Source organism: Acinetobacter sp. 778_lipA (genome assembly GCF_058242985.1).
Window position 1 is genome coordinate 2,364,358 of sequence record NZ_JBZAYT010000001.1, and the last position, 57,671, is coordinate 2,422,028.

The 57,671-nt window shown below is 36.2% G+C and carries 55 protein-coding genes and 2 pseudogenes (2 of these 57 only partly in view); 27 read left to right on the top strand and 30 right to left on the bottom strand.

Going from position 1 to position 57,671, the window contains the following annotated elements; translation table 11 throughout:
* Nucleotides 1-699, top strand: partial view of a YbgF trimerization domain-containing protein gene (locus tag AC4CUY_RS11220; RefSeq protein ID WP_419327326.1) — the 3' portion only. Its footprint begins 159 nt before the window's first position; the window shows 699 of its 858 coding nt (coding positions 160-858); its start codon lies off the left edge, out of view; it ends in the stop codon at nt 697-699.
* Between the two features lie 67 nt (nt 700-766).
* Here AC4CUY_RS11220 and lpxA read toward each other — a convergent pair whose 3' ends face one another.
* The 12 genes from lpxA to rimO all read right to left on the bottom strand — a co-directional run bounded on the left by lpxA (nt 767) and on the right by rimO (nt 13,173).
* Nucleotides 767-1,555, bottom strand: a complete 789-nt coding sequence (gene lpxA, locus AC4CUY_RS11225; protein WP_336950806.1) for an acyl-ACP--UDP-N-acetylglucosamine O-acyltransferase — start codon at nt 1,553-1,555, stop codon at nt 767-769.
* Nucleotides 1,552-2,037: a 3-hydroxyacyl-ACP dehydratase FabZ gene (gene fabZ, locus AC4CUY_RS11230; protein WP_004719745.1), complete on the bottom strand. Its 486-nt coding sequence runs from the start codon at nt 2,035-2,037 to the stop codon at nt 1,552-1,554. Before fabZ ends, lpxA begins: the two co-directional genes overlap by 4 nt.
* A gap of 2 nt (nt 2,038-2,039) precedes the next feature.
* A complete protein-coding gene (gene lpxD, locus AC4CUY_RS11235; protein ID WP_419327327.1) occupies nt 2,040-3,110 on the bottom strand; it encodes a UDP-3-O-(3-hydroxymyristoyl)glucosamine N-acyltransferase in 1,071 nt (356 codons plus the stop codon).
* Between the two features lie 3 nt (nt 3,111-3,113).
* Entirely contained in the window at nt 3,114-3,599 is a 486-nt protein-coding gene (locus AC4CUY_RS11240) for an OmpH/Skp family outer membrane protein (RefSeq protein ID WP_336950804.1), read from the bottom strand.
* Nucleotides 3,600-3,642: 43 nt separating this feature from the next.
* Complete coding sequence (gene bamA / locus AC4CUY_RS11245) at nt 3,643-6,180, bottom strand: outer membrane protein assembly factor BamA (RefSeq protein WP_336950803.1); 2,538 nt, start codon at nt 6,178-6,180, stop codon at nt 3,643-3,645.
* Nucleotides 6,181-6,216: 36 nt separating this feature from the next.
* Complete coding sequence (gene rseP / locus AC4CUY_RS11250; RefSeq protein WP_336950802.1) at nt 6,217-7,572, bottom strand: RIP metalloprotease RseP; 1,356 nt, start codon at nt 7,570-7,572, stop codon at nt 6,217-6,219.
* Between the two features lie 2 nt (nt 7,573-7,574).
* The gene (gene ispC / locus AC4CUY_RS11255; protein WP_490774129.1) at nt 7,575-8,771 is read right to left on the bottom strand and encodes a 1-deoxy-D-xylulose-5-phosphate reductoisomerase; all 1,197 of its coding nucleotides are present in this window, start codon (nt 8,769-8,771) and stop codon (nt 7,575-7,577) included.
* Entirely contained in the window at nt 8,772-9,596 is an 825-nt protein-coding gene (locus AC4CUY_RS11260; RefSeq protein WP_490774130.1) for a phosphatidate cytidylyltransferase, read from the bottom strand.
* Nucleotides 9,596-10,348, bottom strand: a complete 753-nt coding sequence (gene uppS, locus AC4CUY_RS11265; RefSeq protein ID WP_336950799.1) for a polyprenyl diphosphate synthase — start codon at nt 10,346-10,348, stop codon at nt 9,596-9,598. Before uppS ends, AC4CUY_RS11260 begins: the two co-directional genes overlap by 1 nt.
* A gap of 7 nt (nt 10,349-10,355) precedes the next feature.
* Nucleotides 10,356-10,910, bottom strand: a complete 555-nt coding sequence (gene frr / locus AC4CUY_RS11270) for a ribosome recycling factor (protein WP_004719727.1) — start codon at nt 10,908-10,910, stop codon at nt 10,356-10,358.
* 125 nt (nt 10,911-11,035) lie between these two features.
* The gene (gene pyrH / locus AC4CUY_RS11275; RefSeq protein WP_004719725.1) at nt 11,036-11,764 is read right to left on the bottom strand and encodes a UMP kinase; all 729 of its coding nucleotides are present in this window, start codon (nt 11,762-11,764) and stop codon (nt 11,036-11,038) included.
* A 65-nt stretch (nt 11,765-11,829) separates the two neighbouring features.
* Nucleotides 11,830-13,173: a 30S ribosomal protein S12 methylthiotransferase RimO gene (gene rimO / locus AC4CUY_RS11280; protein WP_336950798.1), complete on the bottom strand. Its 1,344-nt coding sequence runs from the start codon at nt 13,171-13,173 to the stop codon at nt 11,830-11,832.
* A 363-nt stretch (nt 13,174-13,536) separates the two neighbouring features.
* Between rimO and glnL the strand changes: the two genes are divergently transcribed.
* The 3 genes from glnL to AC4CUY_RS11295 all read left to right on the top strand — a co-directional run bounded on the left by glnL (nt 13,537) and on the right by AC4CUY_RS11295 (nt 16,954).
* Nucleotides 13,537-14,643 (top strand): nitrogen regulation protein NR(II), encoded by a 1,107-nt coding sequence (glnL, locus tag AC4CUY_RS11285; RefSeq protein ID WP_336951463.1) that lies wholly within the window; start codon nt 13,537-13,539, stop codon nt 14,641-14,643.
* Nucleotides 14,633-16,117, top strand: a complete 1,485-nt coding sequence (gene glnG / locus AC4CUY_RS11290; RefSeq protein WP_004822147.1) for a nitrogen regulation protein NR(I) — start codon at nt 14,633-14,635, stop codon at nt 16,115-16,117. Before glnL ends, glnG begins: the two co-directional genes overlap by 11 nt.
* A 120-nt stretch (nt 16,118-16,237) precedes the next feature.
* Nucleotides 16,238-16,954 (top strand): hypothetical protein, encoded by a 717-nt coding sequence (locus AC4CUY_RS11295; protein ID WP_336950797.1) that lies wholly within the window; start codon nt 16,238-16,240, stop codon nt 16,952-16,954.
* Nucleotides 16,955-17,010: 56 nt separating this feature from the next.
* Here AC4CUY_RS11295 and AC4CUY_RS11300 read toward each other — a convergent pair whose 3' ends face one another.
* Nucleotides 17,011-17,610: a YidB family protein gene (locus AC4CUY_RS11300; RefSeq protein WP_096734314.1), complete on the bottom strand. Its 600-nt coding sequence runs from the start codon at nt 17,608-17,610 to the stop codon at nt 17,011-17,013.
* 124 nt (nt 17,611-17,734) lie between these two features.
* The gene (locus AC4CUY_RS11305) at nt 17,735-18,205 is read right to left on the bottom strand and encodes a DUF6231 family protein (RefSeq protein ID WP_336950796.1); all 471 of its coding nucleotides are present in this window, start codon (nt 18,203-18,205) and stop codon (nt 17,735-17,737) included.
* 32 nt (nt 18,206-18,237) lie between these two features.
* On the opposite strand from AC4CUY_RS11305, the gene AC4CUY_RS11310 reads away from it, so the two are divergent.
* Nucleotides 18,238-19,110, top strand: a complete 873-nt coding sequence (locus tag AC4CUY_RS11310) for a DUF2797 domain-containing protein (protein WP_336950795.1) — start codon at nt 18,238-18,240, stop codon at nt 19,108-19,110.
* Nucleotides 19,111-19,483: 373 nt separating this feature from the next.
* Here the strand turns inward: AC4CUY_RS11310 and lpxB are convergent, their stop codons facing one another.
* Nucleotides 19,484-20,659: a lipid-A-disaccharide synthase gene (gene lpxB, locus AC4CUY_RS11315; RefSeq protein WP_336950794.1), complete on the bottom strand. Its 1,176-nt coding sequence runs from the start codon at nt 20,657-20,659 to the stop codon at nt 19,484-19,486.
* Nucleotides 20,660-20,887: 228 nt separating this feature from the next.
* Between lpxB and AC4CUY_RS11320 the strand changes: the two genes are divergently transcribed.
* The 3 genes from AC4CUY_RS11320 to AC4CUY_RS11330 all read left to right on the top strand — a co-directional run bounded on the left by AC4CUY_RS11320 (nt 20,888) and on the right by AC4CUY_RS11330 (nt 24,929).
* Nucleotides 20,888-23,023, top strand: a complete 2,136-nt coding sequence (locus tag AC4CUY_RS11320; RefSeq protein WP_336950793.1) for a TonB-dependent siderophore receptor — start codon at nt 20,888-20,890, stop codon at nt 23,021-23,023.
* Nucleotides 23,024-23,084: 61 nt separating this feature from the next.
* The gene (locus AC4CUY_RS11325; RefSeq protein ID WP_419327333.1) at nt 23,085-23,363 is read left to right on the top strand and encodes a hypothetical protein; all 279 of its coding nucleotides are present in this window, start codon (nt 23,085-23,087) and stop codon (nt 23,361-23,363) included.
* A gap of 3 nt (nt 23,364-23,366) precedes the next feature.
* Entirely contained in the window at nt 23,367-24,929 is a 1,563-nt protein-coding gene (locus AC4CUY_RS11330; protein WP_336950791.1) for a PepSY-associated TM helix domain-containing protein, read from the top strand.
* Between the two features lie 1,073 nt (nt 24,930-26,002).
* Here the strand turns inward: AC4CUY_RS11330 and AC4CUY_RS11335 are convergent.
* Both AC4CUY_RS11335 and AC4CUY_RS11340 read right to left on the bottom strand, forming a co-directional pair.
* Nucleotides 26,003-26,272: a hypothetical protein gene (locus AC4CUY_RS11335; RefSeq protein ID WP_490774131.1), complete on the bottom strand. Its 270-nt coding sequence runs from the start codon at nt 26,270-26,272 to the stop codon at nt 26,003-26,005.
* Nucleotides 26,273-26,368: 96 nt separating this feature from the next.
* On the bottom strand, nt 26,369-26,527 hold the full coding sequence (locus AC4CUY_RS11340; protein WP_336950787.1) for a DUF1328 domain-containing protein: 159 nt from the start codon (nt 26,525-26,527) through the stop codon (nt 26,369-26,371).
* A gap of 987 nt (nt 26,528-27,514) precedes the next feature.
* On the opposite strand from AC4CUY_RS11340, the gene AC4CUY_RS11345 reads away from it, so the two are divergent.
* Nucleotides 27,515-27,964, top strand: coding sequence for a BLUF domain-containing protein (locus tag AC4CUY_RS11345; protein ID WP_336950785.1), 450 nt, complete (start codon nt 27,515-27,517; stop codon nt 27,962-27,964).
* Nucleotides 27,965-28,003: 39 nt separating this feature from the next.
* Complete coding sequence (locus AC4CUY_RS11350) at nt 28,004-28,471, top strand: BLUF domain-containing protein (RefSeq protein ID WP_336951462.1); 468 nt, start codon at nt 28,004-28,006, stop codon at nt 28,469-28,471.
* Nucleotides 28,472-28,511: 40 nt separating this feature from the next.
* Here AC4CUY_RS11350 and AC4CUY_RS11355 read toward each other — a convergent pair whose 3' ends face one another.
* Nucleotides 28,512-28,718: a pyridoxamine 5'-phosphate oxidase family protein gene (locus AC4CUY_RS11355; RefSeq protein ID WP_419327334.1), complete on the bottom strand. Its 207-nt coding sequence runs from the start codon at nt 28,716-28,718 to the stop codon at nt 28,512-28,514.
* 144 nt (nt 28,719-28,862) lie between these two features.
* On the bottom strand, nt 28,863-29,123 hold the full coding sequence (locus tag AC4CUY_RS11360) for a hypothetical protein (protein WP_336950783.1): 261 nt from the start codon (nt 29,121-29,123) through the stop codon (nt 28,863-28,865).
* Between the two features lie 249 nt (nt 29,124-29,372).
* Here AC4CUY_RS11360 and AC4CUY_RS11365 point away from each other — a divergent pair.
* The 3 genes and pseudogenes from AC4CUY_RS11365 to AC4CUY_RS11375 form a co-directional block, all read left to right on the top strand.
* A pseudogene (locus AC4CUY_RS11365) lies at nt 29,373-30,007 on the top strand (SOS response-associated peptidase family protein).
* Nucleotides 30,008-30,100: 93 nt separating this feature from the next.
* Complete coding sequence (locus AC4CUY_RS11370; RefSeq protein WP_419359985.1) at nt 30,101-30,718, top strand: LexA family protein; 618 nt, start codon at nt 30,101-30,103, stop codon at nt 30,716-30,718.
* A pseudogene (locus AC4CUY_RS11375) lies at nt 30,715-31,293 on the top strand (Y-family DNA polymerase); the annotation flags it as partial. The gene AC4CUY_RS11370 and the pseudogene AC4CUY_RS11375, both read left to right, overlap by 4 nt.
* A 77-nt stretch (nt 31,294-31,370) precedes the next feature.
* Here AC4CUY_RS11375 and AC4CUY_RS11380 read toward each other — a convergent pair.
* Nucleotides 31,371-31,901, bottom strand: coding sequence for a hypothetical protein (locus tag AC4CUY_RS11380; RefSeq protein WP_336950781.1), 531 nt, complete (start codon nt 31,899-31,901; stop codon nt 31,371-31,373).
* Between the two features lie 592 nt (nt 31,902-32,493).
* Here AC4CUY_RS11380 and AC4CUY_RS11385 point away from each other — a divergent pair.
* Nucleotides 32,494-32,733 carry a DUF2171 domain-containing protein gene (locus AC4CUY_RS11385; RefSeq protein ID WP_336950780.1) on the top strand — a complete coding sequence of 80 codons (240 nt, stop codon included), beginning with the start codon at nt 32,494-32,496 and terminating at the stop codon, nt 32,731-32,733.
* 239 nt (nt 32,734-32,972) lie between these two features.
* Here AC4CUY_RS11385 and AC4CUY_RS11390 read toward each other — a convergent pair whose 3' ends face one another.
* Nucleotides 32,973-33,281 carry a hypothetical protein gene (locus tag AC4CUY_RS11390; protein ID WP_336950779.1) on the bottom strand — a complete coding sequence of 103 codons (309 nt, stop codon included), beginning with the start codon at nt 33,279-33,281 and terminating at the stop codon, nt 32,973-32,975.
* 182 nt (nt 33,282-33,463) lie between these two features.
* On the opposite strand from AC4CUY_RS11390, the gene AC4CUY_RS11395 reads away from it, so the two are divergent.
* Complete coding sequence (locus AC4CUY_RS11395; protein WP_490774132.1) at nt 33,464-35,335, top strand: ABC transporter ATP-binding protein; 1,872 nt, start codon at nt 33,464-33,466, stop codon at nt 35,333-35,335.
* A 406-nt stretch (nt 35,336-35,741) separates the two neighbouring features.
* Here AC4CUY_RS11395 and AC4CUY_RS11400 read toward each other — a convergent pair whose 3' ends face one another.
* From AC4CUY_RS11400 to AC4CUY_RS11415, 4 genes are all read right to left on the bottom strand, one after another.
* The gene (locus tag AC4CUY_RS11400) at nt 35,742-36,890 is read right to left on the bottom strand and encodes a phospholipase A (protein WP_336950775.1); all 1,149 of its coding nucleotides are present in this window, start codon (nt 36,888-36,890) and stop codon (nt 35,742-35,744) included.
* 27 nt (nt 36,891-36,917) lie between these two features.
* Nucleotides 36,918-39,857, bottom strand: a complete 2,940-nt coding sequence (locus AC4CUY_RS11405; protein ID WP_419327337.1) for an insulinase family protein — start codon at nt 39,855-39,857, stop codon at nt 36,918-36,920.
* 231 nt (nt 39,858-40,088) lie between these two features.
* A complete protein-coding gene (locus tag AC4CUY_RS11410) occupies nt 40,089-40,844 on the bottom strand; it encodes a COG4705 family protein (protein WP_336950772.1) in 756 nt (251 codons plus the stop codon).
* 361 nt (nt 40,845-41,205) lie between these two features.
* Nucleotides 41,206-41,673: a GNAT family N-acetyltransferase gene (locus tag AC4CUY_RS11415; RefSeq protein WP_336950771.1), complete on the bottom strand. Its 468-nt coding sequence runs from the start codon at nt 41,671-41,673 to the stop codon at nt 41,206-41,208.
* Nucleotides 41,674-41,961: 288 nt separating this feature from the next.
* Here AC4CUY_RS11415 and AC4CUY_RS11420 point away from each other — a divergent pair, with 288 nt between their 5' ends.
* From AC4CUY_RS11420 to AC4CUY_RS11455, 8 genes are all read left to right on the top strand, one after another.
* Nucleotides 41,962-42,966: an adenosine kinase gene (locus AC4CUY_RS11420; RefSeq protein ID WP_336950770.1), complete on the top strand. Its 1,005-nt coding sequence runs from the start codon at nt 41,962-41,964 to the stop codon at nt 42,964-42,966.
* A gap of 18 nt (nt 42,967-42,984) precedes the next feature.
* Nucleotides 42,985-43,296, top strand: a complete 312-nt coding sequence (locus AC4CUY_RS11425) for a Rieske (2Fe-2S) protein (protein ID WP_162242519.1) — start codon at nt 42,985-42,987, stop codon at nt 43,294-43,296.
* A 14-nt stretch (nt 43,297-43,310) separates the two neighbouring features.
* Complete coding sequence (locus AC4CUY_RS11430; RefSeq protein WP_336950769.1) at nt 43,311-43,925, top strand: OB-fold-containig protein; 615 nt, start codon at nt 43,311-43,313, stop codon at nt 43,923-43,925.
* A gap of 794 nt (nt 43,926-44,719) precedes the next feature.
* Nucleotides 44,720-44,911 carry a cytochrome oxidase putative small subunit CydP gene (cydP, locus tag AC4CUY_RS11435; protein WP_004719678.1) on the top strand — a complete coding sequence of 64 codons (192 nt, stop codon included), beginning with the start codon at nt 44,720-44,722 and terminating at the stop codon, nt 44,909-44,911.
* The gene (locus AC4CUY_RS11440; protein ID WP_004719676.1) at nt 44,911-46,497 is read left to right on the top strand and encodes a cytochrome ubiquinol oxidase subunit I; all 1,587 of its coding nucleotides are present in this window, start codon (nt 44,911-44,913) and stop codon (nt 46,495-46,497) included. Before cydP ends, AC4CUY_RS11440 begins: the two co-directional genes overlap by 1 nt.
* Complete coding sequence (gene cydB / locus AC4CUY_RS11445) at nt 46,494-47,639, top strand: cytochrome d ubiquinol oxidase subunit II (RefSeq protein WP_004719675.1); 1,146 nt, start codon at nt 46,494-46,496, stop codon at nt 47,637-47,639. Before AC4CUY_RS11440 ends, cydB begins: the two co-directional genes overlap by 4 nt.
* Before the next feature lie 30 nt (nt 47,640-47,669).
* A complete protein-coding gene (gene cydX / locus AC4CUY_RS11450; protein ID WP_002120988.1) occupies nt 47,670-47,771 on the top strand; it encodes a cytochrome bd-I oxidase subunit CydX in 102 nt (33 codons plus the stop codon).
* Nucleotides 47,772-47,774: 3 nt separating this feature from the next.
* Nucleotides 47,775-48,071, top strand: coding sequence for a cyd operon YbgE family protein (locus AC4CUY_RS11455; protein WP_483770941.1), 297 nt, complete (start codon nt 47,775-47,777; stop codon nt 48,069-48,071).
* 47 nt (nt 48,072-48,118) lie between these two features.
* Here the strand turns inward: AC4CUY_RS11455 and AC4CUY_RS11460 are convergent, their stop codons facing one another.
* Nucleotides 48,119-48,676, bottom strand: coding sequence for a GNAT family N-acetyltransferase (locus AC4CUY_RS11460; RefSeq protein WP_336950767.1), 558 nt, complete (start codon nt 48,674-48,676; stop codon nt 48,119-48,121).
* A gap of 470 nt (nt 48,677-49,146) precedes the next feature.
* Complete coding sequence (locus AC4CUY_RS11465; protein ID WP_336950766.1) at nt 49,147-49,812, bottom strand: YccT family protein; 666 nt, start codon at nt 49,810-49,812, stop codon at nt 49,147-49,149.
* A 1,438-nt stretch (nt 49,813-51,250) separates the two neighbouring features.
* On the opposite strand from AC4CUY_RS11465, the gene AC4CUY_RS11470 reads away from it, so the two are divergent.
* From AC4CUY_RS11470 to AC4CUY_RS11485, 4 genes are all read left to right on the top strand, one after another.
* Nucleotides 51,251-51,514 (top strand): hypothetical protein, encoded by a 264-nt coding sequence (locus tag AC4CUY_RS11470; protein WP_336950765.1) that lies wholly within the window; start codon nt 51,251-51,253, stop codon nt 51,512-51,514.
* Nucleotides 51,515-52,066: 552 nt separating this feature from the next.
* Complete coding sequence (locus tag AC4CUY_RS11475) at nt 52,067-53,221, top strand: hypothetical protein (protein ID WP_336950764.1); 1,155 nt, start codon at nt 52,067-52,069, stop codon at nt 53,219-53,221.
* 9 nt (nt 53,222-53,230) lie between these two features.
* A complete protein-coding gene (gene thiM / locus AC4CUY_RS11480; protein ID WP_490774133.1) occupies nt 53,231-54,097 on the top strand; it encodes a hydroxyethylthiazole kinase in 867 nt (288 codons plus the stop codon).
* Nucleotides 54,098-54,148: 51 nt separating this feature from the next.
* Nucleotides 54,149-54,778 (top strand): DUF4240 domain-containing protein, encoded by a 630-nt coding sequence (locus tag AC4CUY_RS11485; RefSeq protein ID WP_490774134.1) that lies wholly within the window; start codon nt 54,149-54,151, stop codon nt 54,776-54,778.
* 38 nt (nt 54,779-54,816) lie between these two features.
* On the opposite strand, the gene AC4CUY_RS11490 is transcribed toward AC4CUY_RS11485, so the two are convergent.
* The 3 genes from AC4CUY_RS11490 to AC4CUY_RS11500 all read right to left on the bottom strand — a co-directional run.
* The gene (locus tag AC4CUY_RS11490) at nt 54,817-55,200 is read right to left on the bottom strand and encodes a 5-carboxymethyl-2-hydroxymuconate Delta-isomerase (protein WP_490774135.1); all 384 of its coding nucleotides are present in this window, start codon (nt 55,198-55,200) and stop codon (nt 54,817-54,819) included.
* Between the two features lie 535 nt (nt 55,201-55,735).
* Nucleotides 55,736-57,190: a SulP family inorganic anion transporter gene (locus AC4CUY_RS11495; protein WP_490774136.1), complete on the bottom strand. Its 1,455-nt coding sequence runs from the start codon at nt 57,188-57,190 to the stop codon at nt 55,736-55,738.
* Nucleotides 57,191-57,587: 397 nt separating this feature from the next.
* On the bottom strand, nt 57,588-57,671 hold the 3' end of the coding sequence (locus AC4CUY_RS11500) for a hypothetical protein (protein ID WP_262086329.1). It continues 330 nt past the right edge of the window; the window shows 84 of its 414 coding nt (coding positions 331-414); its start codon lies off the right edge, out of view; it ends in the stop codon at nt 57,588-57,590.

The window sequence follows — 57,671 nt, forward strand, 5'->3', positions numbered from 1 at the left end:
ATACAAAAGAATCAACAATTAGAAAATCAAATTCGTGAATTACGTGGCAAGATTGAAGAACAAGATCATGCCATCGATCAATTAAACAAAGAACTCACCAACCGCTATACCGATTTAGACCAGCGTCTTGAACTTCTCAATCAAAAGCTTGAACCTGAGAGCAATCAACCAGAACAAGCCCCCGCTGAAAATGCGCCTGTCGATAGTTCAAACACAACTGATCAAACAACTTCGACAAACAAAGCTACGATAAATAGCCCAGTACCGACAACGGCACAAAATTCAGCAACACCAACCACCGATAGTGGCAATAATACCAGCGATCCTGTTGCACTCGAAAAAGCTGCCTATACTATCGCTTTAGATGCGTATAAAAAAGGCGGTGCAAAACAAGCCATTGCTCCTATGCAAAACTTTATTAAAAACTATCCAAACAGTATTTATACTGGAAATGCTTATTTCTGGTTAGCTGAGTTTCAATTGGCAATCGATCCGCCAAACTATAATGACGCCAAGAAAAACTATGAAATTGTGGCAGCTAAATTTCCAAACTCATCTAAAGCACCACGTGCCTTATACCAACTTTATAGTATTGCCAAAGATGTCAACAAGAATACCCAAACTGCGAATGTCTATAAAAATAAACTGTTAAGCACTTACCCTAAATCAGAAGAAGCTGGTTTTTTCAAAAAAGGCTAACAATCTTATTTATAGCTTAAACAAAAAAATGCCTCAACTATGAGGCATTTTTTGGAATCATTAACAATTAACGCACGATACCGCGCTTAGATTCTAATACTGAATCAATCAATAACTGGACTTCTTCAACTTCTGGAAGGATCTCTTGACGAATTTTTTCAATGGCTTGCTCAGTGGTTAAACTCTCTTTATAGATCAATTTAAACGACTCTCTTAAGCCTTGAATCACATTCTTAGACCAGCCTTTACGGCGCATCCCTTCTACGTTCATACCATAGGCATGCGCAGGATTGCCTGAAACCATGACATAAGCGGGAACATCTTTAAGAATCAATGATGCGCCACCAATCATACTATAAGAATCAATCTTACAGAATTGATGGATACCTGAGTTCCCGCCCACAATGACGAAATCGCCAATGTGCACATGACCAGCGATGCCTACATTATTTGCAAAAATATTGTTATTTCCAATCAAACAATCATGTGCAATGTGTGTATTCACCATCAATAGGTTATTGTTCCCTATTTTGGTTAGACCTCGATCTTGAACAGTGCCACGATGTAAGCTGCAATGTTCACGGATTTTGTTATTGTCGCCAATTTCTAACCAAGTTTCTTCACCCTGGTATTTTAAATCTTGACAAATTTCACCTACACTTGCGAATTGGAAAATATCGTTATTTTCACCAATACGTGTATAACCTCCAATCACAACATGTGAGTGAAGTTTGGTACCAGCACCAATCGTCACTTGCGGACCAATAATACAATATGGTCCAATTTGGACATCTGGTGCTATCACTGCAGAAGAGTCAATAATAGCGGTTGGGTGGATTAAGTCGTTACTGCTCATGCCTGCTCTAATTTCTGATGAGAAATGATAATTTCAGCTGTTGCTGCTACCACGCCGTCAACACTGGCAGTACATAAATACTTGTAAATGCCACGTTTTTGCATGAGTAATTCAGATTTTAGCACGAGTTGGTCACCTGGTACGACTTGTTTTTTAAATCGTATTTTTTCAGCACCAGCGAATAAGAACAAAGAACCTGGTCTTGGCTTTTCATTATTCATGATAAAACCGAGCACACCAGAAACTTGTGCCATCGCCTCAACGATCAAAACACCCGGCATAATTGGATAGCCTGGGAAATGACCCTGCATAAATTCTTCATTAATTGAAACGTTTTTGTATCCTACAATCCCATTCTCTGTAACTTCAGTTACACGATCGACAAGCAAAAATGGATAACGATGTGGCAAATATTCGCGAATCGTTTGGGTTTGCATTGGTAATTCAGGAACCGTAAAAGGTAGAGATTTAGACTCAGTCATAATTATTTACGCGACTTTAAAGTTGATTCAATGGACTCAATTTGAGCCTGCATATGATCTATTTGTTTCACCAGTTTGGTCAATGGCACATCTGCTAATTGTCTTAAGCGAACAACCGTTCTTTTCCAATGATTTGTTTCAAACTGTCCAGTACCTGAAGAATAAGAACCCGCTTCAGAAATACTTTTTGTGACTATTGACATTCCAGTAATCGTAACATTATCCGTGATTTTTATATGCCCTACGATACCAACAGCACCCGCAAGAACACAGTTTTTGCCAATAATGGTACTTCCCGCAATACCACACTTAGCTGCGATGGCAGTATTCTCGCCAATCTGCACGTTATGGGCGATTTGCACAAGGTTATCAATAATGACACCATCATGAATGATTGTATCGTCCAAAGCACCACGATCAATACTACAATTTGAACCTATACGGACATCATTTCCAATACGTACAGAACCCAATTGAGCAATACGATTCCACTTTCCTTGATAGGGAGCAAAACCGAAGCCCTCTCCACCAATAGCGGTATTAGAATGAATTCGAACACGATCTGCGATTTTTGTTTGACCTGTTATCAGCACATGAGAGTCAATGAAACTGTCTTTGCCAATTTCAACACCATCGTCAATTTTGCTTTGCGATTGGATAATTGTATTTGCACCCACCACACAATCATTACCAATCACAACATAATGACCAATATACGCATCATCTGCAATAATTGCTGAAGGAGAGATTTGTGCAGTACTTTCGATCCCCCGTTTACTTATTTTAACTTCAAATTGATGGGTTAAAATTGCAAAAGCGAGATAGGGATTGGCAACAACAATAAAATTCTGGCAATTTGTAAGCTGTTCTTTTAACTCGGCCGTGACAATCAAAGCACCGGCTTTAGAGTTTTGAGCTTCATTCAAATATTTGTCGTTATTTACAAAAGAAATATGATTGGATTGCGCATGTTCTAAACTTGCAAGCCCATCTAAAACAAAATTGGCTTGACCAATTAGCTCACCTTGTACAAGCTGAGCTAATTCATCGAGATGAAAACGATTTGATTTCATTGATTATTTAATTGCATTAACCTTTTGGATCATTTTAGCAGTTAAATCACTCTTTGCGTCATAAGCTAGTGCTGAATTTTTATTCAAAACAAAGTCTAATCCACCTTCTTGGCGCAATTGTTCAGCAACTTGCTTTACACGAGCCTCAAAAGTCGCATTAGTATTTTGAATTGTACTTTGTACTTTAGCCTGAACACCTTGCTGAATCGTTTGGAATTCATTCACTTTTGCTTGATACTGCGCATTAATTTGCTGAACATTTGCACCTTGAGCCTGTGCTTTTTGTTTCAATGCCTCAATATCTTTGGTGATTTGTTCAAGCTTCGTGGTTTGCGGTTTAACCGATTGTTCTAAACTTGCATTCTGTTGCTTTAAGTAGCTGCTACTTTCTACAACTTTTTCTAGATCAACTACACCAAAACCAGCTGCTTGAACCAATCCAGCAAAACCTAAACCCAAGCCCATAATGGCCATTTTCATTGTTTTCATCATTGTTCCTTATATTAAGTTAAATCTCGTAAAAAGATCACACTTAGAAAGTACGACCAATCTCGAATTGAATATTTTTAGTTTCATCGCCCGGTTTGTCATTCAGTGGGAATGCATAACTCAACGAAAGCGGGCCAATCATGGTAATCCAAGTAAAGCCTACACCCACGCTATAACGCATGTTACCAAAGTCAAAATCATAGTTATCTTTACAGTACTTTTTAGCATCAACACCTTGATCAGTGTCACCACCTTGCCAATATAATTTACCTGTAGCAGTACTACAATTTGTATCAAAAACTTGCGCACCTTCAGCAAAAATCACAGGGCGAATCTGACGTGCCCAATCACCTTTAAATGGCACTGGTAAAGCCAACTCTGTACCAAATTGTACTAAAGCATTACCACCGACTTCTTCAGGATCGTAATCTTTGGTTTTTCTTTCATTATACGTTACACCAGGATATTTGGGTCCCAATGTACTATTGTCATAACCACGAACCGAGCCAAAACCACCTGCATAGAAGTTTTTATAGAAGGGTAAATCATTACCATAACCTAACTTACCATAGCCACGTAATACAAAATCACGACCTAATGGGAAATAAGTTTGCGCATCATATGTGACTTTTTGATATTCAACATCACTACCTGGTAATGCAATTTCAGCATTGATACGATGTGCTGTACCATTGGTAGGGAAAATTGGACGATTCAATGTATTATATGACCAACCTAAATTTAAATTATAAGTTAGATATTTACCTTCAAATGCATCACCATATGGAGATAACTTATCAGCAGGACAGTCTTTATAACCCGTTATTTTACTAGGATCTTTTGGGTCCTCATAAAGTGGTTCTAAATCAACTGTACAATATGTTGAAGTATGCGTTTGCTTGCCACCATTTGCTAGCAAATAATCACGTACATAAGTTGAAACATAAGCACCGGTAGTTACTTTAGTTTGGTCAATGTTTAGACCCGCACTAATATTTTGGTTCTCGTCAATTGGATAACCAAAAGTAATACCACCACCAATACTATCCGTCACATAGTTGTTAACGTTATAGTCATCATTTAACTTGGTTTTACGATAGTACATATTATAACCACGACTAACACCATCTATGGTAAAGTATGGATCTGTCACACTTAAGTTATAATAATCTTGAGTTTCTGAACGAGATAAATCGATAGCAACACGATTACCTGTTCCCATAAAGTTAGTTTGGCTTAAACCTGCTTGGAATGTGATACCACCATTCTGAGAGTAACCCACTGCCAATGTACTGGTACCAGAATGCTGTTCTTCAACATCAATATTCAAGTCCATTTGATCTGGCAAGTTCGGTACGCGAACAGGCTTAACATCAACTTTACTAAAGAAACCAGTACGTTCTAAACGAACTTTAGACAAGTCAATTTTTTCATTACTCGCTAAAGCACCTTCCATTTGACGCATTTCTCGACGTAATACTTCATCCGCAGTTTTGGTATTACCAGTAAAGTTAATACGACGTACAGTTACTTGTTGACCAGGATTAATATAATAATTTAAATCAACTACATGCGTTTCATTATTAATTTCAGGAACTACATTTACTTCTGCATAATAGTAACCTGCATTACCATATTTACGTAAAAGTAACTGTTTTACAGCATTCACTTTTTCTTGAGAATAAGTTGTCCCATCTTTATAGATTTGCAACGCTTTCAAATCTTCAGTTTTATAAAGTGCATCACCTAAAAATTTAGATTCACCAAATTTAAACTGCTCGCCTTCATTCACTGAAACTTCAATAAAGATATGTTTTTTATCTTCACTAAGATTCAAATTTGAACTGTTAATATCAAAATTGATATAACCTTTATTGAGATATAACGCACGTAATGACTCTAGACTTGCTGACATTTTTTCGCGTGCATAACGATCATTTCGAGAAATTACCGATAACCAGCCACTTTCTTTTACCGCAAACGCTTGTTTAATTTCGTCTTCTTTAAATACGGTATTACCAATAATATTGATATCAAAAACTTTTGCAGGTTTCCCTTCATTAAAATTAATATTCAATTCGACGCGGTTATTTGGCTGAGCAACTTGTTCAACTTTAATATCTGCATCATAACGACCTTGTTGAGCATATTGTTGCTCTAACTCAGTTTCTAAGGTTTGTAATGCAGACTTTTTAAGCACTTCGCCTTCAGCCAAGCCCATCTTCTTTAAACCATCCGCCAAAGCTTCTTTGGGAATCAGTTTATTTCCTTTAAAATTAATTTTTGAAATTACTGGACGTTCAATCACTTTAAACACCAAGATACCGTCTTGGTTAGATGCTTGTATATCATCAAAAAGATTTGAAGCATACAAAGCACGAATTGAATCCGCAATTGCAGGATCATTGACACGGTCACCACTATTTATTGGTAAAAGTGCAAGAACATTTTGTTGCGTTAAACGAACCAAGCCATCCACACGGATATCACGTGCAATGAACTCATCTGCCGCTTGTACTTGCTGTACAGCTGCCATCGCACTAACGAGCGCTAATGGCATAAATAAATGTGAGTGCTGCATGCCTATTATTTTCCAGTAAGTTAATCCACAATTGCGTTATAAACGCATAAAATCATTAAATATTGCTAGAAGCATCATGCTACCTAGCAGTACCATACCAATTTTTAACCCAACCAATTGTATTTGTTCAGAAACAGGCTTACCACGAATTAATTCAATAATGTAATAAACCAAATGACCACCATCTAGCATTGGAATAGGTAGTAAATTCAAGATCCCCAAACTCACACTCATCAAAGCCATAAACGAAATAAATGTCTGCCATCCCATTTCAGCGCTTTGACCGGCGACTTTGGCAATTGTAATTGGACCTGATAAATTATCTAAGCCAATTAAACCACGAACCATCTTCACCATAGAATTCAAAATCATTGCAGAAAGTTGCCCGGTCTTTTCAACAGCAACAACAAATGCTTCAGCAGGATTATATTGAATTGTTTGTTTATATTCAGTAGGAATTGTCAGTTTATCAGTCTGCGCTTGTACACCCAACATACCTGTTACATTTCCCATATTGTCACGTTTACCTTGTGGCATTACTTGTAAATGTACAATCTGTCCTTGGCGCAACACATCAACTTTAAGTAACTTTTCAGGTGATTTTTGTACCACATCTACCACATCAAACCAATCTTTCATTTTCACTTGATTGATTGAAATGATTTGATCACCCTCTTTCATTCCTTGACGAAACGCAGCGCCATCGCTACTTAACTTATAAACAGTTGCAGGGATTTGCGGACGATATGGGGTAAAACCCAGTACATCAAAAGGTGACTGACTTTGATCTTTTAAGAAATTTTTGATGGGTAGAGCAAAACTTTGAGGCTGACCATTACGCTCAACTTGAACATCGATATGACCAGTTTCACCAACACGATCAACGATTGCATAATTAAGTTTTTCCCAAGTCGTGGTATCTGTTCCATCTACAGCAACAATTTTATCACCAATCTGCATTTGAGCTGTTGCAGCAGGGGTATTGGGCAAAATAGCACCAACACGAGTATTTAATTGCTCTTGCGCAGGAAGAAATAAAATCCAAAACAAGAAAATTGCAAAAATTAAATTGATCAATGGTCCTGCAGCAACAATCGCTATACGTTTCCATGGTGCTTGACGGTTAAATGCTAACGGTAAATCTTCCGCACTAACATTACCCTCACGCTCATCTAACATTTTGACATAGCCACCCAGTGGTAATGCCGAAAGTTGATATTGGATACCTGATTTTTTCGATGTCCATTTCAACAAAGTTGGACCAAAACCAATAGAATAGACCAGTACTTTTACACCAAGCTTACGCGCAACCCAATAATGCCCAAACTCATGAATCGCAATCAGTGGACCAAGTAAAAATATGGCAGCAACAATGATAAATAAAACATTCATGATCAGCTTCCCAATTGTGTAATGCGTTGTGAAGCAACTTGGCGTGCAAGTTGATCTGTCTGCAAAATCGTCTCAATCGAATCTGCTAACCCATTTTGAACTTGATTTAATGTATGTTCAACCACTTGTGAAATTTCTAAGAATGCAATTTTTTGCTGTAAAAAAGCACTAACAGCAATTTCATTTGCAGCATTGAGAATAGAGGGTGCTAATCCGCCCGCCTGCATCGCATGTCGAGCCAGCTTAAGCAATGGAAAACGAATAATATCTGGCGCTTGAAAGTCGAGTTGTGAATGGACGAATAAATCCAGAGGCGGGACATGAGTTTGAATCCGCTCAGGCCATGCAAGTGCATGCGCAATCGGCGTACACATATCAGGATTACCCATTTGTGCCAAAGTTGAACCATCCACATATTGAACCATTGAATGAATAATACTTTGTGGATGAACAACAACTGTAACAAATTGTTCTTTAATTGAAAATAAATGACATGCTTCGATCAATTCTAAACCTTTATTCATCAGGGTTGCAGAATCTACCGAAATTTTTTGCCCCATAGACCAATTTGGATGCTTACAGGCTTGTGCAGGTGTTACAGTTTTTAATTGTTCTAAACTAAAATTTAAAAATGGACCGCCTGAAGCAGTCAACAATACTTGCTTCACCCCTAATTGAGGCTCACCATTGGGTTGAATCTGTAAATAGTTTTGAGGAAGGCATTGAAAAATAGCATTATGTTCAGAGTCCACTGGTAGCAATAAAGCATGATGCTCTTTAGCCGCTTGAAGCATGATGTCACCAGACATCACCAAAGCCTCTTTGTTTGCAAGTAAAACGCGCTTACCTGCTTTCACTGCGGCTAAAGTAGGCAATAAACCTGCCGCACCAACAATTGCAGCCATCACTACATCCACATCAGGATGTTCCGATACGGTGATAAGCCCTGCCTCGTCTGTCAGTATTTCGATATCAAAAATATTATGTGTATTTAGTAGTTGTTGTAACTCATCTACTTTATCTGATGGTACAACAACACATTTCGGTCGATACTGTTTGCATATTTCACTAAGTTCTTTTATTCGACTAAATCCAGTTACCGCAAAAACAGAATACTGGTCCGAATGCTGTTGTAAAATTTTTAAAGTACTGCGCCCAATAGAACCTGTAACACCTAAAATACAAACAGATTGTGACATCTATAAATCTACACCAATAAGTTTTAAAACATACATACCAGCTGCAAAGAACGGAGCCGCAGCAAGCAATGAATCGATACGATCAAGCACCCCACCATGCCCTGGAAGGATACGGCCTGAGTCTTTAATTCCTGCACGACGTTTGATCATAGATTCAAACAAGTCACCTAACACAGAACTAAACACAGTCACAATAGACAAAACCAGGAAAAGAATATGTTGTGGAAGCGTTAAATGTAGGTAAATTGATTGAACAACAATGATCACAATCGCAACAGTGAAAATCCCACCAAACAAGCCTTCAATTGATTTGTTTGGACTCACATCGGGTGCAAGTTTACGTTTACCAAATTTTCGCCCAACAAAATATGCACCACTATCTGCGCCCCAAACCAACAAGAACAGATACATTAACCACCAAGGCGAGCTTTTCCAAACTTCAAAAATAGCAGTAACTGCTGCGCTGATTAAAACCAAGCCAACAATATTTAAAGTAATATTATACCAGCCATCGTATTCAGGATAATGTTTAACCCAATACAGACTACACAACCAAGTGAGAATAGAGGCACTCCAAAGAATAAGCGCCAAATCATTAAAATATAATGCTAACCCCGAAAAAAAAGCGGTCAATAAACCAAATCCGGCAGCTTTAATTTTCTTCACATGGTCAGACTCATGTGGCATGAGTTTAAACCACTCATAACCTGCTGCCCCAGCTGCGATAATCATTAACACTAACATTGGATATTGAGATTTAGTTGCAAACATACAACTCAGCACAACGGCAACCAAGACCAATGCGGTTATAATCCGCTCTAACATTATAAATTCTCTATATGTTCTTGTTGAATTTGTTCAGAGGTTTTTCCGAAACGTCTTTCACGCCCTGAAAAAATATTGAACGCATGATCCAACTCTTGTACTGTAAATTCTGGCCATAATGTCTCAGTAAAGTATAACTCAGCATATGCAGCCTGCCACAGCAAGAAATTAGACAATCGGTAATCACCGCCTGTACGAATCAATAAATCCACGGGTGGCAAATCCCCCAAACTTATTTGTTGTGCAAATAACTCAGTATTGATTTGATTCACATCAATTTGTTGATCTTTAACCTGTTGTGCAAGTTGTCGAGCAGTATCTGCGATATCCCACATACCACCATAACTAATTGCAATCGTTAAAGTCATGTTACTGAACTTAGCAGTCCTTTGTTCAGCATGCAACATTAATTCACGTAGCTGTGGAGAAAGCCGACTACGATCACCAATAAATCTCAACGAAATTTCAAATTTTTCCATTCGTGGAATTTGTTCATTAATTGTGTCTTCTAACAACTTCATCAACAAATCAACTTCATACTGTGGTCGATTCCAGTTTTCACTTGAAAAAGCAAATACAGTAAGCGCCTGAACACCCACTTTACGGCAATGCTCTACAATCGGATCAAGGACATTTTTACCTTCACGATGTCCGTCACCTTTTTGCAGTTGTTTCTTTTTTGCAAAACGATTGTTGCCATCCATGATGATGGCAACATGTTTTGGAAGATGATTGTCTTCAGATGTGGTCATTTAAATCTTAGACCTTCATCAATTCAGCTTCTTTCGCAGCAAGACGTTTGTCTACTTCAGCAACAAATTTATCCGTAATTTTTTGAATATCATCACCTGCACGACGCTCATCATCTTCAGAAATTTCTTTATCTTTTAACAATGATTTGATATCGCCTAAAACATCACGACGAATATTACGAATCGCAACTTTGGCATTTTCTGCTTCATTACGTGCAACTTTCTGCATATCTTTACGTGTTTCTTCTGTTAAAGCCGCCATTGGCACGCGAATCGCGTCAGCCGTTACTGGATTTAAACCCAAATCCGATTCACGGATAGCTTTATCAATTGCAGACACCATTGAACGTTCAAATGGTTGTACCAATAAGGTACGCGAATCTTCAACACCCACGTTAGCTACTTGATTTAACGGCACGTCAGACCCATAGTAAGGAACCATAACCCCATTCAAAATAGATGGATGCGCACGACCTGTACGAACCTTTGCAAAACCATGTTCCAAAGACTCCAATGACTTGTTCATACGGTCTTCTGCGTCTTTTTTAAGATCGTTAATCATATGATCTTCCTTACTTATTTATCTAAATGTGTATGAGGTCTAGTGACATTTCATAAACAGACGAAGTGTCAATACACCCTAATCTAAAATTGCAGTAGTATAAAGAGCTTTACTACTCACGTACATTAGTTTGTAACGTGAGTGCCCTCTTTTTCGCCCATTACTACAGAAAGCAAAGCACCAGACTTGTTCATATCAAATACTTGAAGTGGCACATTGTGATCACGGCATAAGCAAATTGCAGTTAAATCCATTACACCAAGTTTCTCATCTAAAACTTCATCGAAACTTAAATGATCATATTTAACAGCGTCATCATATTTACTTGGGTCTTTATTATAGACACCATCAACTTTAGTGGCTTTTAAAATAAGGTTTGCTTCAATTTCAATGCCACGTAAACAAGCCGCTGTATCCGTTGTAAAGAATGGATTTCCTGTTCCAGCAACAAATACGCACACCTCACCTTGGGTTAAATGACGAATTGCATCACGACTTGAATATGCTTCAACTACTGCACCAATTGGAAGTGCTGACATTAAACGGGTTTTAATGTTACGGCGAACCAAAGCATCACGTAATGCCAAACCATTCATTACTGTAGCAAGCATACCCATTTGATCACCCGTTACACGGCCAACCAAACCATCTTTTTGTAATTGACTACCACGGTATAAGTTACCACCACCCACCACGATACCCACTTGCACACCCAAACCAACCAAGTGAGCAATAGATAAAGACATCTGATCTAAGACTTGAGCATCAATCCCCATGTCTTTATTACCCGCAAGCGCTTCACCCGAAAGTTTCAGCAAAATTCGCTCATAGCGTGGCTTTTTAGAATCTAACATCACGAAACTCCAATACTTATATCTACAATTTTATTCGCATTTAATCAAATCGAAATCGGCAACTTTTAAGCTGATTTAACGCTAATCAACTTGGCAAACAAATCGTATTCATCTGCATCTGTAATTTCGACTTCAAGTAAATCACCAGCTTTAATCACTGACTTATCAATATCTTCAACAAAAACATTACCATCAATCTCAGGTGCATCTGCATAAGAGCGTGCAACTGCGACTGGGAATTCTTCTTCAAGATCATCGACTAAAACCGTCATGGTTTGACCAATACGACTTTGCAATTTTTCAGCAGAAATCGCTTGTTGAACTTCCATAAAACGTTCATAGCGTTGTTGCTTAATTTCTTCAGGAACATGATCAGGCAAATCGTTGGCTGTTGCACCTTCTACAGGTGAGTAGGTAAAACAACCCACACGATCAAGTTTTGCCTCTTGCAACCAATCCAATAACATTTGAAAATCTTCTTCAGTTTCACCAGGGAAACCAACGACAAATGTCGAACGAATAACCAATTCAGGACATTTTTCACGCCATAATTTTAGACGTTCCAAGGTATTTTCACTATGAGCTGGTCGCTTCATCAATTTCAAGATGCGCGGACTGGCGTGTTGAAAAGGAATGTCTAAATACGGAAGAATTTTACCTTGTGCCATCAAATCGATAACTGCATCCACATGCGGATAGGGATAAACATAATGTAATCGCACCCAAATTCCTAACTGACCGAGCGCTTCGCACATGTCATAGAATTTGGTTTTAACAGGCTGACCATTCCAAAAATCAAGCTTATATTTGGTATCTACACCATAAGCAGAAGTGTCTTGAGAAATCACCAAGACCTCTTTTACACCCGCTTTCTTTAACGCCTGTGCTTCATTTAATACAGAGCCAACAGGACGTGACACAAGATCACCACGCATGCTTGGAATAATGCAGAATGTGCAACGATGGTTACAGCCTTCTGATATTTTTAAATAAGCATAATGCTTAGGTGTTAAACGAATACCTTGTTCAGGCACAAGATCTACAAAAGGATTGTGTTTAGGTGGTTCTGGAACATATTGATGGACAGCTTCCATCACATCTTGATACGCCGCCGCACCTGTCACTTTTAAGACATTTGGATGCATCTGGCGAATTTTATCTTCATCTTTACCCAAACAGCCTGTGACAATCACACGGCCATTGGCGCTCATGGCTTCACCAATTGCGTCTAAAGACTCTTGTACTGCAGATTCAATAAAACCACAGGTGTTCACAACAACTAAATCAGCACCTTCATAATCTGATGCAACATCATAACCTTCAGTCTTTAACTGCGTTAAAATACGTTCAGAATCTACCAATGCCTTAGGACAACCTAAAGATACAAAACCGACTTTGGGGGACTTCATGAATCTGCGCTCCACTATAATCCGCGTATTGTATGACTTTTCAAGAGATAAAAACAGGTGGAAACTGCACTCTTTGTATAATGCACCAAAATACATCCAATCAAATAATTAAATTACTACAATGCACTATTTTGGAACAATATGATGATAGCGTAATATGAATGCTAGTTTTTACACTTGAATAAAGCGCAGTAAATGCGCAATTTTTATCATTCATGTAAGAAAACTGCGCAACATATAAAAGTTGGCGTACATCTTGCTTTATATCAGCACGATTTATACCGATTCAATCCCCTTGTTCGGGAAAATAGAAAACGAGGTGCAGATGCCATTGCGCTATTTAAAGACAGGAAAGCTCTGCTAATGGATCAATACCCAACAATTGATTATAGATTGCTTGTGGATAATTTAACCACTGCAATTCTTTTGGTCGATTGTAATTTAAATATTTTTTATCTTAATTCATCATGCGAAGCATTGTTTGATATTAGCTTGCTTCGTGCGGCAGGTCAGCCAGTGATTAATATTTTACACGCACCAAATGACAGCTTTAATACATTGGAAGCATTAAACAACTCAATAAAAACAGGTCAAGCCTATACACGCCGTGAAGCAATTATCAATGTTAACTTTAAAGACATGCATGTTGATTATTCAGTGTCGCAGTTAAATACAGGAAGACCTTATCACCCATTACTATTAATTGAGTTAAATCCAATTGATCGGATGCTTAAAATCTCTAAAGAAGAAAACTTAATTCAACAACATCAAGTTGCACGTCAACTTATTCGAGGTGTTGCACATGAGATCAAAAATCCTTTGGGCGGAATTCGTGGTGCGACTCAACTGCTTGCTCGTAGTTTAAATGATCCACAATACGCAGAATTCACCGATATTATTATCAGTGAAGTCGATCGTTTAAGAAACCTTGCTGATACTATGCTGGGTTCGCGTCAACTTCCCAGCTACGAGCTGGTCAACGTACATGAACCGCTTGAACGTGTTCGCTCTTTAATTGTAAATCAGACCAAGAAAAAAATTAAAATCACACGAGACTATGACCTTTCATTGCCTGATGTCAAAGCAGATCGCGATCAACTAATTCAAGTGATGCTTAATATTAGTGTCAATGCGGTACAGGCGATGACTGAGAATCGTGAGTTTTTTATTGATCATCAACCTGAACTGATGTTGCGTACACGCATTCAACGTTTGGTTACGATTAATGGTGTACTAAATAAATCAGCCATTCGTATTGATATTGAAGACAATGGTCCTGGTGTCCCTGAAGAAATTTTAGAATCCGTGTTTTATCCGCTTGTGACTGGCCGTGCCAAAGGAACAGGTCTTGGCTTAAGCATCGCTCAAAATATCATGCATCAACACAATGGAATGATTGAATGCCAATCCATTCCTGGAAAAACAGTATTTAGCTTATATCTACCTTGGGAGTCTAACAATGTCGCATAATAAAATTTGGGTGATCGATGACGACCGTGCTATGCGTTGGGTCTTAGAAAAAACCTTTAAAGAGGAAGGCTTCGATGTTACCAGTTTTGAAGAGGCACAATCGGCTTTGGATCAACTTCCAAGCAATGCCCCAGACGTCATTCTCACTGATATTCGTATGCCCGGCATTGATGGTTTAACCTTCCTAGGAAAAGTCAAAGGAAGTTATCCTGATCTGCCTGTGATCATTATGACAGCACACTCAGATTTAGAATCTGCGGTATCGAGCTATCAAACGGGTGCTTTTGAATATCTTCCAAAACCATTTGATATTGACGAAGCACTTGCACTGGTGAATCGTGCCATTTTGCACATCAACAAACTGCAACAACAAGAATCGGCCAAAGTCACCCCCATTCAATCTACGGAAATTATTGGTGAATCCCCTGCAATGCAGGAAGTTTTTCGTGCCATTGGACGTTTATCTCAATCGCACATTACCGTATTGATCAACGGTGAATCTGGAACAGGTAAAGAGTTAGTTGCACATGCTTTACATCGACACTCACCAAGAAGCAGCAAACCATTTATTGCTTTAAACATGGCTGCTATTCCAAAAGATTTAATTGAAACTGAATTATTTGGCCATGAAAAAGGTGCATTTACCGGTGCCAATACTCAACGCCAAGGTCGTTTTGAACAAGCCAATGGCGGTACCTTATTCTTAGATGAAATCGGTGATATGCCTTTTGAAACCCAAACACGTCTACTCCGTGTTTTGGCTGATGGTGAGTTCTACCGTGTGGGTGGGCATATTCCAGTTCGTGTTGATGTTCGTATCGTGGCAGCAACACATCAAGATTTAGAAAAATTAGTCAATGATGGGCGTTTCCGTGAAGACTTATATCATCGACTAAATGTCATTCGTATTCATATTCCTAAACTTGCTCATCGTTCTGAAGACATTCCGATGTTGGCGCAACACTTCTTGGCACGTGCGGGTAAAGAACTCGGGGTTAGTCCGAAAATTTTACGCCCAGAAACGCAAGAATATATTCAAAAACTGCCTTGGCCCGGCAATGTACGTCAGCTAGAGAATACCTGCCGCTGGTTAACTGTAATGATCACAGGCCGTGAAGTTTATCCTGAAGACTTGCCGTCTGAATTAAAACAAATTCCAATCAATAAATCTGATGATCAGGGACAAGCGCAAGCTGGTATTGACCGCATTGCGTTACATCATTGGGATGAGTTACTGGCACAATGGGCAATTCAAAAGCTTAAAAATGGTGAAATGAAAATTTTAGACATTGCCACACCAATGTTTGAACGCACTTTGATCATAGCAGCGCTTCAACAAACCCGTGGCCGTAAACGTCATGCTGCTGAACTTTTAGGCTGGGGGCGTAATACTTTAACCCGCAAACTCAAAGAATTAGGTATGGATTCTGCTGAAGATGATGAAGAGGAAGATAAAACCGTCTTAGCAGAATAATAAGCGACTCATAAATATAAAGTTTACTCCAACCATATTTCGTAAGAATATGGTTGTTTTTTATTGGCTCATAGTGAAAAATAGCCTCGTGAAATTTAAACTTTATCGTCTAGGGTAAAAATGAAGAAAACTGTTGTTGCAATTGGCTTACTTTCTATTTTTAGTGTTGCTTGCTCTAAAAATAAACCGCATGACAGTTCTGAACATCAAGCAGAAGCACCAGCGATTAAAAAAGCACATAAAGTAGCTAATTCAGATGATTGTTTTAAATTAGAACCCAACAAACAGTTTACCCTGAACAACAATGAAGAAACAGAAATACAAATTGTTCCCACAACCTTCAACAATCAAAATGTGATAGCAATCGTTAGACAAGGTGCAGGTGTGCGTACAGATTATATCTACGATTTAACTGGGCGTACCATGCTTGCAAACTTGGATTATGGTATTGCCGCACTCGGATCAAATCCAAATGATGTGCTGGTAAAAACCACTTACCAAGCCCCGCTCCCAACATTCCCATCTAATCTTAAACCACAGCAAAAATTCCAGATGACTTATAACGCGGTTATTGAATCGCAAATGGATAACAATGATAAGTCTGTAAACAATAAGACGATTGACTTAGTATTTGTAGGATTTGAAGATCTGACTTTAATTGACAATGATAACAATACATTAAAGTTTGATAATGCCTGTCATTTCATTTCTCAAATTGGAGATGAAACATTGGATGAATGGTATGCTGAAGGGTATGGACAAATTAAATACGTTAAAAAGAAACAGAATGGTGACGTAAAAAGTAGCGAAGCAATTGGTGATGACCCACAACCTTAATTTAAATCAGCCAGTCAACATTTATTGACTGGCTTTGAACATTTTTATGTTCGATTTTACTTTAAAAAACCTGATACCAAATTCATAACATTTTGAATATCACCATTGGCTTCAGTGTGATCTGTTGCATCACCTTGTGGTGTCAGTGAATCAATAATTTGCGGTAATACAGTAGATATTGCGCCATACACTTCATTGGTCGGAACATTGGCTTGTTGGGCAACTTGTTCAACTTGCTGACCACCAAATAAACTCTGGATTTGCTCTACATTTACCGCTCCATTACCTTGTGACGGATCGACCCAGCTTTGAACCTGCCCACCTAAACCTGCGCCTTGCAATTTAGCTAAAGCACCTTGTAGGCCACCATTTTGTTGAATCCAACCTAAGACCAATGGCACAACTGCAATCAATAAAGAAGAGGCATTAAAGCCACCCGCTTGTGGTGCTTGTTGTTGTCCACCTGTCAAACCACCTAAAACTGAACCAAGTACGCCACCCAATCCACCTTGTGATTGTTGTTGCTGTCCCCCCAAGCCACCGAGTACTGAACCAAGTACCCCGCCCAATCCACCACCTAGCCCGCCTTGTGATTGTTGTTGTCCGCCAAGTGCTTGCTTTGCCAGAATTTCCACAATATTGGTTAAATCTGTCATGAGTTTTCCTTTTTTAAGTTTTATGAGACAAGTACAGCATACTTGGCTTTATCAGATTCACCAAAATTGGAATTGTTAAATTTTGCAATAGCTTAAGGCTAGTTTTATAGGCAAAATAAACCCACTACCAACGAAATTTATTCCAGTTTTCTGGATTGGCCCAAAACTTAGCGTTAAACCAATCTGGTACATGTTTATAGGTCAAAATATTAAATTGCCAAAGTGCAAAATCATTTTGATGTAATGTTTTATCAATCAGTTGGGTAAAACCAAGCGATCTGAGCAACCGTTCATCTTTTAGCTGACATGCGACAACAATTCGTTTTGCCAGTAAATCACGTAACTTGACCAATAACTGGGATTTCTGTAAATCGGTGATCCCAGACATTTCATCTGTATCTAAAAGTACAAATCCTAAATCATATCGTTGCGTAAAAGGCAGACTTAAAAACTCAGATACGTTAAAATAGGACCATTGAATCGAATAATTTGTTGGGTATTGCGCCAAATTTTGCCCAATACATAATGCAGTTTGAATTGGCTGTTCTTGCGATAAATCGTCTAGCATTGAAGTGATGACATTTTGCTCAGCCATAACTGCACCTTTTTTGAAGCGAGTAATTAAACATGGAACTACAAGGCATTTGTCATAAAATGCATGCAGGTCTTAAAGACCTTAGTGTAACTGATCAACAAACACATAAGGCAAATGTTGAATATAAATTTATATTAGATCGCTCAGAAACCGAGCTACCATTTAGTTTAGGCCAGGAAATCGAGATTGAAGCGACAGGAAATATTTATTGCGTTTCTTGTGGAGCTAAAACACCAAAGTCTTACTCTCAAGGCCACTGCTTTAAATGCATGAAAACCAAGGCATCTTGCGACATGTGTATCATGAAGCCTGAAACTTGTCATTATCATTTAGGTACTTGCCGTGAAGATGATTTTGCTCATGAAGTTTGCTTTCAACCGCATATTGTATATCTAGCAAATTCAAGCGCTTTAAAAGTCGGAATAACTCGTTTAGGTCAAATGCCAACACGCTGGTTAGATCAAGGTGCGACCCAAGCATTACCTATTTTAAAAGTCGGTTCGCGGCGTCTTTCTGGTCAGCTTGAAGTCATGTTTGGAACGCAGGTTGCGGACAAAACAGATTGGCGTAAACTGCTTAAAGGTGAAGCTGAACCGATTGATCTAATTGAAATTCGTAATGAATTGATTCAAGAGTTTTCCCCAAAGATTCAAAGTATTCGCAATGAGTTTGCGCAAAATCTTGAGTTTAATGAAACGGTCGAATTGTTAGAAAATGAATTACCCCGTGAATTCATCTACCCTGTCGACATTTATCCTGAAAAAGTTAAATCACACAATTTAGATAAAACCCCAATCATTCGGGGCAAGCTACAAGGAATTAAAGGCCAATACTTGATTATGGATACCGGTGTCATCAATATTCGTAAATATACAGGTTATGAACTTAAAGTTCGGGCGGAATAATTTTTCACACCCAAACCCAGAAATTGATTTATACATACTCCTCTTTATCCTAGATTTAGAGGAGTTTTTATTGGTTAAAGGTTTTCTATATCCAATCTGTCAAAAAACTTAGACAAAAGAATATAATTTCTCCTAATTAATATTTTTAATTAAATCAATTAGATGAAATAAAAAAATTGTTTGATTAAAAAAACTGCAATGCCACACCTTTCATTCAAAGTTTAAATACCTTTGCGTAGGCGATCCCCCACTAACTTGATGAAAATCACTGGCTTGAATAATTAGATGCTTTGACAATAGGGCGATTAATAAAAATTTTCAGCAGCTCGATAAGCAAACGGATATTTGCTTAATCAGTTGTTAGCATTAAAAATCAAGCTGTTAAAATTGCTAAAATCGCCTGAGCCGGATCTTCACTATTTCCAGCCAAAAGTTGTTTGTGCATGGTGATTAATTGCATTACCTGAATTTGTGCAGTTTCAATATTCATTAATTTTTCAATTTGATTGGCCAAATTTTCTGATGTGGCATCTTGTTGAATAAGCTCTTGAATCACTTTTTTGCCCGCAATAATATTCGGCAATGAATAATACGGAATTTTCACTAAAAATTTAGCAATTACATAGGTTAACCAATTCAACTTATAAAAAGTCACCATTGGACGATGTAACAATAATGCTTCAAGTGTCGCTGTCCCCGATGCCAAAGCCACAATATTGGCAGCATTCATGACCTGACGACCAATTTTTGATTCTTTATCGGTATTTTCCAGTAAATGAATTTTTGCGACTAAGTCACTTGGATAATGCTTTAATAATTCCTGAATTTGCTGTTTGCGTAACTCATTAATTGCAGGAATTAAAAACTGATAATCTGGATATTTTTGATAAAGAATTTTTGCTGCATCCAAAACCAACGGCCCAAGTCGTTCAATCTCACCACGCCGACTTCCTGGTAACAAGGCAATATGCTTTTGACTGATATCTAAACCAAGCTCTTGCTTTGCATCCAAAATTGGATTTTGTAATGGCAATTGACCTGCCAATGGATGTCCAACAAAGGCTGCGGGTACGTCATATCGTTGATAAAAGCCTTTTTCAAAAGGAAATAGACAAAGCACCAAATCTATACTGGCCTTGATGCCATGTACCCGTCCTTGTCGCCAAGCCCATACAGATGGACTGACATATTGCACCGTTTTAATCGGCAAATTTTTCTGTTTTATGCTTTTTGAAAGGCGTAAGTTAAAGTCTGGTGCATCAATACCGACAAAAACATCTACGGGATTGGCAGACCATTTCTCGACCAGACCATCACGTACAGCAAATAATTTTTTTAAATCCTTAAGTACTTCAACAATCCCCATCACAGATAAAATATCCATTGAATAAAAACTGTTAAATCCTTCTGCAATCATTTGAGGACCACCAATCCCTTCAAATTCAGCATCAATACCCTGTTCACGAAAACTACGAATAAGTTTTGCGCCTAAAGTATCCCCTGATACCTCACCTACGACAATTCCAATTTTAAGCTTTCGATTTTGCAAGATATTCTTCCTGATCAGCACTATAAGCGCATCATAGCATATTCATAGGATTTAATCGTGAATACTCAAACTGGATGCTGGCTTGGAAAATGGGGAAATTTATATAACAATTCATCTAATTTTCTATCGTTATTTTATTTTCTATTTATATTTTCAATTGCACGACTATTGTAAGCCCACCTCACTAACAATAAACTAAGCAATAATTATTATCATTTAAGATAAGCAATGCTAAATCCTCTCCCACACAGTTTTAAGTTCTCTATTCTTAGTTTAGCGGTACTCATTGCCCAGCAGAGTTTTGCTGAAGATATTGAAAATCTACCCACAATTTCAGTTCAAGCCACAGCTGATCAAACTGAATTAAGCTCCGAACAATCAAAATCTTATATCGTTAAAAAATCTGCAAGTGCTGCCAAGCTGAATATTCCTGTCAAAGAAACACCACAAACAGTGAATGTTGTTACACGTCAGCAATTAAATGATTTTGCACTCAATAGTGCACGTGAAGCTTTAAGTAATACCCCAGGTATTACTGTCAGCAGTCAAGAAACCGAACGTTCAACCTACACTGCCCGTGGTTTTGAAATATCAAATATTTTAACAGATGGCGTTGGCTTCCCTTCTAGCAGCTACAATTATAATAATACCAATCCTGATACATATTTTTATGATCGTATTGACGTGATTAAAGGTGCAGATGCCTTAACCAATGCTTTTGGTGATCCAAGCGCAACAATCGATTATATCCGTAAGCGTCCTACTCAAGAATTTCAAGCCAATGCTGGGCTAAGTTATGGCTCTTGGAATACCCAACGCTATGAAGCAGATGTTTCAGGTGCATTAAATAAAGAAGGCAGCATCCGCGGACGTTTGATGGGTTATGAGCAAACTGGAGATTCTTATCTAGACCGTTATTCATCTGAGAAAAATGGATTTTCTGGCATCATTGATGCGGATTTAAGTGATAGCACGTTATTAACTGTCGGTTATAGCCAACAACAGAATAAACCTAATGCAAATAATTGGGGTGCTTTACCACTTCTCGGTGCAGATGGGAAACAACTTTCCTATGAGCGTAATTATAATCCCAATCCAGATTGGACATATTGGGATAATAAGTCACAAAATGCTTTTGCTGAGTTAAAGCAAAAAATTAATGACAAGTGGACAGCTAAGCTGAGTTATAACTACACCCAAACCGACCATAACAGTAACTTACTCTATTATTTCGGTTATCCTGATCAAAATGGAGCAGGTGTAGCCCTCACCGCTTGGGGCGGAAAAGAAAGTCTAAAAAGTCATTTTGCCGACTTAAATCTACAAGGCTCATATTCATTATTTGGCCGTGAACACGAAGCGACACTGGGTTATAGTTATCTACAAAATAAACAGTATGATCAACAGACGTCAGGCACAATTAATGACAGCAATATCAATAATAATCAAACCACAGACTGGGCAAGCTGGACACCTCAATCAGTCACTTGGTCAGCATTTAGTGATGCGGCAAACTATACCCAAAAGCTCAATTCTGTATATGCGGCAACACGACTACACTTAAACGATGATTTGAAACTTTTACTCGGTTTAAATTATGTTCAAGCTAAAAGTGAAGGTGAAAGTTACGGTTCATCAATGGCCTATGATGAAAACAAAGTATCTCCTTATGCTGGCATTACCTATAACTTTAGCCCTGAATACACAGGTTATCTAAGCTATACCTCTATTTTCCGCCCACAATCTGGAGTGGGTACTGATAATAAAGCACTCAAACCAGTTGAAGGTGAAAGCTATGAGGCAGGTATTAAAAGTTCATGGCTAGATGACAAACTCACTGGAACTTTGGCGGTGTTTCGAACAGAACAAAGTAATTACCCTTTGCGCAATTCAGATGGAAATATTCTCAATCGAAAAGTTGAAACCAGTGATTTACGCTCTCAAGGGGTAGAAGTTGGTTTGGCTGGGCAATTAACAGATCACTTAAATATTGCATTTGGTTATAGCCAATTTAGCTTAAAAGATTTAAAAAATGGTGGAGAGGCTCGTACTTACAACCCGAACCAAACCATTAATCTTTTAACGACTTATACTATTCCTGCTATACCTAAGCTGAAAATTGGTGCAGCTTTACAATGGCAAGAGGCGACTAAGCAGTATGATTCTTCGGTAAAGAGTACAATTACCCAAGATGCTTATGCTTTAGTGAATATGATGAGCAGCTATGACTTGAATAAGCATATTTCGCTACAGGCAAATGTAAACAACGTGACAGACAAAAAATATTTATATAGCTTTCCAGATGGTCAGGCTTTTTATGGCCCATCTACAAACTATAGTGTTGCTGTAAAATTTAAATACTAATCTGAACTCGCCTTAATCTTTTTATGATTAAGGCGTTTTCAATTGCAAGAAAGTGATCGTTATGCAGATTGTGCTCTACCCTTTATCAGTGCTCTTTCGTTTTATACTGGCTTTTGGTATGGGCTATCTGTGCAGTTATTTAGTATCCTTAACTTTAATTGACGTGTTTTATCCTTATTTTGCCAAGGCTGAATCTATTTATTTGGCAGCATTTAGCGCACTTATTTTTTACATTTTTTTTGTGATTCTAAGCTTTTGTATTCATTCTTTAAAGAAGCTTACGCTGATCAGCCTAGCTCTGGTCGCTACTTTTTTCCTATTTTCCAAGTTTATAGGTTAACTCATGCATAAATCTGTTCGTCAATCTATGGCATGGTTACACTCTTGGATCGGGCTTACCTTCGGCTGGCTGTTATTTGCAATTTTTTTGACAGGTTCTGCAACATATTATCGCCATGAAATTAGTATGTGGATGCAACCACAATTCGCAAGTATGCAAATCAAACAGGAATCCGCTATACAGTCTGCGTTTGCTTATTTGCAAAAAAATGCCCCAGATGCAAAAAGTTGGTATATCGGCGTTGCAAATCAGAATACCCCTGCAAATAAAATTTATTGGCAAAAAGCCGATGGTGGTTATGAAAGTAAAACTTTAGATGCCAATACAGGTAAAGAATTGAGTCTTTCTGCCACACAAGGCGGTGATTTCTTCTATGGGTTTCATTATCAGCTTTATGGAATGCCTTACTCGATTGGTCGTTTGATTGTCACCTTTGCAGCGTTAATTATGTTTATAGCCTTGATTTCAGGCATTATTACCCATAAAAAGATATTTACAGATTTCTTTACCTTAAGAGTATTTAAAGGTCAGCGTTCATATTTAGATTTTCATAATGTAAGTTCGGTAATAGCATTGCCCTTTTTCTTAACCATTACATTTACCGGCTTAGCGATCTTTTTCTATCTGCTTTTCCCCGCAGGGATGAAAAAAGCCTATCCAGATAATCCATATCAGTATTTTGATGAAATTCGTCATGTTTCAACTGCAAACAAGGCTCAACACGCACAGCCGAAGAATATGTTATCTATTCAACATTTCCTGCAACAAACCCAACAGCAATGGGGAAAAACTAATATTGATAACATTACCGTAGATCAACCCAATACACAGCTTGCTAAGCTCACGATTACTGCCTTAGAAGATCATTCGATTACTCGTAATCAAGCACAACTTAGCTTTAATGGCGCTACAGGTGGTTTAATTGGGAATACCCGTAATAACAGTGCAATTGCAACATTAAATGCCAGTATGTACGGACTGCATATGGCGAATTTTGCCCAACCTTTATTGCGTTTAGGCTTATTTTTCTCTGGCCTCTTAGGTTGTGCAATGATTGCTTCTGGCTTATTGCTCTGGAGTTTAAAACGACAATTACAAAAGAAAAATGATCATTTTCACGTTGGACATTATCTGGTAAACCGACTCAATACCACGATGATTATTGGTTTACCCATTGCGATGTTGGGTTATTTATATGCCAATCGTTTTGTACAACTTCAATCAGATACACCGAATTATGAAGTCTATACATTTTTTACTTTGTGGTTATTCAGTTTTATTATTGCGCTTTGCACAAAACAACAATATCTCTGGAAAACTCAGCTCAAGCTGCTAATTGCCATGACATTAGCCTTGCCTATTTTAAATGTCTATTATCTGATTTCTAATCAATATATTCATTCATTACAGGACTATTGGTTATTTTTACGTGTGGACTTAATGATCTGGTTATTTGCCATTTTAGCGATTTTTTTACATCAAAGAATCACACCGATTCAAAACAAAGCTGTGGCGAAGATCAAGAAAAAGCTAGAACAAAAACAATCACAGGAATCTGTATCATGATATTGGCATTTGCATTTCTCCTGATCCTGATTGCCAGTTATAGCTTATATTTGATCAGTTCAAAGCAGATCACCAAGACTCAGAAAAGTAAATTGTCTGTTTTAGCGCAACATGTGAAACTGGTAAAAGTTATCGCGTTTGCGTTGATCATCTCGGCTTTATTTTTATTCAGTGTAAATTATGGCAATAGCATCTCTTTTGTGGCCTTATGTATACTGAGTAGCCCAATACTGTTTGGATTGATACTCTTTGTAAATGACTTAAAACCCAAAATTAAAAAGTAGACATCTAGCGTTTTAATACTGCTAGCTAAGTTTGATTAGTTTTTTAGGATGCTCAATGGCTAAGCTATAATTCATTGGGCAATCCTGATTGAACCGATAAATTTTTTTAACAAGGTTTAGGCGCAATATAAATCGTTTTTATTCGATATAAATAACTGGTGTATTTCCACGAAAAATACACAATCTACATTACACCGCTATTCTCCCAATTTCTGCAGAATTTGTCTTAAAATAATTTAAGCTGTTCAGGTTGTAACTGCATTTCAATATTTTACAATTTAATCAATCTATAAAATTTCCCCGAGGATTTTATGTTGCTGCAATGGTTTGATTCAATTTTAATTTACAATCAATGATTTAAAAAATTTAAACAAATCTTAGTGCAATAAATAGCGTAAAATTATTTTTATTTATTCAATTTTTTGATGATATTGAAAATAATTATATTTTAACAATGAATGAAGCCGTGAGTGTACTCAAACTATGAAATTCCCTTTCTTAGAAATTCTGCACTCAGCTTAAATCGAAGTAGATTTTTAAAAATTAAAATAGACAGAATTAATTGATTTAAGAGCTTTTCATCATCTGTCTGTGCCTCCTTACTAACCCTAAAAGTATCTTTCTCTCAAGTATTTCATCTTCAGTAAATGACAATGAATCAACCAATAACTCTATAGGCAATGAACTATTTTCAATTAAAAAACAGTCTTGATCTGTAGACCATTCAGGAAGTATTGTAACTTTTTTACGCTTGCGCCTTTGATGCATATAAACACCTTACTTTAAAAACTATGAATTTACTTGCTCATCAACCCAAGATAAGAATTTGTATTTATTACTTATTTCAGGTGCACTCATTATTAAAATATTTTTTTTATTTCCAAACTTACCGAATACTTTATTAGAATTATTAAATTTAAAGTCAGTTTCATCTCCTTCATTTAAAGCTTTGAAATATGCAACAATTTTCTCGGACTTGGTCTTACTCTTGAAGTCTGGTGTCAAAAGTAAAAAATTATAGATCTGCTCTAAAACACACATATAGTTACTACTTTTCATAAAAACCTTAATTATAGATTATTAATGAGATAATTTACTGTAAAGAAATTAGCCAACTATAGAACAAATATATTCGATAGTTGGCTATATAAAATACTATGATTTTCCACGAGATATAAAACCAATAATTGCTAAAATAACAGCTACAACTAGTAGAATTACAGCAAAATCTTTCGATAGACCAGCAACTCCACCAAAACCTAATAAACTAGCAATTAATGCTATAACTGCAAAAATTATCGCCCAACGAAACATACATTATTACTCCTAAAATATTTAATTTTTTTTTGATTTAAATAAAATTTATCTAAATCAATCTATATAAAAACCTATTCTTTATATAGCTTATCAGAAATAAAAAACCTATTTATTTCTTGATTCTTTAGTTTTGGCATAACAATCTTAATTAAAAAAAGAACTGAACAGGAAATAAGAAGCATTCCTATAACTTCAATTGAATAACTAATCATGAATAATAGACTATAAAAGCCAAAGAAAAATAAAAGACTTAAAAATACTTTTTTTAGATATAAGGTCATAATAAGACCATATAACATTGCCGAAAAGAATACATTAAACTTTTTATGTATTCCTAACTTGTCAAAAATTATGATTATTAAACATATAATTAAAACTGAGATAATAAATATAAAAAAATTTTTTAAAATTAACATTTCATTTCCTCTACTTTAGATTTAATAAAATGCTTCCCCCTTAGTAGAGCAACTAAGGGGGAAGACTACCCCAATACACCATCTATTATTATGCTCATTAATTTTATAACTTCTTATTCTAATTTAAGTGTAAGCGACCACATCTTAAACTAATATTCAGTTGTATATTAATAATAATGAACACGTATGGTGTATGAACGCAGTATATATAAATCAAAAATTCAGGCTGTAATCTCTGGCTTACATGATTGTGAGAAATTTCGTACATTTGTTTATTTTTTAACCTATTAATATTTAAAAAATTAGAATTATTTCATTTATTTTCATAAATTTAATTTTAATAAACTATTACTTCAACACAATATATTAACAATTAGCTTAAGTAAAAGTAAAAAAAGTTTACATTACATTTTTTTTTGATCGTTTTTATTTTAAATTGGCTTCAATCCTAACTATGTTGTAAACTTTTAAAGTTACTATTCTTTCTATGTGGAAACATAAAGTTTACTAATAAAATTAAATAGTTATCACACACCATCAGTAACAAATCAAACTGGATGAATTCATAATGGAATTTGTAAGGGTTTTATACGCTAGTAAAGCGACACAAGCGCACCCTGAACTTAAATCTGATCTAATTGATATTCTTAACACTGCTGTTGATTTTAATTCTCGTCATGAGATTACAGGAGTTCTTTACTATGGACATGGATATTTTGTCCAATGTCTTGAAGGTAGCAAGAGTAAAGTTAATGATCTTTTTTATAACCGCATTTTAAAAGATCCACGTCATCAAAATTGTGAAATTCTCTATCATGAGAAATGCGATGTTGGATTATTCAAACATTGGAATATGAAATTTGCACCTGTTAACAAAAGATTAGGTGACTTTTTTCAAGAACACCATCTTGATGATTTTAACCCATTTCTTCTTTCAAGTAACACTATTCCTTCATTCATAGACCTTTTAGCTTCGGAGTATGCTCATGAACCATATAATTTTGAAATCGATGAGTAATTCATTAGTCTATTTTGAAAACGTTAATATAGATGATAAATCATGATTCGTTTGTGCTACGCAAGTACAAGAAATGAATCAACTAATGACCTCATAGAAGATTTAAATGATATTTTGAATACTGCTCGAGATTTTAATTCGAAAAACAATGTTTTTGGTGTGCTTTACTATGCTAATAACTTTTTTTTCCAGTGTCTTGAAGGTGAAAGATCAACTGTACTAGAGCTATTCCATAACATTAGAAATGACGCTAGGCATAAAGATATTATTGAATTCAAAAATGTAGAAATTGACCAAATTAGTTTTAAAAACTGGTCAATGAAATATGTTCAAAAGTGCTCAAAAGCAGAGGTCTTCTTTAATCGTTTAGGTTACGACTCGTTCACTCCTACTGCTTTAACCGAAGACAATTTAGATGCCTTCTTAAATGAACTCTTAAATGAAAAGCAGACTCGGCTTCGAAAGCGAGTTGGTTTAAACCAACGTGGAATATCTAATTTTCTTTAATAAAAAAAGACGAACGTAAGTTCGTCTTTTTTACAAAAATTTATAGCTTAACAGAATGACTTGTTCCAAGCTGCTCTGTTTCACGTGATATTGACGCTTTTGCTACTTTGAAAAGAGTTACAAATTTTCCTGCACCTTTCCAGTATTGTGCACCATTACATATTACACGTACTAATTGAATATTTGGATCCGACTTTCCTTGTTCAAAAAAAGTTCCATACGAAGCGGACCACAATTGATCAAGCACCTCTTAATCTTGGACACATTCTGCAATTCCATTAATTGAGACATAATCATTTTTTAAATTTTCCAATTTTAACATTCTCATGTAAATTGAAATAGTTTCTTAGTGTTAATTAAATATTTTAATTATATGATAAAAAATTATTATTCATGAATAATTTATTTTTTTGTTATCATTGATGCTTACAACTTTGAACTGGTAATCTTTATGAGTAATATTTTGATTTACCACAGCACGGTCTAATTGATCCCACAATTCAAAGTGAAAAAAATCAGAAGTTTCAGAGTAAATCCAAAACCATAAAATAGACCTATCCTTTTTTATAGGGTCATAAGTGGTATCTTTAACTTTTACCAATTTATGTAAATGAAAATTTTCATCTTGAAGTACTATTTCTTGAATATCCAATAGAAGATTTCCGTCGATCTTAATTGATTAGGAATATAACCTATTTTTAATTTTTTTTTAAATATGGTTTCAGATAAAATATGTAAACTAATTTTTCTTAATTTTGTTCAATGTACTGATATTAAATATCAATTAACTCTTATGAAATTATTTTATCCAGTTAATTTTTATATATTAAATAACTAACCAATAAATTATTGTAATACAATTAAAAACGAAATTTAAAATTTATAATAAATTGATTAACTCATGTGCTCAAACTATCAAACTCCAAAAATAACAGCATTTGTTCAATTAGGAATCGAACTCAATGCAATGGATTATCCTTTAAAGTCACACGTTTATCCGTTATACCCTGCTCCAATTATTATGAAAGAGTTTAACCTAGATTTATGAAGATTTGCACTAATTCCAAAATGGGCTGAGGATACAAAGTTAGGGACACACCTATAATACTTGAACTGAAACTATAGTTGAGAAGCCTAACTTTCGACATGCTTGACTTATAGCAAGTTTTACTTTGTGCCGGTTCAAGAATTTGATGATCTCAAGTGCATCGATGGTAAAAGCCATTTGTACAGAATTCACCGTAAGAACGACTACCATTCGCTGTTGCAGAAACTCACGATGATTAGTTAATTAAAAAATAATAATATTTTTTCAATGATTACAATCAATTCTGACAATCATCCTTTCATGAAGCAATTTTATGCGCCTACCGATGAAAAAAGATCAATCATAGTCATATCAAGAGAATATCGAAAAGACTGCTTGAATATTGATAAAGAAAATGCACACGAAAATTTCTTTGAAATGCGTGATGATTTTCCGCTTTCCCTCGTGAACACTCATCTGAAGTAGCCAAACAAAGTGACCTTTTTTAAATTAAGACTGTTTATCCACATAGTTTAAATTTGAAATTAAAAACTATTACATTTAATATCTTGAATACGTAACTTATTCAAGTGGTATTTTTTATGAATATTGAATTAAATTCAAAATTATCGAAAGCTAAACTTCAAAAGCTTAAAGATGCAAGTCTAGATCACTTGAAAAGCTCTAAAGTTATTGATATCAGAGCACATTCATCTAAATTAAAATGTCCATCTGACCTATCTAGAATATCGTCATTTCAGGCAATCACTAAGTATTCTATTCCATTAGTTTTAAATAAAATTACTGCAGATTCCTCCTCAGTATTTGAGAATTATATAGACAAAACTGTTGACATGGATGATCTGCTTATTTCAAATAAGGAAGCTACATTCATTGTTCAAGTTGAGTCGTATTCGATGAAAGACATTGGAATTGATATCACTGACTATTTGATTGTCGATAGAAGTATTCGATCACAGCACCAAGATATTGTTATCGCATTCATTGACAATGATTTCACTGTGAAAAGAATGATGATTACACAACGGATGTCACATGATGAATTGTTTAATATTTTTCATAATGAAAATGATCTTAGAAATTTGCCTGCAGTGTGGCTCAAACCTGAGAATATTGAGTACAAACCAATCCTCCCCCGCAATGAACAAGAATTAGTAATTTGGGGTGTTGTCACCAAAATTATTAAGAACTTTAAATGATACATGAAGAAAAGATATTTGTTCTTATTGATATCAATAATTGCTATGTCTGGTGTGAGCGTTTCTTTAACCCGAAGCTAAATAATGTCTTGGTGATAGTTTTATTAAATAACAATGGTTGCGCAGTAGCTCGAAGTAACTAAGTCAAGGCTATGGGGATTAAAATGAGCCTCCATTTTTTCAAATCAAAGATGCTGTCCAGAAAAATTGTTTTCAAGTTCCTTCAAGTAACTATGCGATATATGCTGAGATGTCACGTCGATTTTATTCATTTTTTGCCAGTTATTTCGCACCACCCGAACTCGAGATTTATTGAATTGATGAGTGTTTTCTAGATCTATCAAGTTTTAAGCATAATTATAATCTTGGTGATTGATTATCGCCAAGGAATGCACGAACGTATTCAACAATGAAGCGGATTGCCTGTCTCAGTATGAATTGGTTCCAACAAAACAGAAGCAAATATCGCTAATCAGAAAGCAAAAAAGGGAAAGCGATTTAATGGAGATTATGATTTAGCAAGCATGGCACAGAAACATCCTGATTACTTGTGTTTGTTTATAGAAGTAGGTGAAAATATGAAATGTTGCTAGAAAACAAATGCTTGACAAAAATAGCCCTTACATTGAAGGACTACTTTTTCGAGCATCTGTTAACGTGTTACTCTTTCCCAAGCATCTTTAACTGCATGTTTTGCTTCTTCCCATTTTAAACGAGACTCTCTTTTAGTCTTTTCCCATTGAAGCTTAAGATCAGCTTCAACTTCTTCAAATTTTGTTTCATAAGGATAATTGCTTCTAGAAGTGTACCCTAGTTGATAGGCATCACGATAATCACGATCGTAATCTACATTATCATATAAGTTAACCGTGTCTTTAAAGTAAGGCCGCGTATTATAAGTCTCACGCCAATAAACATCCTCATCTGTTGGATTTACAGCTTCAGAAATACTTTTCCCTGCTAATCCTCCAACAACTGCTCCTACTACTCCCCCGACTGCAGCACCTACAGGTCCGCCAACGGCTCCAATAGCTACACCACTTGCTGCGCCACCTGCTGCACCAACACCTGTGCCAATTGGGTGAGCTCCTGGCTCACCTGAAATAGGGTCAGCATTTAGTTGCTTACGTTGTTCTTTACTCATATTTTGAACAACTTCATTATCTATATTAGAATTTGACATATTTAATCCTCTATTTGATAAAAATTATTAATCCAGATACTCAGTCAACGATAATCATCCTAGATTAATTATTTTCATTCAATATTACTATTTGTTATAGTTTGAAGAACAGTTTGTATAAAACAGAATTAAGTAAATTAAAATAAAACATGTTCAAAACCACAGCACTGTTGAATATTATCGCTTTTAAAACTTCTTAAATAAAAAACATTAAATTACAATATAAAACACTAAAACCTCACTTTGATAAATTAAAAATAAATAATTATAAAACATAAAGTTAAAATAAAATATCTCAACAACATCATTAAAATCAAAGCGAATAATTATATACTTCTCAATAAAATTTTTAAATTATAATTGCATCACAAAAAATAAAGGAACCAAACATAATATATCAAAGCAAGTGAGAAAAAAATCACATTACCATTAGTTTTATATCTGTTTACAAATATAATTTTTTAAATTAAATAACTCTTTAAACCTTACATTCTTAACTCAATAAAACTTAAAGCTTAAAAATACTTACATCATTATCTTTTTTTAAGTTTTAGACTGGTATCTCAACTTGAACAATAAATAGGCAAACATTATGAGTAACGTTAATGCTAACGATATTAAAGAACATGCTTCAGTAATTGCTTCATGTGGTACACAGATCGGTAAAGTCGATCATCTTGAGGGAAAAGATTCCATTAAATTGACACGAAGTGATGATGAACATAATGAACATCACCTGATTCCATTAAGTTGGGTGAGTGAAATTAAAGATGGAAATGTAATTTTGAATAAAAATTCAGAAGAAGTAAGAAATCAGTGGCAAACATTGTAGGCTTTACCTAAATTAATTTGCTATTTCAAAAATGCCAATCAATTTGATTGGCATTTTTATCATCAATATATTACCGATTCCCACATAATCATTGCATGAGTCAGAATTCCCCTTATTAGTATTAGTTCATTTTGAATTGTACTTCAAGCAACAGTTATCAAATGTATTCGACATTACCATTTTTTCGCAAATTAACATGGTTTGATATATCAATTGATCTTAAGTTTGAAATAGTTAACTTAGCAATTGCAAATTTCTGTATCTGCTTCAAAGTATTTATTTTTGAGATAATATATACACCTTTTACTTCTTCTAAATATTTTTATAACATTTCCTAAACTCATTTTTATCAGATCAGAATGACCATTTAATATATTAGGATTAAGGTTAATCGCTTTTTTACGATCTTCAATCCATTTTTCTGCTATTCTACGAGGGTTAAATGTTTTGCTTTCAATGAAAACTAGATAGACTTTTCTGTTAGTTCTAATTCCAGCTCGATAACGAATAGTGCCATCGGTAAGACTTCTTTGTCTAATTGAGCCCATAATTATTTACGCCATTCCTACTTTATTAATTATGGCGTAAATATTGGCGTAATAAACTTATTATTCACATAGGTTTTCACATGTTCAAAACTAAACTTGCATCTCATGTAAGATCTTGTTTAGAAAGTAAATTTTTGCAAACTCATAATTGTTAAAGTAATTCACATAAAGTTAGGTAAACTATGCTGCAATGGTTTGAAAAGTTAGTAGATCCATATCCGTCGAAAGGTTTAAACGAACCATTACCCACTAAGTTCTTTCCATTTGTTTGGCAAGCTGCGACTGGTGTTAAGCGTTATTTATTGATTTTAATATTATTCACTGCTGCAACAGCATCTTTTGAAGCCTTATTCTTTTCACAAATCGGACATTTAGTCGATTGGTTGACTCAGTCAAAACCTCAAGACTTTTTAGTGAATCATCGTGAAAATTTGATCTTTTTAAGCTGTATTTTATTGGCAAATATCTTTTTTGCCAGTATGCAATCTATTATCAGACATCAGATTTTATACAGTAGTTTTCCAATGCGTTTGCGTTGGAGATTTCATAATCTTATGTTACGCCAAGGCTTAGACTTCTTTCATAATGACTTTGCAGGTCGTTTATCTGCAAAAGTTATGCAGACAGCGCTAGCAGTACGTGAGTTTTGGGTGATTTTAGGCGATATGGTGACTTATGTTGTCATCTACTTCATCACCTTCAGTATAGTATTGGGCTCAATTTCCCCTATTCTATTGATTCCACTTTTATTGTGGTTGGCACTGTTTGTGAGTGCAGCATTATTTTACATTCCCAGATTAGGACGAATATCTAAAGAACAAGCCGATGCGCGTGCGGTGATGACCGGACGAGTAACAGATGCCTACACGAATATTCAGACAGTGAAACTTTTTGCCCATGCTGGCCGTGAAAGTCAATATGCAAAAGAATCAATGAAAGAATTTATGCGTACTGTGTTCAAACAAATGCGTTTAGGCACTGCATACGAACTTTGCATCAATTTGCTGACCGCCGTTTTATTCTTTGGAGTTCTAGGTACTGCTGTTTGGTTATGGTTACAGGGGCAAGCCGCGATTGGTGTCATTGCGGCAACAACAGCCATGATTCTTAAACTCAATAGTATGGCTGAATTTATGATGTGGCAAACCTCTGCCCTGTTTGAAAATGTCGGAACAATTCAAGATGGTATGCAAACCTTAGGTCGTCAGATCAATATCCAAGACAAAGAAGATGCCAAACCACTTGTTGTGACTGAAGGCAATATTAAATTTAGTGATGTCACATTTGCCTATAATAGCAAAAAAGTAATTGATCACTTCAACTTAAACATTCAACCTGGCGAGAAAATTGGTATTGTTGGACGTTCTGGTGCGGGAAAATCCACCTTAATTCAATTACTTCTACATTTTTATACCATTAATGAGGGAAAAATTACCATTGATAGTCAAAATATTGAGGAAGTCACTCAAGACAGTTTAAGAAAAAATATCGCGCTTGTCACCCAAGATACCTCGTTGCTACATCGTACAGTTGCGGAAAATATCAAATATGGTCGTCCTGATGCGACTGATGAAGAAATGTATGAAGCAGTAAGAAAAGCCAAAGCAGATGAGTTTATTCCACAACTTTCAGATTTAAGAGGTCGTACTGGCTATGATGCTTATGTTGGTGAGCGTGGAGTAAAACTGTCGGGTGGTCAACGTCAGCGTATTGCCATTGCACGTGTATTTTTAAAAGATGCGCCAATTTTAATCTTAGATGAAGCAACTAGTGCCTTAGACTCCGAAGTTGAAGCTGCAATTCAATCAAGCTTAGATGAGTTAATGCAAAAGAAAACCGTGATCGCAATTGCCCATCGTCTTTCAACCATTGCACAAATGGATCGTTTGATTGTGCTAGATCAAGGTCAAATTGCAGAACAAGGCACCCATGAAGAGCTTATTGCACAAAATGGTATTTATGCGCATTTATGGCATAGGCAGACGGGTGGTTTTTTAGTTGAACCTGAACAGAAAACCACTGAAGATGAAGACTCAACAGTCAGCGCTTCATAAATAAAGCGTTTAAATAGCCAAATTATAAAAACCACGTTAAAAATAACGTGGTTTTTTATTGCGTCTATTCTATTGATTAAGCATACATCATAGCCTTATTTGGATATATTTTAGCTACAACATGCAGTTCAATGATTATATTTTTAGAATCAAGAATTAATCGGCTTGACGAGGCAACAGAATTGATTATTTTGATATGATTAAGTACCCTCCATCATTTGTACTCAAATTATTACTTATGTTATTGCAATATTTAAACTAGTATATAAAAACAGTACTCTTGAGCTTTCCGCTTACTTATCCAGATAAAACAACAACTTTTCCGTATAAATCAAAAACAAAAAAGCTGCCTTATATAAAGACAGCTTCTTATTTAAATCTAGCCAATCAACGCTATTTTAAATGATTAATACCAGTTCATTAATGAAACACCTAGTCCAACATAGGTCGCACGGTGATTATAATCAATCAAACTTTCGCCATATCCATCAAACAATTGAAAATGACCACGTAACTTCCCTTTAATAGGGAACGCCCAATCAAACTGCACTGCACCATGTGAATCATCCCCACCTTTTAAAGAATGACGTAGCATCAAAGAAAAATCATTGTCATTCCAACGATAGAATGCGGTTAAATCACCACGACCAATATAATTTTTAATATCAGGATTATTGTCATCCTGAAAATCTTCTTCAATGCGATACCACGGACGCACCATCAAAGCAAAATTATCTTTTTCAAATCCAAGATTTAAAATTACTCGATTCCAGCTACGTGAAAGTGGATCAGAACGTCCATTTGACTGATGATTCAACGTCAAACCTAATAAACGTCCATTTAAACCCAATAAATTATAATTGGTTCGAAAAATTAAACTTGCTTCAGGCTCATAATTTGTTTCACGAAATGGACGGGACTCTTCACTGTTGTAAACTTGCCAACGAGAAGATTGTGTATATCCTACCCAAACATCACCATTATTTCCAAACACGTTTTCAGCAGCTTTGGTTTTTAAAGAAATCTGGAATTTTGCTTCCATAGACTTTAAATTTTGATCTTCTTCCACTGTATTTTGGGGGTTTGGGCTCTGTGGAAATTCATTTTTCTTACTGGTCCAAAATGCAGGAAGTAAATATACAGGTTGATTCGCCCGAATATTCCATGTACCTAACTTACTATCTTCTGAAAGCTCCCAACGTCGATCAAGTAATGAGGTGTTGGGATCAATTTTATCACCATGAATTGCAAATAAATTTTCAGCTGTCTGGGTAATTTTGTCTTTTAGTGTTTCAGGTTCAACATTGGCTTTTTGAATATCTAAGGCAGCACGTTGCTCTGACACCAAAACTTGCGGAGCAACCGCAGGCGTTTTAAATATTTTATCGTAACAAGCCAAACGGTCAGCGTTAGATTCGAGTGCAACACAGGCTTGTGTACTTGCAGGATTTACTTGTGCAGTATCATCTGCGTGTACAATGGTCACCAAACCAAAACTGAGCATCATTAAGATGCTCAGATTTAATGGTGTACGTTCAAAATTTTTGAACGACATAGAATTCTCCAGAAAGAATTTATAGGGTTAATTTACTTTCTTAATTTCAAAACCTAATTGTTCCAACACGTCTTTTTTTACAACTGGAGCGACTACAGCTCTTACAGGCTTTTGCTCAAGTAAATAAGTTTGTGTGACACGCTTAAGGTCATCAATAGTAACGTTTAATAAGCGTTCGCGTAATTGCTTTCTAAACGCAGGTGTCCGTCCATGAAGCAATGCATAACATGCAGTAATGGCCTCACCTGCTGGTGATCCAGGTTTATCCATACTCGAAACTAGACCAAGAATTGCTTCTTCAAGTTGATAATCATGCTGCTCTTTATGTAATAACCAATCTAGACTTGCCTCAAAGTCTTGGAATGTTTCTGCAAGGCGCGGATCTCGATAACTATAGAATCTGAACGAGCAAGCATTGCCGTCATAGCTTGCACCACCACCATATGCTCCGCCTTTTTCTCTAATGGCACTATGTAGGAAACCATTCCGTAAATAGCCTGCAAGTACCATTAACGGCGCAGCATCTGGATGTGCAACATCTACAGCTTGGTAAGCAGAAGCACAAAATTGAACATTGGCTTGAATTAACCATGCTTGATCTGCATCGCTCTCATCCATAGCCACTTGAGTTAAATAAACAGGAGATTGATCAACCGTAAGCTTATCCCAAACAGTTTGAACCTCTTCAACTAAACGCTCTGAATGATGCTCTTCACACACCAATAAAAATTGTTTTGGTGCAAGCATTAAACCTTTATGAATTGATTTTAACTCATCTATAAACGCATCATATGCCGCATCATCTTTTTCAATTTTTGCAATCAAATCACCTAGCCAATTCAATGCGCCTAGGCCTGTATTGTCATAATCGCGTTTTGCTAACGCACTCATATGACGTGAGGCAATTTGCATCGCATAACTATGGCCAGAACCAGATAAACGAGAAGCCCAACGGGTTTTACGTTGTTGTAAAAGTTCGATAATGCGATCTTTTTCATCAAAACGTAACTGCTCAAAAGCCAGTTTAAGCAACTGAATGGCATCAAATTTATCAGTTAAAGATTTAGTTGTTAAAGTCAACCATGCACTGATTTGACCTTTGTCATCGGTTTTAGAACGAAGCGAAGCGCCCATTCCCAAGCCGCCACTGACAGCAGTCTGTAACTGTTGAAGTTCAAGATAATCATATTCGCCCGCCCCCACTTCTCCCATGAGAACAGACAGTAAGTTGAAATAAGGCGATTTTACAATTTGATCTGGAATTTGAATCAATACTTGTTGGTAGTAAATTCCGTTTGTACCTGCATGGTACAGATGTAATGGTGTATCTACCCCATTGCAAATCACTTCACGCAATTGACCTTGAACAATGGCCAATTCAGCAGGAATATCCTCCAAACCGACTTTAGGCAATAAGCTCAAATCATCTGGTGTTTCTTGACGGATTTTTAAAGCTTCTGTCTGAGCAATAATTTCAGCTTTATCTGCTTCAGACAAAGCCTCACCAATTTTCGCTAAACGTGATTTTTCATCTTCTGCTTCTTGAGCAGATTTATTTGCATCTGGAACTAAAGTCATTTGTACACGATGTGGATTATCCAATAAATGAACTTGAATCAAATTAGATAACCACATCGGATCTTTGAGTTCTTCTTTTACTTCTGCAATGGCAGTATCTACATCCCAGGCATGGATTGGATCATTATGATGAATTGCATTACCCAAACCATTGAGGATCAGCGTTAAACCATACGGTGTACCATCACCACTGATTTCACGTTGATGTAATTCAATTTGGTGCAAAATTGCATCAACCATTTCTTTATCAATAGGCTTTGAAGCAACATCTTGAAGAATATTGAGTACACCATTTTTAAATTCTTCAGTATGCTCAGGGTTTGAACCTTGAACACCACAATAGAACGTCATTTCATAGTTTGAATCATCTACACCCATGATTGGACCCGTAGACTGCGCATAACCACATGTTTCTAAATAATGGCGCAATGGCGAAGCTGAATTTTCTAAAAGAATCCCTTCAACTAAACGCATACCCAAGCGAAGTTTAACATCACTGGTCTTCGGCAATAACCAAGACAAAATATGGTACGTCTTGTCTTTTAAATCTTCTGCATCAACAGCATAGGTTTCTTGTACTTCAATTGGTGCTGTGAGGCGCTGCTCTTCTTTAGAGTAAATCGTTTCACCTTTACTGAATTTCGACAGCGCCAACTTTTCAAATTGTTCTTGCAATTTATAAGCAGGCTCATCACCAAAGGTCATAAATACAGCATTACTTGGGTGATAATGTGATTTATAAAACGCTACTAACTCTTCATAAGTTAAGTCTGGAATATCCTTTGGATCACCACCAGAATTATAATGATAAGTTGTTTTCGGGAACAAATGATGTGCAAGCTGATGATAAAGCTGGTCTGAAGGCGAACTCATCGCTCCCTTCATTTCATTAAATACCACGCCTTTATAAACAGGTTCACCATTTTCAAGCTCAATACGAATACCTTCTTGAGCAAAGTCCAATGGATTTAAATTGGCAGCAAAAGCAGCATCTAAATAGACTTCCAATAAGTTCTGGAAATCCTTTTTATTTTGTGTTGCAAATGGATAAGCCGTCCAATCTGCTGCCGTAAATGCGTTCATAAATGTGTTTAATGAACGACGAATCATCAAAAAGAATGGATCACGTACAGGAAATTTCTCTGAACCACATAACGCTGTATGTTCAAGAATATGCGCCTCACCTTTGGAATCCATCGGTTGAGTACGAAAAGCAACTAGAAACACATTTTCGTCATGATCTGTTGCTAAATGGTAGTGCATTGCACCAGTCACTTTATGTTTATATTCAGACACTAAAATGTCTAAAGCTTCTACATGGTGTTGACGTACCAGCTGAAACGCAGGATGAACAGTTTGAGATAAGGTTTCAGTGACATCTACAGTCATGCGATCTCCAATATTAAATATTTATCTATACGTTTAAGTATAACCGAAACTTAAATAAATGCGATTCATTCCTAAAACTAATTCTTAGTAAATCAATCAGAATTAATCGCGACTTACTGTCAAAATATCAAGAATGAGCAATGGGATAAATAAAAAAAGTGATGATCAAAAGATTCGATCATCACTGTAAAACTTCACTTTTTTTACTCAATATTTTTAAATTAGTGATGCTTATGTTTTTTCTGTATCCCAACGCTGAGCAATAAAAATACAGATCAAAATTACACTCAACAATACAGCTGATGCTATGAAGTGACTCAGGGCTAATCCACCATGATCAATTGGTTTATCTAGAAAATCACCAACCACAGCCCCTAATGGTCGAGTAAGCACAAATGCGCTCCAGAACAAAATAACTCTGGATATTTTTGTAAATAAATACAAAGTGATGACGATTAAAATCAATACCACATATAACACAATCCCACCGCTATAACCCAGTCCTGCTGTATCTGATGACCAATCTCCCAATGCTGTACCTAAAGTTTGCGAAAAGGTAATGGTTAACCAATAGAACAGTTCTGCTCGGGGCTGATTAATATGTGGTGAAATTGTTCCTTCAACCTTATACCAAGCATATAAAGTCAACAATACCAAACTGAGTAATAACGTACTTCCACCGAAATAGCCAATACCCAGTGAGCGATCGACAAAGTCTGCTAATGTGGTCCCCACTGTGGTACTTGCAATAATGGTAAACCAATATAAATAGGGGTGAAAAGCCTTAGCCCGAATTTGAAAATAGACAAAAGCGATAAAGATAAAAGCAAAGATAAAGGTTCCTAGCAAATACCCTAAATTAAGCGACATTGACACAGCATCACCGGCCGTTTCACCAAAAGTGGTTGCAAAGATTTTGGTGATCCAAAATAGTAATGTGACTTGCGGAACTTTTGCAATCAGCACATCTAAATCATTTTGCTTCATTTCACATATTCAGCAATTATGCGTTAAAAGCTATAGTCTATACTTCGACTTAAAATAGAATTAAAATGTGAAAAAAGTCACTTAACGCTCTTAAAGACTCAGTAAGATTTGTATTTAGTACTTATCATGACTTTACAAAAACTGATTAAATATGGCTTATCTATGTTTAGGTTTTTGTAGAAAAGAATTACTTAGGCTATTTTTAGTATGTTTACCAAGAAAACTATTTTTGGAGATCAATACAAATTCGTCTCCAAAAAATAAAGATGACCTTAAAGCCTATCTTTGTAATCTAGCAGCATTTTCAAATTATGTTGTTGCGTAACATTACAGATTAGAGACCAAAGGATTTCCAAATTCACTAAATTAAATATTTAAAGTAATTATAATTTGGGTGATTTGAGACAAAAACATAATTTTGCTTTTGGTAAAATGGCGCTGCATCTTTTTCACTATTTAAGCACAATGCAGAAAAATTGGGTTTTGCTCTTTTTTCAAGTTCAAGCAATAAACTTTTACCTAATCCATTTTTGCGGTATTCAGGCAATACATAAAAACGACGTACCCGACCAATTTTATGCTGAGTTTCAGGGTTATGCTTTGTATCACCATCTTCACTGATTTGAATATTTAAACCACCGCATGCAACCAGTTTATCTCCATCAAACGCAACCAATAAAAATTCACCATGTCGATTAAATTTATTGGTTCCTTTCTGAAATTCATCAACCAACCGTTGAATAAAATGAAACCCTTCTTTCTCAGCAACTATAGCTAAATCTTGAATTTGCGCAGGCAATTGATCTACCTGTTGAATTAAAATATTCACTCAACCTCCAATATGTTTAGGGTCTGTAGACAGTTTTAACTTTATGCCTATGTTTATTTCCAAACAAAACCTAACCTAGCAATCTAATTTAATCACGCACATTGATAAAAACAATGGCTTAAATGAAGCAAAAATCATCTCAAAAACAGTTTTGTTCAGCACACAAGCAGATTATAAAACTCCAACAAGCCATATTTGACAAATGTAATTGAATTTTTTTCAACAAACTACTGTAAAGCTGAGCATTCGTGTAAACTTTATGTTTTTAACATTGATGTGATGAAGAACATGGCTACAGTTGACCTTTTTGCAATTGGTAACGCGCTCATTGACCAAGAATTTAAAGTATCAGATCACTTTTTAGCTGAACAAAATTTGCAAAAAGGCACCATGCAACTCGCAGATGGTGAGTCCCAAACTCAGCTATACAATAATTTAAAAGCTAGCCAAAATTATAAAGGTCAAGCATCTGGTGGTTCAGCTGCCAATACAACAGTGGCATTTAGTGCATTAGGTTCTTCAGCATTTTATGCCTGTCGTGTTGGAAATGATGATCTAGGCACAATTTATCTCGATGGTTTAAATGAAGCAGGCATCAAAACTTCTAAAAAATCCATCAGTGAAGGCGTTACGGGCACCTGTATGGTTTTAGTCAGTGGGGACTCAGAACGCACGATGCAGACTTATCTCGGTATTACTGCTGAACTTTCAGATCTACAAATGGATTTTGAACCTTTAAAGACAGCACAATGGTTATATATCGAAGGTTATTTGTCTACCAGTGATTCAGCACGAGCTGCAGTAAATCAAGCACGTCAAATTGCACGTGATCACAAGGTTAAAATCGCATTAACTCTATCAGACCCAGCTATGGTGCAATATGCACGTCAAGGTTTAAATGAATTAATCGATGATGGTGTAGATCTAATTTTCTGTAATGAACAAGAAGCTATGATGTATACAGAAACTGACTCTGTAGAAGCTGCGCTCAATAAGTTAAAAATGCTAAGTACTGATGTGGTCATTACCTTGAGTGAAAAAGGTGCATTGGTCGCAGATCAAAAACAACATTTTTATGTTCAAGGTCGTAAAGTAAATGCAGTAGATGCAAATGGCGCTGGTGATGCATTCTCAGGTGCTTTCTTATATGCTTTAAATAATGGTGAAAATTTACAAACTGCGGCACAACTTGCTATTCTTATTTCTAGTGAAGTGGTGTCTAAATTTGGGCCACGTCTAGACGTTGCAGAATACGCAAATCTACTCGAAACGTTCAAAAAGGAATGTGCATAAATGTCTGAAAAAATTGCAATGACCGATGAAATTGAAGAGCGTAAGGCACGTGCGTTTGACACAATGACAGGTGATACAATTTTTATCACTCAACGTGATGGTGCATTTTATGCCTATCAAAACGTCTGCCCACACCTACAAACTGAGTTAGAATTTCTTGAAAATCAGTTTTTAGACCAAGATGGCGAATATATTCAATGCTCTACACATGGTGCTTTGTTTGAAGTTGAAACAGGTGAATGTATTTCAGGACCATGTCTGGGTGATAAACTTGAAAAAGTAAATATTTCAGTCCATTCAGATGGTGGTATTTACATCGAGGACGAATAAGATTGGAAACTGCCATGCTTGGATTTTTATTTGAACATGAATTAATGCCCTTTCACCTCAGTGTCTTGGCTTTAATTCTGCTGAGTATGGCAGAAACTTTTGGCTACTATATCGGCTTACGGCCAAGTACCTTTCTGAAAAAAATTTCACCAGATTGGCTCATCGAATCCCCCTTACTACAAGTTAAATTTTCCAAAGTTCTTATTTTCGTTTTTTTATTATTGAATTTTAGTTTTGCAGGCTATTTTTTACAGCTATCTATCTTTGCCAGCAAACAAGTTTTTGCCGCTTGGTATTATGTGGTTTTACCCGCATTGGTGATTGCAATCTTCTTTACCGTGTTTATGATTCATTGTTTGGATCAGGTGATAAAACCTAAAGTTGCATTGAATCAAGTTGACTTGCTTGGACGATTAGCTACTGTTTCTAGTGGTAATGCACGCCCAGGTTTTTCAGCTCAAGCACGAGTACGTGATGAAAATGGACAGCTTCACTATATCCAAGTCGAACCAGAATTTGGTGAATTAGAATTTCAATCTCAAATTATCTTAATACGTTTTAGAAAATCCCATTATATTGCGAAGAAGATTTCAATTTCAAATCATCTATTTAGTTCAGACCAATATTAATTCATAATTTGTTCATTTAAGTCAACATTCTTTTGTGCGACGTATTAGTACAATTACTCACTATATTTTTATATTTTGTTCTCCCCCATAAACTTTAATAAAATAATAACTTTACATCAAGAAATGAAGCAGAATTTAATGCAATAGTCTAAGCGAAAACTAAACTTAATCAGCAATAATTTCAGAGATCTATAGCTAAATTTAAACATGTTCTACGAGATGCCCCCCCCTTCACACTGATAGCTCCACTTTATAACCCACTAAATATTGCATAACATCCCCCCTAATTTACGACATCGCAAAAATTAGAATTTACTCTTTAGAATAAACATGAAACCACAATCCGATATTTTACTCTTTCATCTTTTACATGAGCCAATGGGGCTCTTACTTTAAGTAAAATTCTAGTAAAAAGTCTATTATTTACTAAAACATAAAATCGTACTTGTGTAAGAATTCAAGTGGTTGATTTATTTTACAGCACAATTATAAAAATTTAAAACCAACTCTTTTAATCAGATTAATTTTTAAAGAAAAAACTAAATCAAACTAATTTAGTTGGTTTAATAAAATCTAAACAATACCATTCTAGTTGGTTTTATTTTTATTAATTCTAAGTGTTTTGATCAACTTTAAAATCAATAAAATTTAGTATATTTTTTAACAAAGTAAATTTTTAACTACTTGTTTAATATAAATTTAATAATATATTTTTATTTTAACTGTTTTATCTATTTATTTCTTGTTGCGTTTTGTTTAATAATATAAGCATATTTAAATAATAGGCTTAACGCATGAGCTTAAAACCTAACGATTTAAACCGTCGGCTTGTCAGAGAAATTGCAGTCATATTAATAATTAAGATTGCTCTTCTAATGACGATCAAACATATCTGGTTTGATGCTCCGACTATTCCTAAAGATTTTGATAACCAAGTTGCTGAGCGTATTGCTGGCAGTCCTTCCCAAATCAAGGAGACACGTTGATGATTTCTGAAAGCGTGGTCGATCTTTCGCGGTTCCAATTTGCAATGACCGCGATGTATCACTTTATATTTGTACCACTTACTCTAGGTCTGGCTTTTATTCTTGCCATTATGGAAACCACTTATGTGATTTCTGGTAAAGAAATTTATAAAGACATGACCAAATTCTGGGGCAAACTTTTTGGTATTAACTTTGCTTTAGGTGTAACCACTGGTCTGACGATGGAATTCCAGTTTGGTACAAACTGGGCGTACTACTCTCACTATGTGGGTGATATTTTTGGTGCGCCACTTGCCATTGAAGGATTGATGGCATTCTTTCTAGAATCAACTTTTATTGGTTTATTCTTCTTTGGCTGGGATCGCCTTTCAAAAGTTCAACATTTAAGTGTGACATGGCTAGTTGCGCTGGGTTCGAATTTATCCGCATTATGGATTTTAGTTGCCAATGGTTGGATGCAAAATCCTGTCGGTTCAGAATTTAATTTTGAAACCATGCGTATGGAACTTGTCGATTTTGGTGCTTTGATTTTTAACCCAGTTGCTCAAGTGAAATTTGTTCATACGGTGTCAGCAGGTTATGTGACTGGTGCAATCTTTGTTCTTGCCATTTCGAGTTATTACTTATTGAAAAAACGTGATTTACCATTTGCGCGTCGCTCTTTCGCCATCGCTGCAATCTTTGGTTTAGCATCTACACTTTCAGTAATCTTACTAGGTGACGAATCTGGTTATGAGCTTGGTGACGTTCAAAAAACTAAGTTGGCAGCAATTGAGTCTGAGTGGGAAACACATCCTGCGCCTGCGCCATTTACTTTATTTGGTATTCCAAATCAGGAAGAACAACGTACTGACTACGCTATAAAAATCCCGTATGCAATGGGTATTATTGCCACACGTTCACTCGATAAAGAAGTCACAGGTCTTAAAGATTTGATGGTTCAGCATGAGGCCCGTATCCGTAATGGTATGGTCGCATATAGCGAACTCGAAAAACTTCGTGCTGGTGACCGTTCGCCTGAACTTATGGCATCGTTCAAAGAAAACCAAAAAGATTTAGGTTATGGCTTACTTCTCAAAAAGTATACTGAAAATGTAACGGATGCTTCTGAAGCACATATTCAAGCAGCAACAAAAGATACGATTCCAAATGTAACTGCATTGTTCTTCTCTTTCCGTGCAATGGTCGCTTCTGGTTTCTTGATGCTACTCCTGTTTATTCTTGCAACATTTGCTGTGGCAAAACGTAATGCAGAAAATAAACCGTGGTTACTTAAATTTGCATTGTTTGCACTGCCATTACCTTGGATTGCAGCACAAACAGGTTGGTATGTGGCTGAAGGTGGTCGTCAACCATGGACCATTGGTGAAGTGTTGCCTACACATCTGTCTGCATCAAGTTTAAGCACTGGCGATGTATGGGGATCAATCATTGCATTAGCCGCGTTCTATACGGTGTTATTGATTATTGAAATGTATTTAATGATCAAATTCTCACGTTTAGGACCAAGTTCTTTACATACAGGCAAATATCACTTCGAGAAACTTGAAGCTCAGCAAGCTCAAACTGGGGAGAATCAATCATGATCGAATATGAACTTCTCAAAATTATCTGGTGGGTTTTAGTCGGTGTTCTACTGATTGGCTTTGCCCTGACAGATGGTTTCGATATGGGCTCAATGGCACTCATGCCATTTGTAGGTAAAACTGATGATGAACGCCGTGCAGCAATCAATACCATTGCACCGCATTGGGAAGGCAACCAAGTTTGGTTCGTGACTGCGGGTGGTGCACTATTTGCTGCTTGGCCTATGGTTTATGCAACGGCCTTCTCAGGTATGTACTGGGCGCTCTTGCTGGTCTTATTTGCACTCTTCCTTAGACCTGTTGGCTTTGACTATCGCTCTAAACTTCAAAATACTCAATGGCGTAATTCTTGGGATTGGGGCTTATGTATCGGTGGAGCTGTACCTGCGCTGGTTTTCGGTGTTGCATTTGGTAATATGTTCTTAGGCGTACCGTTTACTTTAGATGAGACTGTACGTTCAACTTATACAGGTAGCTTCTTTGCCCTACTCAATCCATTTGCCTTGGTTTGCGGTATAGTAAGCTTGTCGATGCTGTGTGCACATGGTGGCGCATGGTTAATGCTGCGTACAGATGGTGTATTACGTCAACGTTCTGCTAAAGCCACACAATTGATGGGCATTCTCTTCTTAGTTACCTTCTTGGGCGTTGGTGCTTGGTTATATTTTGGTGGCATCGAAGGATATACTTTGGTACAACCATTTAATACCAATGCTGTTGCTAATCCGCTTGCGAAAGAAGTATTAACAACGGGTAACCATGGTTGGATGAATAACTATTCAATTTACCCGATCACCATGCTTGCACCTATTTCTGCAATCCTTGGTGCAATCCTGATTATCTTTGGTGCTGGTAAAAACAAAGCTGGCGTGAGCTTTACAGGTTCTACCTTAGCAGTGACTGGTTCAATTTTAACTGCTGGTTTTGCACTATTCCCATTCTTAATGCCATCGAGTATCAACCCAACTGTAAGTTTAACCATGTGGGATGCGGTTTCGAGTAAGAATACATTAACAGTAATGACTGTGGTTGCTTCTATATTTGTTCCAATTATTTTAATCTATACCACATGGTGTTATTACAAAATGTGGGGCGTTATCACCAACAAACATGTTCAAGATAACTCACACAGCCTGTACTAAGGCTGTGTCTAAGCAAATAGGAGAATATTTATGTGGTATTTCGCTTGGATTCTTGGGATCTTGATGGCGTGTTTTGCAGGTGTGTTAAGCGCACTCTATATTGAACATCATCAAGATTTGGATGAGGAATAAACCATGACAGAGATCGCAATGACAACAAAAGAAAGAAAGCCGAATAAGTTTGCAATGGCCGTTTCGTTTTTGATGGCATTGCCTCTTGCTGCGGTATTATTGATTCACCCTGGCGCAATGCTTGATGCCAATGGTCATTATAACCATAGTGCGCTCATGATGGTGATGATTGGTATTTCAGGTGGCTTTATACATGGGGTAGGATTTCTACCACAGTTTTGGTTATGGAAATGGTTATTTAGCCCCTATGTTGCATGGCCACTCATGCTATGGGGCTATTACACTTGGTTCTTGAGCTAAATCCAAAATTTGAAACAATAAAACCCTGATTTATTTAGGGTTTTATTTTAATTAGATGAAACGCTACTTTTAACACTCTTTCTCATTTCGATTAAATGCAAATCTACAATAGGTAGGCCTACATTTGCAGTTAAAGGATAATCCGCCACTTCACCCGTTTGAACATAGCCACGGCGCTGATAATAAGCAATCAATTCATAACGTACACTTAAAACCCACATAACGAAATGCGTAAAATGGCAAGGGTTGGATAGAACTTTGTCATGCACATACCGTTCAGCAAAATCTAAAACGTATTTGCCAATACCTTGATTCTGTAATTGAGCTGCAATACAAAATGTGCCGATTTCCACATCATGCTGGGTAAAAGTCAGACCAATACATGCGACAATTTGCTCCTCCAATTCAGCAACAAATAACTGAAAATTATCCTGAGTCAATGCTTGTTCTAATTGCTTGGCATTGATACGATCACCCGCGACAATTTCTGATTCACTTGTCCAACTACGACCTTCTTGCTGCCGATAGGCAGAATTAATCAGATCAACTAAATGTGTAATGTCAGATATTCGTACTGTTCTAAAATTAAGCTGATATTTTATCAAGTTTTATTTCTGTCATATTAAAGCTGAGTAAAGTACTTTATAAAACGAAAATGGTAGCGAGAAAAGCCTTATTCTCACTCCATTCCGTCTTACCCATAAAATAATTTATAATCATCAAGATGATGAATATTATATCAATCAAACCATTTATGCTTTTGCACTATTTAATCATATCTGGTGTGTCTATCATGTGGCGACATCAATGTCGCCCATTATCTGTGAAAATGCGGGGGTATTGCACGTCCCCCCCTCGCCAAACAAACGCAAAACAAAGTACAGTTTTGTTTGTAGCACAAGATTGGTATTTCCCTACAAAAGTGAAACATTGCCTACACAAAGATATTTAAATTTTCAAGAAAAGATGGGGAAGTGCAAACTCCACAGAACTATAAACTAACTTTTATAAAATTGTATTATTCAGTTAAATACAAAAAAAGACCATCGAAATGGTCTTTCACATGTACTCAAAATTATTGCTCAGCTAACCAAGTCATAAACTTCTGACGTTCCGCCTTACTTGCATTTTGCCAGATTTGAATCAATTGGCGATCTGCTGAATTGGCATCACTTAAGGCTTGAGTGGTCTTAGTAACTGTGGTTGCTGCTGGTGACTGGCTTGTCGTTGTTGCATATACAGCCGCTGGTTGATTTACTGGCGCTTTCTTACTTGAAGTTAAATCAATCACTTTGCCAAATAACCCAGAACCTAACCAAGGCTTCGCTTCAGTATTTACACCAGTCTGTTGTACCACGAGGCGATTTTTATTGTCATAAATCGCAATCGTTGGTTGTTCTGAATACTTTTTTGCATCTTCAAAACGCTGAGGCGGATTCACTAAAGCAATTTTATAAGTTTGACCATCTTTTAAATCTGGCGCTGTCACTGTGACTACACCCGATTTTAAAATATCGTGTTCACCATTTAAATGTTCAAAATATTGCTGGTAACGAACACTTACTGCAACTTGACCTGCATCGACTTTATATTCATTCTTTTTACGGATTAAACCTGAATTCACTTCTTGATCGTTCACCGCCAATACTACAATTTCTTCTGGCGCAGATAAGGTGACTGCTGCAAAAACTGATCCGCTTAGCATTAAAGCTAATGCAGCAACGCCGTATTTAAATGCCATATTGCTCTACTCTTATGTCAAAAATATGTAAAATTTATTGCACTATGCAATGTCGTGATGACAGTTTTATGACAATGGTGATTTGTTCTAATTTTTATAATGAAAATATTTTCATTTTACTTATCACATAATTTCTCATTTACTGGAATAAAATCATTCATCTGCTTGTCCTGAAATCACATTTTAAAATTATTTCTTCTTATCTAAAACTAGATCCTTTGAATAGCACACATTCAGAATAAGCATAACTCTAAAAACAAATTAAAAGGATGTTCCCCATGAATAAGAAAACCATATCCTGATTTAAAGCAATAATAACGAGATATATCATTATTATTACAGCTGTTTGTCGTAGCTTATGCCACACAAACTATATATTGTAGCAACCGGTTACGCCACTCAAGCTAACCCTGTACAACGCTCAAAAAAATACCCGTAGCAAAATTGGCCACAGTTAGGCAATTAGCTATAAATACATATAGTCATCACTAATCAAAATAAAAAATAGTGCTAGCAACCAATGCCTTTATTTTGATGTATTACGATGCACTCAGTCATATAACCTAAAATTCTTCTGGTCAAATCTGAGTGTTTTTTAGTCAATAAGGTCCGTTCTACCTATGAATCAAACTCCTCATTGTCTAATGCTTTGACCCCTCTTTAAATGTCACCAATATTCAAAACATCATTATTAGAGGGATGAATGTACCGACATTAAAGGCCACCATTGCCCAAGCCAATGATGAATGAATTTAATGGACAAGCCAATGTTATGGCAGATACTGGTGGACTCAGTATCATGCATCAACATTATGATGCGCACAATATCTGACTGGCTATAGACCTACCCTGACACAAGCGTTTCAATTACAAAAATTGCGGATGAAGAAACACTTCGATTAGGCATTTATTCATCAAAATTTAAAAAAATGGCTAAAAATACACCATCAGCTTTGGTATTCATGAACAAGAGAAAATCCTACAACCGATGTGGGATAAGTCATTAATACGCAATTTTGCTAAACTTAACGATTTTATAGTGTCACTCTGTTTAAAAAATTTAGGCTTACGTGGTGATATCCTTGTGGGCATCAATAAATTTAAATTAATGTTCACCCCTATCTCATTATTCCAGCACCACTCACCGCAACCAATCTGGCCAATGTGCAACATCGTATTGCGATTGTACGTAATGGTTTCAATGTACTGAATAAATGGAAACAAAAGATATTCTTTGTGTCATGGAATCCAACCATCAGTTGCATATTGGCAAGGGTAATGGCTTATAACAACCCTTAGGTGCACGATAAATCCTAAACCGTCACAATGCAAAACATTACACTTTTTTCAAAGCGACTACATTTTGAGCACAGTTCTTGCTTGTTTAATATCGTGTATATCGCACAATAAAAATACTCAACAAAAAATGAGGTGCAACATGATTTTTAAAGACCATATAGTTCGTGTTGAAAACATTAAAACGATGCAGATGCTGGATAAAGCTAAGTTAGATCATCAAGTTATTGCGATGTTTATGACTTGCGAAGGCATTCCTTTAAAAAGCAGTGAAGTGACTGCGCTTTTAAAGGAATATGAAATGCTAGGACAGCACAGAGTTCCAGCTAAAAAAGCCAAGGCATTGCTTCAAGCTAAAATGGAGCATTTTGAGGATTCTGAATTACCGTGTCCTGCTGCTTACTAAGGCATATAACCATTAGGATTATTGTTTAAATCACCTTTTATCGGTAAATAGAATCAATAGATACGTTCTATTTACCGCATTTAAACCATATACAAGCTTCAGTTCTCCAAGGCCCCACATCGTTACTTTTGCAATGGGATTATAAATATTTGCTTTTCAAAATGATAATACAAGTCAGACTGCTCTATTTGTCCTGCAATAATTCTGAATGGTCAATATGTTTTGACGCAACGAAGCGACCAATATAACGGTTCTCAATCGGGTCATTTTGAATATTTTAAGTTCTTTGAGCAAGAAAATACCATAACAGCATTCTACATACGGACCAGAGGGAAAGATTAAAAAATGATCTCATTTAGAAACATCTAAACTTGCACTCAACTGGATTGAATCGTTGAGATTTAGTTTTTTGAATATCATTGAATAACAATACAATGGCTTCAATCATGATCGAATATGTATATTTTATAAAACATTCAATTTAAGCAATCAGCTTTCATCTATATAGATGTGTATAATGAAAAGTCCTTAATAATTTATACATTTATCTCTATGCTTCAAATTCTGCAAAAACAGCTGGATGAAAGTACATTTTGCCCGCTTTGTCAGGCAAGTATGTATTATGTTGAAGCTGAAGAATTTGAGAAAGAAGTCAGTTTTCACCAATGTAGCCATTGCAATCATCAAGTTTTTCAAAACAATCAACGTAACTGTCATTGTGAAACATGTCAAAGCAAACGGCGTAAACTGATTAAAGAAACTCGCTTGCAAGAAACCCGTAAGCTAAAGAAAAAAGATAACTTTGAATTAGGTTTAGACCAGCTCAGTTTTTTACATAAATTATTTTTACTGAGTATTTTAGACAATCAGGTGCATGAAAATACCAACCATCAAGAGTTTATTGATTGGGAAGTAATTAAATATCATCCCATTACACCCAATTACTATTTTCAAAGTCAACTTCTCAATCAGCTGATTAAAGATAATGTTTTTGTCGCCAAAGATTTTAGCGATGATGCCCACCAATACTATATCAACGTTCGTTTGGATGGTTATTCTGAACCGAGTATGTTTAGTATTGCAACACAACTACGCCATTGGTTCTATGAGAATCTAAGCCAAGGTATCCCATTTAAAACATCCGATGAAGTGAAAAATGCACTCTATGTTGTGCTGTATCAAGAAATTGTACAGTTTACCCAACATTATTGCCGCACGTGGGGTATCCAGATTTCGGGTAATAAAAACTTCCAAATCTTCTGTTATCACCTACTCGACACATTGGCCGTTGGGCAAATTTTCTATCTTATTCAAACTGCGCTTGAATATTTATATCAAAAAAAGGCGCTACAAGTTCGTAACGAAAACTTTATAAATACCAATATTCTCAAAAAAACAGTACAACAATATAGAGAACGTGCAATTGCAGAAAAATGGGAAACCTCAACCCTGCCACGCCCACCGAATATTCCATTGAGTAGAATGAGTGAAATACTGTTTTATCGGTTTTTAGGCTACGATGAAGGTATCTTCTTTCAACCTGTGTGGAAATCATGGAAAAAGATCGAACCACGGTTAAATTTCTATTCACAAAAGCGCTGTATGTATTGTGGCTCAAACGAATTGACAGTTGAGTACGATGCACAAAATTATGTGACATTATTTTGTCGCAGTTGCAAACACCAAGACCACTACTTTACTCAGTAAGGAGCATTTATGAATCATCCTGAAAATATTACCCAATCTCAAACGGATCAACTTCATACGCACACTGATGTCATTTTACAAAAAGTTGTGGATGCTTGGACTGAGTTGCAAACTCAACAACCCTTAGTCCAGTGTATTACCAATAGTGTTGCAGCAAATTATGCTGCCAACGTCTTGTTAGCTGCTGGGGCTTCACCAGCAATGATTGATAACCCATTTGAGGCTGAAAGCTTTGCGTCTATTGCTGCAGCATTAAGTATCAATGTGGGAACGCCTACATCTGAACAAATGCAGGCCATGCAGATTTCAGCACAAACTGTAACAAGTAAAAATATACCGTGGGTTCTCGACCCTGTTGGTTATGGTGCATTTCTCAAATGGCGCAGTGAAATGGTCGATCAATTGGTTTTGCTTAAACCGAGTATTATTCGTGGCAATGCTTCAGAGATCAGTACACTTGCCGGTAATCAGGTTGAATCCAAAGGTGTAGACAGTACTGTTTCGAGTAATGAAGTGTATTTGCAAGCTTTAGCACTTTTAACCCATACTGAATGTGTTGCAATTTCTGGTGAATCTGACTTTATTCTTTCTAAACAGCTCAATAGCGTGATTCAGGTTAATGGCGGAAGTTTTTTACAGCCTAAAGTTACGGCAACAGGTTGCGCTTTAGGCGCACTAATTGCAGCGTATAGTGCGGTCACAACAGTCACGATCGCAGCAGTCTCTGCACATATCCATTTTGCGATTGCAGGAAAATTAGCTTTTGAAAAAGCCCAATCTGTTGGGAGCTTTAATGTCGCATTTCTAGATGAAATACATCAAATGAGTGCGGATAAAATTTGGCAATATGCTGATATAAAAGTCTTAAGTCTTTAGAGTACAAATATAAACTTGCTTTTAATCATTAAAATTAAGCTTAAACCGATTATGAAACCACATATCTCATTACAAGAAGAAAAATTGTTTTGGGACGCAATAGACCAGTCGAACCACAACAAAGATGCTCACTGGTCTGACTATGATATTGAACAGCATTTACAAGATCTTGTGCAATATTTATCTCAGTTGGATAAACAACAACTGATTATTTTTGAAAAAACACTTCAGCTCAAACTCTCACAACTCTATAGCGCTGAAATCGCAGAACTCTCGACAATTCTAGAATCTGAATTTACTGAAAAAGATGGTATTTTCAATTTCGATGCTTATCTATCAGATGATGGTTTTATTTATTTTAGATGTTGGTTAATCCTCAAAGGCAAGGATTTCTTTGATGACATACAAGAAGATATTCAAAACTTTGTTAGCAGAAAATATAGTTTTGATATAGGCGACACTTGGGCTGAGGGTCTACTCTATGTTGCTGATGAAGCATATAGCGTTGATTATGAAAATGAAGAAGAGTCTGAGATTCGTGATGCAGTATATTTACAACATCCAGAACATCACTATGATTTTGCAGCAGGCAAGATTGAAAGAGATTTACTCAATGGTGTTGAGTTACAAGCACGATATCCAAAACTGGTTAAAGCAATATGCGAACTTAGAAATAAATAAGTAAAAGATTGGGGCTTATCTTCTAAGCCCCAATCTGATTATTTTTGCACGAAAACTTTTTTATAAATTTCTCGTGGCATTTCAGCAAACTCTACGCAGAGCTGAATTTCTAAACCCAGTGCAGAATAATCTTCAAATGACTGTAAAAATTGCGATAAATTTTCAGTCATTAAGTCTTTTTGTGGTTCAGTACGACCACTTAGACCTTGTAAACGTACAAAAATAAATGCCTGATTACTCTGCTCGCCACTTTCATCCCCAAAGCCAATCAAATAATCCGAAACTGATTGAATACGGGATTTAATATCATGTGCTTGCCCCACTAACCCTGTATCAAACAGTGCATGATTTAAGCCCAACATCAATTTCTTTTTATCTAAATTTTGAATATTGTCAGAATAATCAATAAACATTTGTGGCATCGTATTAACCGTTTGAAAGTACTGGATATAGGGCAGAATTATAGCATTAACATGTAAAAAACTGTAAAATTAACACTAAATTAGCATTTTAGCGCTTAGATTTATGAGAACGGTAAAAGAAAAAGTAAGCCGTAAAGGTATGATTTTTTTCAGCTTACTTTAGCTCTACAAATTTACTTCCAAATACTAAATTTTCTAAATGATAGGGAATTCGAGATAAATCAAATACTAATCTATATTTCGTTGATTTTAATCTGTAAATATTACTTTAAGTTTGAATCTTTTTTAAAAGCTAGACATTGGGCTTAAGTTAGCATCTTAATTATTTCAAACATTTTTTAGACTACATTGATTATATTTTTCAGCTGTATCAATATTACACCAGCTAAAACCATTTTCACTTGCTGATTTTAGTTTTAGCATTTGTGGCATATATCCCATAAATGAATCTTAGCTAATTCATATTACGAAGTACTTGGATAATTAAGATTATACCGATTTTAGAGACTCTACATAAATATAGAGTCTCGTTAATTTAAATTCTGGCATGTGTACCATACTTATCGATCATAATTGAACTCGCTTCATTTAAACCACGTACTGTGACGTTGATTCCACTCTTACGAAATTTGCTTACAACAGAATCCAACATCGCAACAGATGTGACATCCCAAATATGGGAGTGAGTCAAATCGATAATGACATTTGAAATTTTCTCATTGAAGTCAAAGCTTTGCATAAATTTTTCAGAAGAGCTAAAGAAAATCTGACCGCTTAAATCATATAAACGTGCTGATTCTTCAAAAGCAGACTTCACCTGAATATCATTTTCTAATTTAATGGCAAGAAATAGCGCTGAAAGCAAAACGCCACTGAGTACACCTAATGCGAGGTTATGAGTAGCCACGACCACTATGACAGTCATGATCATCACAACATTACTACTTTTAGGATTTGCTTTAAAGCTAGTTAGAGAACGCCATTCAAAGGTACTAATAGAGACCATAATCATTACAGCAACCAATGCAGCCATTGGAATCACTTTGAGCCAGTCACTAATAAACACAACAAGAATAAGAAGAAAAATACCTGCTGAGAATGTTGATAGGCGAGTTAAACCGCCAGATTTCACATTAATCATAGATTGACCGATCATTGCGCAACCCGCCATTCCGCCCATAAAACCAGATGCAATATTGGCGATTCCTTGCCCTTTGCATTCCTGATATTTATCACTTGGTGTATCCGTCATTTCATCCACGATCGTCGCTGTCATCATAGATTCAAGTAAACCAACTGCCGCTAATGCGAATGAATACGGCAAGATAATCTTCAATGTTTCAACATTCAAAGGGATGTCTGGAAGTAAAAATATTGGAAGCGTATCAGGCAAAGCCCCCATATCCCCAACTGTTCGCACATCAAATCCAAGACTCATTGCCAATATCGTAATTGCAATAATACACACAAGCGGTGAAGGCAGTATTTTTCCTAATTTTGGAATGAGCGGAAATAAATAAATGATTACCAAACCTAATGCAACCAAAGCATAAACATGCCACGTCACATTCACAAATTCAGGCAACTGAGCCATAAAAATTAAGATAGCTAAAGCATTCACAAAGCCAATCACTACAGATTTAGAAACAAACCGCATTAACTTCGCTAACTTCAAATAGCCTGCAAATATTTGAATCACACCCGTTAAAATTGTTGCAGCAAGTAAATATTCAAGGCCATGCTCTTTTACTAAAGTGACCATAAGCAATGCCATAGCGCCTGTTGCTGCCGAAATCATTGCTGGACGTCCCCCAACAAACGAAATCACGACGGCGATACAAAATGATGCATATAAACCCACTTTTGGATCTACACCAGCAATAATTGAAAAAGCAATAGCTTCGGGGATGAGTGCAAGCCCCACAACAAGTCCAGCAAGCACATCCCCACGGATGTTAGAGAACCATTGTTCTCGGATATTAGATAACATAAATAGCGCCTATTTTTTTGATTTTTTGATAGGCTAGTGATGTGATATACGACACACAAACGACTACACCACATCACTAGACAGTGATGAGTTATTTACAAATTAGAAGAGGTAAATAAACTTAAGGTGGCGTAAGTGTCATAAAAAAGCACTGGTTTTGAAGGAAGTTAAAGTGCGAGTATAGCATCCAAATTTACTACACAGCTATACGATGCTGAAATTCACTTTAATTTTAGAATAAGAATAACCATGAGATGAAACATTTCTGGACTAGGGCGCTTTATGGTTCTTTATCTCATTCAAAGCACGACATCTATTGTATTCTATTGATAGACCTTAACAAAATCATCAATAAACATCTGTGTTAATGCATTCTTTTTCACTTAAAACGATTGAATCATAAGATCTGAGATGCAACAGTAGCATTGATCACCAATTCTAGATTTTCAAAATCATCAAATTGCTCAAACTCAAAATCGAT

Bases quoted from the DNA above. Each gene is read 5' to 3' on its own strand.
- AC4CUY_RS11475 (WP_336950764.1), top strand. From the start codon at position 52,067: ATGCTTCAAATTCTGCAAAAACAGCTGGATGAAAGTACATTTTGCCCG.
- cydB (WP_004719675.1), top strand. From the start codon at position 46,494: ATGATCGAATATGAACTTCTCAAAATTATCTGGTGGGTTTTAGTCGGT.
- AC4CUY_RS11310 (WP_336950795.1), top strand. From the start codon at position 18,238: ATGGAACTACAAGGCATTTGTCATAAAATGCATGCAGGTCTTAAAGAC.
- AC4CUY_RS11385 (WP_336950780.1), top strand. From the start codon at position 32,494: ATGAGTAACGTTAATGCTAACGATATTAAAGAACATGCTTCAGTAATT.
- bamA (WP_336950803.1), bottom strand. From the start codon at position 6,180: ATGCAGCACTCACATTTATTTATGCCATTAGCGCTCGTTAGTGCGATG.
- AC4CUY_RS11420 (WP_336950770.1), top strand. From the start codon at position 41,962: ATGGCTACAGTTGACCTTTTTGCAATTGGTAACGCGCTCATTGACCAA.
- AC4CUY_RS11325 (WP_419327333.1), top strand. From the start codon at position 23,085: ATGCAGATTGTGCTCTACCCTTTATCAGTGCTCTTTCGTTTTATACTG.
- lpxD (WP_419327327.1), bottom strand. From the start codon at position 3,110: ATGAAATCAAATCGTTTTCATCTCGATGAATTAGCTCAGCTTGTACAA.
- AC4CUY_RS11485 (WP_490774134.1), top strand. From the start codon at position 54,149: ATGAAACCACATATCTCATTACAAGAAGAAAAATTGTTTTGGGACGCA.
- lpxA (WP_336950806.1), bottom strand. From the start codon at position 1,555: ATGAGCAGTAACGACTTAATCCACCCAACCGCTATTATTGACTCTTCT.
- AC4CUY_RS11395 (WP_490774132.1), top strand. From the start codon at position 33,464: ATGCTGCAATGGTTTGAAAAGTTAGTAGATCCATATCCGTCGAAAGGT.
- AC4CUY_RS11380 (WP_336950781.1), bottom strand. From the start codon at position 31,901: ATGTCAAATTCTAATATAGATAATGAAGTTGTTCAAAATATGAGTAAA.
- rseP (WP_336950802.1), bottom strand. From the start codon at position 7,572: ATGAATGTTTTATTTATCATTGTTGCTGCCATATTTTTACTTGGTCCA.
- AC4CUY_RS11440 (WP_004719676.1), top strand. From the start codon at position 44,911: ATGATTTCTGAAAGCGTGGTCGATCTTTCGCGGTTCCAATTTGCAATG.
- glnG (WP_004822147.1), top strand. From the start codon at position 14,633: ATGTCGCATAATAAAATTTGGGTGATCGATGACGACCGTGCTATGCGT.
- AC4CUY_RS11455 (WP_483770941.1), top strand. From the start codon at position 47,775: ATGACAGAGATCGCAATGACAACAAAAGAAAGAAAGCCGAATAAGTTT.
- AC4CUY_RS11425 (WP_162242519.1), top strand. From the start codon at position 42,985: ATGACCGATGAAATTGAAGAGCGTAAGGCACGTGCGTTTGACACAATG.
- AC4CUY_RS11295 (WP_336950797.1), top strand. From the start codon at position 16,238: ATGAAGAAAACTGTTGTTGCAATTGGCTTACTTTCTATTTTTAGTGTT.
- fabZ (WP_004719745.1), bottom strand. From the start codon at position 2,037: ATGACTGAGTCTAAATCTCTACCTTTTACGGTTCCTGAATTACCAATG.
- AC4CUY_RS11320 (WP_336950793.1), top strand. From the start codon at position 20,888: ATGCTAAATCCTCTCCCACACAGTTTTAAGTTCTCTATTCTTAGTTTA.
- frr (WP_004719727.1), bottom strand. From the start codon at position 10,910: ATGATTAACGATCTTAAAAAAGACGCAGAAGACCGTATGAACAAGTCA.
- AC4CUY_RS11330 (WP_336950791.1), top strand. From the start codon at position 23,367: ATGCATAAATCTGTTCGTCAATCTATGGCATGGTTACACTCTTGGATC.
- AC4CUY_RS11305 (WP_336950796.1), bottom strand. From the start codon at position 18,205: ATGGCTGAGCAAAATGTCATCACTTCAATGCTAGACGATTTATCGCAA.
- AC4CUY_RS11345 (WP_336950785.1), top strand. From the start codon at position 27,515: ATGGAATTTGTAAGGGTTTTATACGCTAGTAAAGCGACACAAGCGCAC.
- AC4CUY_RS11370 (WP_419359985.1), top strand. From the start codon at position 30,101: ATGAATATTGAATTAAATTCAAAATTATCGAAAGCTAAACTTCAAAAG.
- AC4CUY_RS11495 (WP_490774136.1), bottom strand. From the start codon at position 57,190: ATGTTATCTAATATCCGAGAACAATGGTTCTCTAACATCCGTGGGGAT.
- AC4CUY_RS11240 (WP_336950804.1), bottom strand. From the start codon at position 3,599: ATGAAAACAATGAAAATGGCCATTATGGGCTTGGGTTTAGGTTTTGCT.
- AC4CUY_RS11400 (WP_336950775.1), bottom strand. From the start codon at position 36,890: ATGTCGTTCAAAAATTTTGAACGTACACCATTAAATCTGAGCATCTTA.
- thiM (WP_490774133.1), top strand. From the start codon at position 53,231: ATGAATCATCCTGAAAATATTACCCAATCTCAAACGGATCAACTTCAT.
- ispC (WP_490774129.1), bottom strand. From the start codon at position 8,771: ATGTCACAATCTGTTTGTATTTTAGGTGTTACAGGTTCTATTGGGCGC.
- cydX (WP_002120988.1), top strand. From the start codon at position 47,670: ATGTGGTATTTCGCTTGGATTCTTGGGATCTTGATGGCGTGTTTTGCA.
- cydP (WP_004719678.1), top strand. From the start codon at position 44,720: ATGAGCTTAAAACCTAACGATTTAAACCGTCGGCTTGTCAGAGAAATT.
- AC4CUY_RS11410 (WP_336950772.1), bottom strand. From the start codon at position 40,844: ATGAAGCAAAATGATTTAGATGTGCTGATTGCAAAAGTTCCGCAAGTC.
- pyrH (WP_004719725.1), bottom strand. From the start codon at position 11,764: ATGTTAGATTCTAAAAAGCCACGCTATGAGCGAATTTTGCTGAAACTT.
- AC4CUY_RS11340 (WP_336950787.1), bottom strand. From the start codon at position 26,527: ATGTTTCGTTGGGCGATAATTTTTGCAGTTATAGCATTAATTGCTAGT.
- AC4CUY_RS11470 (WP_336950765.1), top strand. From the start codon at position 51,251: ATGATTTTTAAAGACCATATAGTTCGTGTTGAAAACATTAAAACGATG.
- rimO (WP_336950798.1), bottom strand. From the start codon at position 13,173: ATGAAGTCCCCCAAAGTCGGTTTTGTATCTTTAGGTTGTCCTAAGGCA.
- AC4CUY_RS11300 (WP_096734314.1), bottom strand. From the start codon at position 17,610: ATGACAGATTTAACCAATATTGTGGAAATTCTGGCAAAGCAAGCACTT.
- AC4CUY_RS11335 (WP_490774131.1), bottom strand. From the start codon at position 26,272: ATGAAAAGTAGTAACTATATGTGTGTTTTAGAGCAGATCTATAATTTT.
- AC4CUY_RS11465 (WP_336950766.1), bottom strand. From the start codon at position 49,812: ATGGCATTTAAATACGGCGTTGCTGCATTAGCTTTAATGCTAAGCGGA.
- uppS (WP_336950799.1), bottom strand. From the start codon at position 10,348: ATGACCACATCTGAAGACAATCATCTTCCAAAACATGTTGCCATCATC.
- AC4CUY_RS11260 (WP_490774130.1), bottom strand. From the start codon at position 9,596: ATGTTAGAGCGGATTATAACCGCATTGGTCTTGGTTGCCGTTGTGCTG.
- glnL (WP_336951463.1), top strand. From the start codon at position 13,537: ATGGATCAATACCCAACAATTGATTATAGATTGCTTGTGGATAATTTA.
- AC4CUY_RS11430 (WP_336950769.1), top strand. From the start codon at position 43,311: ATGCTTGGATTTTTATTTGAACATGAATTAATGCCCTTTCACCTCAGT.
- AC4CUY_RS11405 (WP_419327337.1), bottom strand. From the start codon at position 39,857: ATGACTGTAGATGTCACTGAAACCTTATCTCAAACTGTTCATCCTGCG.
- AC4CUY_RS11390 (WP_336950779.1), bottom strand. From the start codon at position 33,281: ATGGGCTCAATTAGACAAAGAAGTCTTACCGATGGCACTATTCGTTAT.
- AC4CUY_RS11490 (WP_490774135.1), bottom strand. From the start codon at position 55,200: ATGCCACAAATGTTTATTGATTATTCTGACAATATTCAAAATTTAGAT.